The sequence below is a fragment of the Paenibacillus xylanivorans genome (genome assembly GCF_001280595.1).
Classification (GTDB): domain Bacteria; phylum Bacillota; class Bacilli; order Paenibacillales; family Paenibacillaceae; genus Paenibacillus; species Paenibacillus xylanivorans.
On the sequence record NZ_LITU01000053.1, the window covers coordinates 45,382 to 103,052 of the forward strand.

Below are 57,671 nucleotides of genomic sequence, written 5' to 3' on the forward strand. Positions count from 1 at the left end.
TTCGAGAATGCATACTATGTCTTGACCCCTTCAGAACAGGTACCTGAGGAAGCTTATGACAGGTTATCTGATCTTCTTGCGTATACACGTGCCCAGATTGTTCGTGTAGAGCCGCTGCTGCACGATGACATTGTGGGAGCGATCAGTCATTTGCCACATGTTATTGCAGTTGCGCTGGTGAACCAGGTACGCGAATATAATGAATCGAACCCTTTGTATAAAATGCTGGCTGCAGGCGGTTTCCGGGATATTACCCGGATTGCCTCCAGTGATGCCATTGTATGGAGAGATATCCTGCTTAGCAACCGTGAGGTGCTGCTGGGCTTGCTGAAGGATTGGAACGGCCAGATGAAGGCTTTCACTGAAATGCTGGAGCAACAAAATGGTGAGGGCATTGAGGAGGCGTTCCGTCAGGCACGGGAGTTCCGTAGTGTGCTGCCAGAACGACGGAAAGGCATGATCTCGTCGTTGTTTGATCTTTATACGGATGTGCAGGATGCGCCGGGGATGATCGGCAAGATTGCTACCGAGCTTGGGGCGAATGATATTAACTTAAGCAACATGGAGATTATTGAGAACCGGGTCGATGTGCCGGGCATTATGCGTTTGTCGTTCCGGCAGGAAGAAGAAATGGAACGTGCCAAAACGTTGCTGGATTCCCTTGGGTATCAAGTGTGGGTTTAGGCTTTTGGAAGAGGGCGAAAGCCCTCTTTCTTTGTGTTGAAAACCAGTTGTTACAGTACATAACCTAAAAAAGGACAAAAAAAAGACCGCTTACATAAGCGGCCATTGCTCACGTGGAGCAATACAGTTATTGGATAGGAGTGGAGAGAAACCATACTGTACTTTTATTATATGTATACGTTTTCATTTTGTCAACACTTTGAGTAAAATTGTTTAAAATAATTATAACATTCGTAAATTAAGGAAATATAATCCTTGCATAAAGTGGGATAGATCTTCATTTAGACAATTGCTTGATGATCGGAAATAAAGTTGAATGGTGCATTTGAGAAAAATATATTATAACGAAATTCTTCTGAAATTTTAAATTAATTCTTTAATCACACAAACTTTTTGAGGCCTTCGTTCGTCCAATATAAGAGTGGCTTCACAAAAGGGATCAAATTGAAGTCATGGACGAGAAAATAGCCGCATAATAATGACTGGTCGGGCTTCAATGGAAGCCATGGATTTGCCAGGATGATGCAGACCGTTGTACAATAAATACTGTTAATGTAGAAACGTTGGGGAAATTGCCATTACATAGGGGAATTTGGCGGGAAGGCCTGTTTTGGCGCTGAACGCTGTTTTATGCGGTGAAAACCGCAACTTTTTTGTGCCTGTTCGGTAATACATGGATAGAGTCGAACGGGGAGAAGCACATGGATGGGCGAGGAGGGGTCGCACTCAAATGACGGATTCCCAGTTGATTCGAGAGATCAAGGAAGGTAACCTGGAGTTATATTCCGAGCTGATGAGTCGTTATCAGCGTAAAATACTGGCTTTCGTATATCATATGTTGAAAAGTTCTAATATGGAGCTGCTTGCGGAAGATCTCTGTTCTGAGACTTTCTATAAGGCGTTCCGCAGTTTGCACTCATTCCGAGAGGTGGATGCCTCGTTCTCAACCTGGTTATATACCATTGCGAGAAATACGGTACTGAGTGAGCTTCGCAAACAGCGTAGTGGGAGTGTTCCACTTGAAGAGAGTGGTATTGTACCTGTTGCTCCTTCTGAGAATGCGCCAGAGCATGCTGTATTGCGCAGTGAGCGGGTGATGCTGGTTAGGGATGCAATTAACAATTTACCGGAGAAGCAGCGTTCTGCCATTATACTCCGTGAGTATGATCAACTAGACTACCAGGAGATTGCAAATATTCTTGGGCAGAGCGTCAGTTCTGTGAAATCGTTATTGTTCAGAGCAAGGTCAAGCGTAAAAACTCAATTGGAACCTTATTTCTTCGAACCGGTCTACGAGCCATATGAAGGGATGAAGAACAGATGAATTGCAATGAAGCCCAGGAACTGTTTGCACTGGTCTGGGACTTGCCGGAAGCTCATCCTCAGCGGATTGCATTTCATGCTCATCTCGCTGGTTGTGAAGATTGCTCGCAGCAATTTGAGATTTGGGAAGAAGCTCAAATTCTGCTGCACAGTATACCGGTCCCAGTGACAGAACAACAGGCAGAGAAAGTGAACCGTAATGTTATGGACCGGATCTATGCGGAGTCTCCATGGCTACTGCCGGAAGAGGCAAAGGTTAATCGTTTCTCTGCTGTGATCCGCAAGCATATGTCTTTGTGGATTGCTGCGTTCCTGGCAATTTTCTTATGCAGCTTTCTGTACATGGCGATGTTTAAGCCAGACGTAACGGAAGCTGAGCAGACCACCGTGGTCTCTACAGGTATTTTGGAGACAGGGGTAGCGGGCAGTGAGCCTTCTTCCTCTGGATTGTACAAGTACAACATGACGGGAGCGGACAGAGGGAGTATTATTGAGCCCTTCGTTGTGAGCATGGGACCAGCGTATCCTCAATACTGGATGGCGTTGTCATTGCTTGCAATAGGTATGGCTCTGTTCTCTCTTGGACGTATGCATCGTACAACGAACAAACGCAAACAAGGGGCACGTGCTTAGGTAAAGATTTCGTTCACCGTATAGAGAAATGAGGGATGAGATGCGGATTGGGCTTATTCGTCACGGTCTAACAGACTGGAATGCGGCAGGACGTATTCAGGGACAAACAGACATACCTCTGAATACGGAAGGTCGTGAGCAAGCTGAGCGTCTGGGTAGACGTCTGCTTACCGAAGAGTATCGCTGGGACCACATCATTACAAGCGGGCTGTCCAGGGCTCAGGAGACGGGAGAGATTATCTCCGGGCTATTAAATGTTCCTCTGCTGGAGCCGGATGCACGCTTGAAGGAGCGGGCCTTTGGTCAAATTGAAGGTCTGACATCCGAAGAGCGTGTTGCTCGCTGGGGCGCTTCTTGGGAGACGCTGGATTTGGGTCAGGAACAGATTGCTGATATACAGACACGTGCTTTAGGCTTTCTGGAGGATTTGTGGGAGGCATATCAGGACAAAAATGTGCTGATTGTCTCTCATGGCGCTTTCCTTGCGAATCTGCTGTCAGCTTTGTATAAAGACCGCTATACGGAACGAATTGGAAACCTGTCGCTTACGATCCTGGAGAAGGAACGTGAAGATTGGAGTCCATTGCTCTATAACTGTACACGACACCTTTCATTGGATCTGGCAAAACAACCTGAGTAATCGACTCAGGTTGTTTTTTTGCGTTAAAGTCGGTTGAAACGTCCATTCTATATGATTTTGAACCTCTCATTCTTCTTCTGAGCAGTCAACTTCGGGCATAGTATGATTAAAACATAAAAGATTTGCAAAAAAGAGGTTTAGATCATGGGAATTCCGTCAACGATGTTTACAAAACCAAACTACTCCAGGCCCCGAAGCATCAGCCAAAAAGTAGTCAAGGGCGAGGCGATGGACCCATGAATCTAGCGGATATGCTTACTTTTGCCGATATCGGCCAGCTTAACCGAATAGCAGACTATTACCAATGCGAGTGTAAGCCCAATTCCAAACATGAACTCATCCAGAGTATTCTCACTACATTGGGCAGCAGACCTTTTTTTGAGCAGCAGGTTCGCGAACTAAATCAGGTAGATCTGAGATTTTTGAACAACTTGTTGTTTGATACCCGCCAATACTTCGGTATGGAGGAACTTGTCGCCATTGCTCGTCAGTCGATGGATAAAAAAGATAGCGAGGCTGGAGCCAGTCCACGTGATCTTATCGTACGCTTCACGAAGAGTGGATGGTTGTTCAATGGTACAACCCAACAGACCAGATACCTGTATCAGGTGCCTCAGGATCTGCAATTGAGATTTCGGGATGTGTTAGCCACTCACCTGAAGGCAGGCATTGCACAAACGAGCGAGCCTCCCGTTTACAGGGATGAATACCATCTACTTGCTGATGATCTCAGACTGTTTCTGCAATTCGTCCAGCAGCATGAAATAGCATTAAATGCAGAAGGTATGATGTACCGGCGTTCTCAGCAGCAGATCATGGAACATTTGCATGTGAGTGAGGCGCTGGTGGGTAAAGCCGGATGGAGATTCGGTTATGGGCGTTCGTTCAAAGACTACCCCGACCGATTTGCGTTCATCTATGACTACGCTTTTCATCATCGTCTGGTCCGGGAGGAGCAGGGCACGCTAAAACTATCACCTTTAGGTGAAGACAAGCTGGGGGCAGAGAAAACAGCTGAGATGATACAGCTATTTCGGTTTTGGTTAAGACTTTATAAAGGTGCTATTCCAAATCTGTCCTCCATTGTGTACTGGACAGGGGAATGTGCAGCTGGCTGGTCCACAGCAGAGTCTTTGTTCCGCCAGATTGGTCCCTACATCCAGCCGTTCTATTATGACACTGCAGAGACGATTTATGACAACAGGATACTTAAAATGATGCTGCATCTGGGCATGCTTCGCATTGGAGAACATGCAGATGGGCGAACAGTACAAATGACAGCATGGGGTTCACGCCTTGCGTCATCCTGTCGTTCCCTGTCCGGGGATATCACCCCCGTTATGTTTGACAAGTGAAGGACAAGTTGCTAAAATCACTCCCAAATTAAGGAGTGATACTTATGATAATTCCATACAAAGGTATGCAACCAAAGTTACATCCTTCGGTATATATGGCTGAAGGCGCCAAACTTATAGGTGATCTGACAATAGGTGAAGAATCTACGATCTGGTTCAATGCTGTACTACGCGCCGATCTGGCACCCATTGTGATTGGACGGCGCTGCAATATACAGGATAATGTTGTTGGGCACGTCAATATGGATCAACCTTTGATTTTGGAGGACGATGTCTCGGTAGGTCATTCTGCGATCATCCATGGATGTCGTATCGGAACAGGTTCACTGATTGGTATGGGCGCTATCCTTCTCAATGGAGCCGAAATTGGTGAATATACGCTGATCGGGGCCGGTTCTGTTGTTACTGAAAATACTAAAATTCCGCCCTATACCCTTGCTTTGGGCACACCAGCCAAAGTGATACGTGAGTTGACTGATGCAGATCTTGAGCGGATGTCGAGAACTACACTAGGTTATGTTGCCAAAGGAAAGGAGTATAGGAGCTCTTAAATCCGTTTTGGAGGTGCATCCTATTGGATAAAATGAAAGTTACGTATGAAGTCATGTTGGGGCTGGCTGCTGAGATGGTGTGGGACGACGCGCTTCGTAAACAGCGCAGCGAGAAGCTGTATATGGAAATCGATAAGGCATTGGCTACCGGAGACGAAGTAGCTTTCCGGAATCTGACGGATGAACTGAAGGCCATAAACTGATGAGCATGTAAAAATAAATATATAACACAGGAAATGCGTGAAACACGCATTTCTTTTTTTTGTTCAACATCTTTCTTACATGGAAAAGTATGAATCTCTGGATTTATAATATACGCTAATATATAATATGGGAATAAAATGGATAGAGAGGGGAATTAGGGAATTGAAATTCAGTGAGATGACTCAAGACAGCTGGGCGGAACTGCAACTCTATCTGGATACATGCCTTATTCCATACACAGCCCTGACGGGAAAGCAGTCTCCGGTTGAAACAACCGAGGCGTTGGAGCGGCTTAGAGATTTTTTGGATCTGGTGGAGATTCCTTTTAAAGGACGTATCATGACTTACCCTGCATTTCATTATGCGTGTCCAGATATGTCAATGGCATTAAATACCTTATCCAAACAACTCAAATCCTCCGGTTTCAAATATGTGGTTATAATGTCATCTGATGGTGTGTTGGAACAGACCCAAATGACTTCTGCAGATTTGGTATTAAGCCGTTCTGTTTTAGTTCAAGAGGTGGGAGAAGAGGGGGTTTCGCGTTTTGTCGGGGAAAAAATACGTGAGTTATGGAAAAGATGACCTACATGTGACAAATGTGACAATTTACCAACATTTTTTTAATAACGCTTACAAATGAACCTTAAAAATGTGTGACAAATTCTTGACGGTGTTCTAGGGCTACTATATGATTATGTATGTTCTAGTAAGTCGTGGAATTTCTGATAATGAAAACGATTGAGAGAGTTGGCTGAAAAAGGGGGTTGGAGACAGTATGAGCAGTGAGCATGACCAGCACGAAGCTTCGATGAAATTGCCAAGCCGCATGGAAATGTCACGCAGGCAGTTTTTGACGTACACGCTTGGTGGAGCTACAGCCTACATGGCCGCCGGTGCAATACTCCCCATGGTCCGTTTTGCGGTGGACCCAATTTTGCAGCACAAGGGAGAAGGCACCTCTGTCAAAGTAGCGGAAATCAGCAAAATTACGAATGAACCTCAAGAATTTACGTTTGAACTGAAACAGCAAGATGGTTGGTATTTAAGCAATGCTTCGTTAATCGCCTGGATCAGGAAAGATGAGCAAGGCAAAATCTATGCGCTTTCACCCATTTGTAAACATTTGGGCTGCACCGTAGGTTGGAACAGTGATAAGCAGTATCCCGATGAATATCATTGTCCGTGCCATGGCGCGCATTATACCAAAGAAGGAAAGAACCTTGCCGTAGCCCCGAAGCCGCTCGATGAGTATGTGGTTAAGGAAGATCAGGGTTGGGTTTATCTGGGCGACATTGTTCCGAACACCCGAGTCAAATAGGAGGCGTGAACGCAGATGTTTAAAAATGTCTATGACTGGATTGACGAGCGTCTCGATATCACGCCAATCTGGAGGGACGTTGCGGATCATGAAGTTCCAGAGCACGTAAACCCGGCTCATCACTTTTCCGCATTCGTGTACTGCTTTGGTGGATTGACGTTCTTTATTACTGTTATTCAAATTTTGTCAGGGATGTTCCTGACCATGTATTATGTTCCTGATATTATTAATGCTTACGCCAGTGTCGAGTATTTGCAGACCAAAGTAGCCTTCGGCCAAATTGTACGCGGGATGCACCATTGGGGAGCCAGTTTGGTTATCGTTATGATGTTCTTACATACGATGCGTGTGTTCTTTACCGGCTCTTACAAAGCACCACGCGAGATGAACTGGGTTGTCGGCATGCTGATCTTTTTTGTCATGCTGGGTCTGGGACTTACCGGGTACCTGTTGCCTTGGGATAACAAAGCCTACTTTGCAACCAAGGTTACTCTGGAGATTGCGAATACGGTTCCTTGGCTGGGACCGATCATTAAGGAATTCCTGCAAGGCGGAACAATTGTAGGTGCACAAACGTTAACAAGGTTCTTTGCCCTGCACGTCTTCTTCCTTCCGGCTGTGCTTCTGGTGCTTCTGGTCGGTCACTTTATTATGATCCGCAGACAGGGCATTTCGGGACCACTATAATCTGAGAAGGGAGGAATCGACATGGCTCACGGACACAAGTCAGATGACCAGGAAAAGATTATCTTCGTCGGGGATTCACGCGTCCGTAAAGGAGCGGGGTTTATAACTCCACCGGATTACACGGCGTATCCCGGCAAATCAGAGGCTTTTATTCCTAACTTCTTGCTGAAGGAATGGATGGTTGGTGTCGTTGTACTGGTTGGTATTCTGGTATTAACGATTTCGGAACCTGCACCACTGGGCTACCCGGCCAATCCAAGTGCATCGGTTATCCCGATGCCAGACTGGTACTTCCTTTTTCTGTATCAGTATTTGAAATACCCATATGCCTCAGGTGATTATGTCCTGCTCGGGGTACTTGGAGTCAGCGGAGTTGCTTTCGGCGCTTTGTTACTGGCCCCTTTTCTGGATACAGGCAAGGAGAGACGGTTCTACAAACGTCCGATTGCATCATCACTGATGATTTTGTCGGTGATGGCCGTATTCTACCTGACCAATGTTGCGTGGACACACTACGAGCATGAGTTGGAAGCAAGCGGTAAGAAGCCGGAACATATTCAGCGTGAAGAAGAAGCGCTTGAGAAACACGCGCAGGGTCTTCCTACGTCGAATGCGCCAGGTCAAAAAGAAGAAGTGGCGATCGTTGAGAAGGATGACCCTGCAATGGAAACCTTCAAAAAGGCCGGATGTATCGGATGTCATGCGGCTGATATGAAGGGCGCAACTGGACCTTCGCTTCGAGGCGTAGGTGACAAACACAGCCAGGAAGAGATTCTGACCATTATCAAAGAAGGCTACAACGCAATGCAGCCTCAGTACAATAATGCCATCGCTCAAGGTGTTACGGATGAAGAGATCACTCATCTGACCGAATGGCTTGCGAAACAGAAGGCAGAACAGTAAAATCGAAATAAGCAATGAAACCTGATCGTTTATGCGGTCAGGTTTTTTTTGAGGCGTTTTTCGCAACATCATTTTTGTAACACAAAATACATATGATGGAAGGGGCAGAGCATGTGGCTTTATCGTACTTTTGGAGCCGGGAATTTCTAACAAATCGTTATTTCCTGTGGCTTTTGTTTTGGTGTAATGCATTAGGAACAGTATACGGATACATATGGTACGGGGATCAATTGGAGTATACGCTGGCACAGCAACCACTGTGGCAGATTGTGTTTGTGCCGGACAGTCCCACAGCGAGTTTGTTCTTCACGTTATCTTTATTGTGGGTATTGTACAAGCCAAAATCGATGGTCCTGAATCGGATTGGACATGTCCTACAAGCTCTTGCTGTGGTCACTTCGGTAAAGTACGGTATTTGGGCGGTGTCAATTATTTTTGCAGGCTGGATGCAGGGGGGCTCACAAAATTGGCAGGATTGGATGTTAATTGCATCACATAGTGCTATGGCTATTGAAGCGCTCTTGTATGTGCGTTTCTTTGGGTTCCGTTGGGGGGCTCTGGTAATTGCTGCTTTATGGACGCTGCTAAACGATACGATGGATTATACCTATGACATTTTCCCTTGGCTGCCCGCATCGCTGATGGACCATCTGGATGGTGTACGCAATTTCACCGTCGGATTGACACTAGTGAGCATTCTATGCGCGTGGCTTGCACTGAGACAGGCCAAACGGGCCTGAATTCATAACGCAAGCTTGTTCTAAGGAACTCTCTCCTGCCATACATTGATGGTGGGAGGGATGTCCATGAAGAGAACGTTCAGGATCGAAACTGGATTCATGGTGGTGTCGTTCATGACTCTGCTGTTCTGGACGAACTTGTCATACAGCGTATCTGCGGAAAGTACAGGTGCAAACGGAAATACAGATCAGCAAGTATCTGCCCGAAATTCAATAGAGCAATTAAATGAAGAAGCGGCCCTGCTGTATCGACATGCCCTGGAGAATGATATCGAAGAGGTTAGAGGCAGTATTCTGAGAATTAGTAAAGGTCTGGAGCATATATCCTTTGAGGGTCAGACGACAGTAGAAGGCATTCATGCCCTATCCGAGACCATTGTTGAAGTGAAAGAAGCTGCCGTTAGGGTGAAAAGTGATGATGCTTCTCTCCAGCAGGCCTCTGCAAAACTTCGACTTGCGGCGGACAGTCTCGCCAACCCAGCCAAACCTTTATGGCTCCAGTATTATAAAATCGTAAAAAATGATATTGATGCGCTATCAATCGCGGCAGATCAGAAGTTAAGCGCGGCGATAATCGCAAGTCGCTACGCCTTACTGGAGGAGCATTACGAGACCATCCGGCCTGCGGCGATGATCCGTCGTGAACCTTACGAGATCGCCCAGTTGGATGCCTGGTTGTCTCATACGAAGGGTTTGACTGCTGCCAAGCAGACGGACATCGCACAATTGAAGAGCATGGTAGCCCATGGTGAAGAGTTGGTAAACCAGCTGTTTGGTCGTGAAAAGGATGAGAGCGCCTTTGTGCCGTTTGTTCAAGGGCCAAACCGGAGAGCAGCCGGATTGCTCATTAGTTCCGTAATCATCGCAGTGCTAAGTTATGCGGGTTACCGTAAGTATCGAGCCCAGCAGCAAGGGATTTTTCCTTTCCGGCGTTAGATCCTTTTTCCATACGATATGACAAAGACCTCTATCTACAAGAAAGGCCATTCCAATGGCTCTTCTCTTGTAGATAGAGGTCTTCTTTTTGTAGTGATACAACCTCAGGTTTCCTTAAACCCTTCTCCATGCACATCATGGACATCGCTAATAATAACAAAAGCTCTGGGATCGACCGAACGCACAATTGTCTGCAAACGTCTGAATTCCTGCCTGGAAATGACACAGTAAGCAACATGCTTGGCCTGTTTCGAATAAGCGCCAATGGCGGGAATGAGCGTTACACCGCGATCCATATCACGAGTAATCAAATCCGCAATCTCGGGTGCGTGGTCACTGATGATCATAAATGCACGGGCCGAATACGCTCCTTCCTGAATAAAGTCGATTACTTTAGATGCAATAAATACAGCTACAAGGGTATACAGTATTTTTTCTTTGGGAATGTAGACGAGGGAGATGCCTATAATGATGAAATCGATACCTAGCAGCACACGTCCCATACTCCAACCATACTTTCGATTGAGAATGCGAGCAATAATGTCAGAGCCTCCTGTCGTTCCGCCCCAGCGGAATACGATTCCAAGGCCTGCCCCCAGTGTAACCCCGGCGTAAAGCGCCGCGAGTAAAAGGTCATTCTCTGTATGTAGCGGTTCGATCCAGCCGAGATGAATCATTTTTTCAAATAACCAGAGGAACAACGTAAGCGCTCCAATACCCACGCCTGTATAGATCATCTGTCTGCCGCCCAAAATCTTGAGCCCCACCAGAAAGAGTGGAATGTTAACAACCAAGGTTGTAAGCGAAGGAGAGATGTTGAACGCATAATTTAGCAGGACCGTAATCCCGGTTACGCCGCCTTCCATGAGCTGGTTAGGGATGATGAAGTACAGAAGTCCAAAGGCATATAATGCCGTACCCAAAAGGATGGGGAGAATCAATTTGAATTGAACCCAGGTTTTGGAAGTGCTCATAAGTTCCCTCTCCATTTTACAAATTAGAATGAGAAAGCAATCATTCCCATCTTAGTATACCTGTTTATTGATTCTTTAAAAATGATTTGTCGTTTATGATGGTGGAAGTGAATCTAAATAACTGATATATTAGGAACAAATACGACATAATTTCAAAAGGAGAATCCGTTCTCATGGAGAAAAGCATTGCAGAAATGCAGCGTGAGGTTGATCTGTATATTTCCCAGTTCAAAGAAGGATACTTCAGCCCGCTGGCCATGCTCGCCCGTATGTCTGAAGAGGTGGGAGAGCTTGCAAGGGAAGTGAATCACGAGTTCGGTGAAAAACCGAAAAAATCTTCCGAAGCAGACAATTCCATTGAGCTTGAGCTCGGGGACATTTTATTTATCACGATTTGTTTTGCTAACTCTCTCGGGATCGACCTGGCAGAGGCGCACGACAAAGTCATGCATAAATTTAACACACGCGATGCAAATCGGTGGACGCCAAAAAACACCGATTAGGCGTAGATTACATATGCTGTACCATCACCTCAATGGGGGAGGGACAGCTTTGATGATGAAACCGGAAGAGTATATGCAGCATGCTTACCGCTGTATTTTGCAAAATGATTTTGAGCAGGCGATTCGTTGGTTCGAATCTGCCATTGATGCTCACCCGGAACATGCGGAGCTCTATTATCGTTGTTCCATTACACATGCCCGCAGTCAACACTTGGCTCCAGCGCTTGAATATGCGCGTAAGGCTGTTGAACTGTCACAGGGGATAGAGGAATATGTTTTGCATTTACAGACCCTGGAAGCCAAACAGATAAGCCTTCAGGCCAAGGTGTTGCTTGAGCAGGCCGGAGACGGAACACATGAACGATATGTGCAGGCGGCCGATCTGCTAAAACAGGCAGTTAAACTTGACCCGTTATATGTGGAAGCGCATATCATGCTTGCTCTTGCTTACAGCGATCTGAATGAGTTCGACCTTGCAACCCGGTCCGTTCGTGACGCATTGTTGCTGGACCCGCAGAATGATCAACTGCATCTATTGTTACAGGAAATTAAGCAGCGTATGAAATCCATTCAGTAAGATGCCATTTCATAACGGGATGGAAATCGTTTGAACTGGATTCAACCAATTGAACCAAGAACCAACATAGTGAGGAGATGCAGTCAAGATGAGTGAAGTAATAAGAGTTGCCGTAATCGGAGCGGCTGGCCGGATGGGCCGTGAAGTAGTGAAACTGGTGCTTCAAGATCCTGAACTGGAGCTCGCCGCAGCGGTCAACCGCTCCGGAGTAGGCACGGATGCCGGAACACTTGTCGGTCTGCCCGAATGTGGGGTGCTTTTGACCGATGATATCGAGATGGCTTTTGCAGAGACTAAACCACAGGTTATGGTGGACTTCACAGTCCCTCAATATGCCTTTGCCCATACAGAGATTGCCATTCGTCACGGAGTAAGACCTGTTATGGGTGTTACCGGCTTTACGCCGGAGCAGATCGAACAGCTGGACAAGCAGTGTCAGGACAAAGGCATTGGAGGGTTGATTGCCCCGAACTTCTCAATCGGTGCTATTCTGATGATGAGATTTGCCGCACAGGCTGCCAAACATATGCCGAATGTGGAGATCATCGAATATCACGGGGATCAGAAGCTGGATGCTCCTTCGGGTACAGCAATTAAAACAGCCGAGCTAATTGCAGCAAACCGTGAGGAACTTCGTCAGGGCAATCCGAATGAAGAAGAGACGATCGAAGGATCGCGTGGCGGATATTATAATGGATTCCGAATTCATAGCGTACGGTTGCCGGGAGTATTCGCCCAGCAGGAAGTGGTATTTGGAGACTTTGGCCAATCCCTAAAAATTCGTCATGACTCCTATGAGCGTGCAGGTTATATGCCTGGTGTTAAGATTGGTGTACAGAAGGTTATGGAATATACAGGACTCATCTATGGATTTGATCACTTTATCGACTAAAGGAGATTGTCATGTTGAAAATTGCATTTATTGCCCATGATCGCAAAAAAGAAGAGATGGTTAACTTCGTGACAGCCTACGAAAATGTATTTACAGACCATCAACTATACTCGACAGGTACAACGGGTCTTCGCATTATGGAAGGAACCTCATTACAGATCCATCGGTTTGAATCCGGTCCACTGGGCGGGGATCAACAGATCGGAGCCTTGGTTGCACAAAATGAGATGGATCTGATTATTTTTCTGCGTGATCCATTGATGGCACAGCCCCATGAACCAGATATTAACGCTTTGCTGCGTCTGTGCGATGTACAGGGGATTCCGCTTGCCACGAATATTGCAACTGCGGAGATTCTAGTTAAAGCGTTGGATCGCGGTGATTTTGGCTGGAGAGAGCTTGTACATAAATACAAGCCTGAGGGTGGATTGAATTCGGGTGATGCTCAATGAGTCTGGACATTCTCATATTTGGTGCACACGCGGATGATGCAGAGATTGGGATGGCAGGAACGATTGCCAAACATACTGCAGCGGGACTGAAAGTAGGCGTGTGTGATCTGACCCGGGCAGAGATGTCTTCCAACGGGACAGTAGAGCGCAGAGCCGAGGAAGCGGAGCAAGCCTCCCGCGTCCTCGGTCTTTCGTGTCGAAGCAATCTCGGTTTGCCTGATCGGGGGCTGTATATCACTCCTGAACACATAGAGGTTGTGACTGCCGAGATACGCCGTCATGCGCCTCGAATCGTGTTTGCGCCATATTGGGAGGATCGCCATCCGGATCATGTGATGTGCAGCAAGCTGGTGCAGGAGGCTGTGTTTAATGCCAAGCTTAGAAACTATAAGCCAAACATGCCCGCAGTTCAGGTGAAAGAATTGTATTTTTACTTCATTAACGATATCGGACCAACGGATTTGATTGTGGATATTACGGAACACTATGAGCAGAAAGAAAATTCATTGCTTAGTTATCGTTCCCAGTTCGAATTAGGAGAAGGCGCAGTTGCCACTCCTTTGACTCAAGGATATATCGAACGTGTGAGAGCCCGGGATTCTTTGCTTGGACAACGGAGTCTTATTCCTTATGCAGAAGGATTCGCTAGCATTACACCTTATGTAGTTCATCAATTTGGCCAAGCAGCCAAGTCATAAAACGATCGAACTTGCTCGTATAAATCAGTTATCAATTGCATTTCCGTTGCATTACATCAACCTGCACACGCGGGAGATTAAAGGAGCGTCCACCGGATGGATCAAAAGCTAAAAATTGGTATTACCTGTTATCCGTCCCTCGGAGGGTCTGGCGTTGTCGCAACGGAGCTGGGCAAATTGCTTGCCGAACAGGGTCACCAGGTTCACTTTATTGCCAATAGTATCCCGTTCAGACTGGGTACATTCCAGAAAAATATTTTTTATCATGAAGTTGAGGTCAACGATTATTACGTCTTCCGCTACCCACCGTATGATCTGTCATTGGCCACGAAGATGGCTCAAGTAGCCAAAGCACAGAAATTGGATCTGCTACATGTACATTATGCAGTGCCACATGCGGTGTGTGCCTTTTTGGCAAAACAAATGGTTGGTGAGGATTTAAAGGTGGTTACAACGTTACACGGAACAGATATTACCGTACTGGCACAGGATGAGTCTTTGAAGGATTTGATTCGACTAGCCATTAACGAGAGTGATGCTGTTACAGCAGTATCCCAGGATTTGATTCGTGAAACAATTGATTTGCTGGATATTAGACGTCCAATCGATCTGACCTATAACTTTATTGATAAAAGAATTTATTATCCACGTGATGCAGCCAGTCTGCGTAGAGACTTCGCAGCTCCTCACGAAAAAATACTGATGCATATCTCCAACTTCCGCCCTGTGAAGAGAACACAGGATGTGGTGGAGGTGTTCCGTCAGGTACAGGAACAAGTACCTTCCAAACTGTTATTTGTTGGAGAAGGACCGGATTTGCCGAAGATTCAATGGAAGATTAATGAGCTTGGGCTGAATGACAAGGTTCATTTTCTAGGTAAGCAGGATGATATTGCCCAAGTCATTTCGATGGCTGATGTGCTTATGCTGCCGTCGGAGAAGGAGAGCTTCGGACTTGTGGCACTTGAAGCCATGGCTTGTGGTGTACCTACCATTGGATCACAGGCAGGGGGTATCCCTGAACTGGTCTTGCACGGCAAGACCGGATTTTTGTCTCCAATCGGCGACACGCAATCGATGGCGGAGAACACGATTCGGTTGTTGACAGACAACCGTTTGGCAGCGGATTTTAGAGAAGCGTGCTTGAAACGGGCACACCATGATTTCTGCAATGATGCCATTCGTCATGAATATGAACAAATATACTACCGGGTGCTGGGACGTGAAGTTCCGAATCTGAAGCCGGTTTGTGGCTGATAGTCAGATAGGATTGTTCCATCTTGGAAATATATCTGTGTAAAGCACACCAAGCAACACGTAGTTATGAGGTGAGAGTAAGTGGTTCAATGGACACAGGTAGATCCCGAAATGGCAAGACAAAGTGAGCAAGTGCTGCGGACATTAAATGAAAAAGGGTACGAAGCCTATTGGGTCGGTGGTTGTGTGCGTGATGAACTGCTGGAACGCCGCGTGGATGATATGGATATCACCACGTCTGCTTCCCCTGAGCAAGTCATGGAACTGTTCGCAGATTGTATTCCTACAGGCCTCCAGCATGGAACGGTTACTGTTCGTTCAGGAGGCTTTTACTTTGAAGTTACGACATTCCGCACTGAATCCGAATATAAGGATAATCGAAGACCCGCTGCCGTTCATTTTGTGCAGGATGTCAAAGAAGATTTACAGCGGCGTGACTTCACAATGAATGCTCTAGCTATGGATCGAGACGGAAATATCGTTGATCCTTTTAGTGGACAATTGGATATTCAGGATGGACGGGTTAGATGTGTGGGATCGGCGGCAGAGCGCTTTGGTGAAGATGCGCTGAGGATGCTTCGGTGTGTTCGTTTTGCTTCGGTATTTGATTTCAAAATCGCCTACAACACCTGGAAAGGGCTAGTTCGACAAAAGGATCTGCTTCAACATATCGCCATGGAAAGAGTACGTACCGAAATGGTGAAAATGATGGCAGGCCCACATCCGCTGCGGGGTCTGGAACTGCTGTTTCGCAGCCAGGCGCTGGAGCATGTAAAGACACCAATCTTCATGGAGCGATTCAATAAAGCCCTCATGTCCAATATGGAACAATTAATAGAAGAGAACATTTTATTACGCTGGTCCATGATGCTGATTGCCGGCCATTATACCAAGGATGAAGCAGATGCTTTACTTCGAAAATGGACGTTTTCTAATGACGATCGTTCCCGCATCAATGGAGTTCTCCAGGTCGAACAATTGATTCAGGCTGTCGTACAGGAGCAGAAGGACGAAGAGACACTGCGATCAGAGTGGATCGTAACTGTGCTTACTTGCGGACGTCAGGCAACAGAGGACTGGCTCGTCATTCAACGATTGCTTCCAACAGGTTGGCGAGATCAAGAATTTCTGCACGAAGAACAGATTGTGGTAGTACAGTGCCGAGGTGCGGCATGGAGTCAATCCATGAAGGTGCATGAACTGAAAGATCTGCATATTACGGGTGAGAACGTTTTGCAGCTACTTGGACGTAAGGGTGGACCATGGCTGGGACAACTGATGAAATATCTTTTAAGAGAGACTGCGATCGGAAATATAGCGAATCAGCATGACATGCTGACCAACGAAGTAAAGCGGGTGGCTGCAGATGACAAAGCATGAGGAACTGTTACATATGTTACTGAATGCAGAAGGAGAGTTTGTGTCTGGTGAAGAGATCAGTCGCAACCTGTCCATTAGCCGAACGGCCGTGTGGAAGCACGTAAACAAACTGCGTGACATGGGTTATGAGTTTGAAGCCGTATCTCGCAAAGGGTATCGCTTGGTCACGAAACCGGACAGTATCGATGCCACTGCGCTTCAGCTGGCACTGGAAACGACTGTGTTTGGTCGGAAGGCTATCATTCTGAATTCCACGTTGTCCACCCAAGGTGACGTTCAGCACATGGCTGAACAGGGGCAGGGCGAAGGAGCAGTGGTTCTGGCGGAAGAACAAACGGGTGGAAGAGGCCGCTTTGGGCGTAAATGGTTCTCTCCACCTGGGAGGGGCATCTGGATGAGCGTTCTAATGCGTCCGGAGCTTGCGCTTCAAAATACACCACAGCTTACATTATTGACGGGTGTGGCGGTGTGTCGCGCCATTCGATCATATACAGGCGCAGATGCTGGAATCAAATGGCCTAATGATCTTTTGATTGATGGTCGGAAGGTATGCGGAATTCTGCTTGAATCAACCGTTGAAGATCACGAAGTACGTTATTGTGTAGCGGGCATCGGCGTAGATGTGAACTTCGATCCCAAGGATTATCCCGACGATTTGATATCAATCGCCACTTCACTTAAGATGGAGATCGGACAAAACATAGACCGAACCAAACTTGCAGCGGCCATTCTATCTGAATTGGAGCGTTTGTATTTTTTGTATCAAAAGGAAGGCTTCGGTGTGATCTCTTCGCTCTGGGAAGCTTTGTCCGTATCCATGAATCGTGAGATTAAGGTGGCTAATCCACAGGGCATCATCGAAGGGACAGCAATAGGCCTTGATCCTTCTGGTGCATTGATTTTGGAGAAAAAAAACGGTGAGCGTATCTCGGTTTACTCTGGTGAAGTTTCATTGGTGAATTAAACAATTTGTCGAATTTACACCGATAAAATGAACATAAGACGTGAACTTTGGGCAGAACTTTGGTATACTGTGTTCGTGAGGCGGTATCGGCTATTACAGACCGAATTGCACTCCGGCAATAGTATGCTTTGTTCTGCTTCAATTTTGTTGCAGTGGCAAGGCAAGAATGGTAATAAAGTGAGTTGTTGGATTCTGCTCTGAGCCGAAGAGGACCGAGACAGAAGGGACGATCGCAAGTGACTCTTTTTTGACTTTTCGGGACTTTTTAGTGGAAACTAAAAGGTTTTTTTGTTGCGTTTAAATTGAAAAGATGAGAGGAGCCATGACGAAAATGGCAAACAAACAAGCATTGAATATTGTGAAAATGAAAAAATATAAGCAGGACGGCGTGCCGCTTAGTATGATTACAGCCTACGATTATCCGACAGCCCAATTGGCCGAGGAAGCAGGTATTGATCTGATTCTGGTCGGTGATTCACTGGGAAATGTGGTACTGGGTTATAACTCCACTTTGCCTGTAACGATCGACGATATGGTGTACCATACACGCTCTGTAGTGCGTGGTGCGGGAAATACGTTTATCGTTGCTGATATGCCCTTTATGACATACCATGGCAGCGTGGACGAGACACTTAAAGGTGTCCGGCGTCTGATGCAAGAAGGTCACGCACATGCGGTCAAAATGGAGGGTGGTCTCGAAATCGCAGATACGGTAAAAGCGGTTGTGCTAGCCGGTGTACCTGTTCTCGGACATATCGGGCTGACTCCTCAATCCGTGAATCAAATTGGCGGTTATCGCATTCAGGGCAAGAATGCTGCAGATGCCAGACGTCTGATGGACGAAGCCAAGGCGCTTGAAGCGGCCGGAGCCTTCGGCATTGTACTGGAACTTGTCACTGAAGAAGTGGCAAGAGCGATCTCGGAAGAACTGTCTATTCCTACGATTGGTATTGGCGCAGGTAGAGGATGTGATGGTCAGGTACTTGTATTCCATGATGTGGTTCAGTATGCTTCCCCGTACACGCCAAAACGCTTTGTAAAATCTTATGGAGATGTAGGTACATTGATTCGCAATAGCATTGAGTCCTATGTGAAAGAAGTCAAGAACCGTTCATTTCCGGCAGAAGAGCATGTATTTACCGCTGCTGACGGCGTTCTAGATCAACTGTACGGACATCAGAAAGCAAAGGTGGAGACCAACGCATGAAAGTAATACGGACAATCGCAGAATTAAGACAAGAAATTAGCTTGAAACGTCAGTCGATTCAGTCCAGAGAGTCCGTTGTAGGACTTGTGCCTACGATGGGATTTCTTCATGAAGGCCATGCAAGTTTGATGCATGCAGCCAAACAAAAAAGTGATATCGTAGTTTTGAGCATATTTGTAAATCCGATTCAATTCGGTCCCAATGAAGACTTTGACAGTTACCCTAGGGATGAAGCCAGAGATGTGGAAACAGCACGTGCAAAAGGAGTGGATATCGTATTTATTCCCTCTGTTGAAGAGATGTATCCACAGCCTACACAAACGACCGTATCCGTTTCCCGTTTAACGGATCGATTGTGCGGCGCTTCCCGTCCGGGGCATTTTGACGGAGTAACTACGGTCGTCTCGAAGCTGTTTAATATTGTACAACCGCAACGTGCATTTTTTGGTATGAAGGACGCACAGCAGGTAGCTGTGATTCAGCAGATGGTTAACGATTTGAATATGGCAGTAGAGATTGTACCTTGTCCTATCGTCCGTGAAAGCGATGGTTTGGCGCTTAGTTCGCGCAACGTGTACCTCAGTGCAGAACAGCGTCAGGAAGCGCTTGTATTGTCCAAGGCACTGCGTGTGGCACAGGAAGCTGTAGATGCAGGGACGGCGCTGACAGCAGCGGATATTCGCGGCATATTGCGCCAGAACATTGAGCGTTCACCAATGGCAATGATTGATTACGCCGAAATTCAGGCTTTTCCAAGTTTGGAGCCACTTGCGGATCAGGAAAAAGTTCATGGTCGTGACGATCTGTTGATCGCACTTGCAGTAAAATTCGGCAAAACCAGATTGATTGACAATATAAGACTGCAAAAATCGGAGGTGCTGTCCCATGTTTAGAACACTAATGAAATCCAAAATTCACCGGGCAACCGTTACGGAAGCAAACCTGAACTATGTGGGTAGCATTACCATTGATGAAGATCTGATGGAAACTTCTGATCTGATGGAAAATGAGAAAGTGCAAATCGTGAATAACAACAATGGCGCGCGTCTGGAAACGTATGTCATTCCGGGTCCGCGTGGAAGTGGAGTTATCTGTCTAAATGGAGCAGCAGCCCGTCTGGTACAGCCTGGCGATACTGTCATTATCATTTCATATGCGATGATGTCTCAAGAAGAGGCAAATAATCACAAGCCTACGGTTGTATTTGTGGATGGACAGAATAAACCTGTGCAAACAATGAAACACGAAGTTCATGCGACGATTATGTAATCGACTGGGAAGGGGAATGAAATCGACCCATTCTACAAAAAATGAGTACAGGTCACTGCACTAATCCATTTTTTCAAGGGTGGGGATGCATCGATGTTCCAGCATGTTTTCGCAGAAATGAACGACATGTTAGATGAAATTATCAAGCGCTACCCTTCTGCTGAAGGTCTAAACAAACAGGAATTGCTGCAAAAGTGGAATTTGCTGAAGCGAATGAGTGACGGGATGATTGATGAGTGGCTGATGTTTGAAGAAAAAATGAGCCAGGTAAGAGAAAGGGAACAGGATAAGCCTGCTTCCCTCGAACCTGAACAGGAAGCTGTTACCGCACTGCCTGAACTGCATCTGGAGTGTTTCAGTCGCGGTCAGGGATATTTCAAACTGCAAATGTACCCGCAGGCTATTATGCAATTTTCCAGGGTTGTGACCGACTATCCGGAAAGTGCATTGACTCGTTTTTACCTTGCTCTTGCTCATCTTAACCTGGAACAAACCGCGGAAGCTGGAATACACTTGCAGCGGATTATGCATCTGAACGGTTCGCCGAGATTGAAGGGGCTGGTATGTAACGTCCTGGGCTGTATCGAGGCTAAGCTTGCGAACCCTGATGGTGCATGTTCACTATTTGCACAGGCGCTTCAGTATGACCCGACGTTGACCGAACCGCTGTATAATATGGAAGCCTGTCGATTAAACAGCGGAAAATTGCAATATGCAAATCAGCTGACTGCCTTGAATTAAAGGCTATTCAGCGGCATAAAGACGGTGTTCCCTCCTTTGGCATAGCGGCGGGGACACCGCCTTTTTTTGTCAGTTAATTTTCAAACGCCCTTTTTTTTGCTATGCTGTAACATAGACTGGAATGGAAGGGACCGTACATTGCAATGAAATTTGCCGTATTGGATTTCGAAACAACCGGCACGCAGTCCGACGGTGAAATTATACAGGCCGGACTCGCCATCATAGATCATGACTACAGCATAACTCAAATATATAGTTCTTATGTGAACCCCGGTGTACCGATTCCTCCGTTTATTACGGGGTTAACCGGTATTACTGATGAAGATGTTGCGGATGCTCCCTCATTGGAAGAGATGATGATGGAGATGGTTCCGTTGCTCGACGATGTTGTTCTTGTTGGACACAACGTTGCATTTGATTTTCATTTTCTTCAAAATGCACTCGATCGCTGCGGTTACCTACCGTTTACTGGCCGTATTCTGGATACGATTGATTTCCTGAAGATCACGTTTCCGTCACTGGGCTCTTATCAACTCGGATATGTGTCTTCAGAATTCGGATTTCAGCATGACCGCCCTCATCAGGCAGACAGTGATGCTCTTGCAACAGCCTTTGTATTACTGAAGTGTCTCAATGAGCTGCGTGCATTGCCGCTGATCACGATTCAGCGCCTCAGTGACCTGTTTGCTCCTGAAGATAGTGACTTGGGTTGGTTCTTCGACGGAATGCGTACTGAGAAGGAAGCAGAGCCGATTCAGGACCTGGATGGTCATACGTATTACCGTCAGCTCGCCCTGAACGTGAGTGACTGGACCGATATAGGCTCACCACGTGATGAGCGGGAGGGTAACCCGCTGGAAGGCGTAAGTTTTGAACAGTTTATGGATCAGGTTAGAGATAACCTGAAGGAGACGCTGGACCATTATGAGGAACGTGAGGCGCAAACTCAAATGTTCAGCAGTGTACGACAAGCTTTGGATGAAGAGAAACATTTATTGATCGAAGCTGGAACGGGTACAGGTAAATCACTCGGTTATTTATTGCCTGCCATCTATGAAAGTGTGAAACAGGAACAGAAAGTCATGGTCAGCACACATACCATCAACCTGCAGGAGCAATTGAGAGAGCGGGATATTCCTATGCTGACCCAAGTGGTTCCATTCCCGTTCAAGGCAGCGGTGTTCAAAGGACGTGGGCACTATCTGTGCCTGCGTAAGTTTGAGCATAAAATTAATAAACGTGAATTTTCTACACCAAAAGAGGATTATTTTACAGCAGCTCAGATGATTGTCTGGCTTACCCAGACAGAGACTGGAGACGACGAGGAGCTTAATCTAAGCGGGCGCGGAGGAGACTTCTGGGAGACGGTACAGAGCGAGTCTGAGTCCTGTCTTGGACGTTCCTGTCCTTGGTTCCGCAAATGTTTCTATCACCGGGCCAAACATGAAGCCGGGCTGTCCGATATCGTCATTACGAATCATTCGAAATTGTTTACGGATGTCAAAGCAGCACACCAGCTGCTGCCAGCCTACGAAAGTCTCGTGATTGATGAAGCACATCATCTGGAGGATGTTGCAGGTAAGCACCTTGGTCTTCATATGAAATATTTCACGTTGGTTCATACACTGACCCGACTGTTTAAAGATAGCCGTAATGGCCAACTGCCGATGCTTCGTTCTCAATTGTCGGGTCATGAAAATTCGGTACAGTGGGGCTCCATGATTGATCAGATGTTCCCGCTTGCCGTTGAAGTTAAAGAGATATGGGATCGACTGAGCGATACATTGTTCGGCCTGTTGCCTGAACGTAGCGATGCTTCTCCAGGCGAGACAGGACAATTCTCTCTTAGACTGAAGCCTTCGCAAAAACCAGCCAAATGGCAGGAACTGCAGGATGTTGAAAACCAAATCTATGTAACCCTAGGCGATTTGATTCGTAAAGGCGACAAGCTGCTGCTTGAAGTGAAAGAAGATCAGGATGATTATCAGTCCGATAGTCTGATTACGGATATCTCAGGTCTGCTCAAGGATTTGGCAACGATCAAAGATAATTTACGTTTCTTCATGCGGATGGATGATGCCAATACCGTGTACTGGATGGAGGCTAGCGGGCAGTTCCGCAGTAAATCACTGCAACTGTATGCTGTTCCTGTTGATGTCAGTGCACAATTGAAGGATATGTTCTTTGATAAAAAGAAAAGCATTGTGCTTACATCGGCTACGCTCTCCGTAGACAAGTCATTTCAATTCATGATCGAACAGCTGGGTTTGCAGGAAGCTGCCGAGAATAACCGCTTGTTGACGTCCATGCTGCCGTCACCTTTCAACTATCGCGAACAGGCTCTGCTCGTCATTCCACGTGATTTCCCAAGCGTAAAAGGCAGTGTAGGCGATGCCCACTTTGTGGATATGCTTGTGCATTCGCTCGCGGAAACGGCTATCGCGACTCGTGGACGCATGATGGTATTGTTCACCTCCTACCGTATGCTACGCCAGGTCTATGACCCGCTTAAGGAGGCCTTGTCAGGTAATGATATCTCTTTGCTAGGGCAAGGGGTGGACAGCGGCAGCCGTTCCAAGCTTACACGCCGCTTCCAAGATGCGAAAGCGACGGTGCTTCTTGGCACAAGCAGCTTCTGGGAAGGGGTGGACATTCCCGGAGAGGCTCTGACTTGTCTTGCAATTGTCAGACTGCCGTTCCAGCCACCGAATCATCCATTAGTTGAAGCGAAGAGCGAGCTTTTGCAACAGCAGAAGAAAAACCCGTTTATGAAGCTGTCCGTGCCACAAGCCGTCATCCGCTTCAAGCAGGGATTTGGCAGGCTGGTTCGTACAGGCAAAGACAGAGGCATTGTGATTGTATACGATACACGCGTCATTGAAGCGTATTATGGCAAGTACTTTTTATATTCATTACCTGGTCCCAAAATGGAGCATATGCTCACGGAGCAGATGGTTCCACGCATCTCGGAATGGCTCGACAGACCAACCGATGAACAGCAATAACAGATATGCTCTGTACCTTGCAATTGCATGATGCTACTAATTGGCGGTAAAATTGAGCAATATCATTCATTCGTTTCATGGATATACGAGTAAAGTGATTAAAGAAGTGATTTAAGCAATTATCCATTATATAACAAGGAGCATCCTGTTTAATTCAGTAATCTTTTTGCATCGTTTTAGACAGGGTGCTCATCTTTTCATCTATCTATCGTGGCCTTGGTAAGGGGGAGCAATGAATGAAATCAGATAAAATTTCGGAAGCCGTGGTGCGTAGATTGCCTGTTTACTTGCGTTATTTGAATGAACTGCATCAGCGCGAAGTCAATACGGTTTCTTCACAAGAACTTGGGTTGAGACTGGATTTGAATCCGGCCCAGATTCGTAAAGACCTGGCTTACTTCGGTGACTTTGGTCGTAAAGGGATCGGATATGACGTTTCATATCTCATCGAGAAGATCCGCCATATTTTAAAAATAGACCAGCAGATCAATGTAGCTCTTGTCGGAGCAGGTAATTTGGGACATGCCTTATCCAATTACAATGCCTACCTCAAAGACAACATGAAGATTGTCGCTGTATTTGATGCCTACGGTCCGAAAATTGGAAGTCAAATCAATAGTCTGACGGTGCAACCGATGAATGAATTAACGGATTCGGTCAAAAAGGATAACATTCGTATAGGTATTATCACGGTTCCAGATACGGAAGCCCAAAATGTTGCGGATCAGCTGATTGAGTCAGGAATTGAAGCGATTCTTAACTTTGCGCCAACGATCCTGAAGACCCCGCCACATATTCGCATTCATCATGCCGATTTTACGACGGATCTGCTTAGCCTTGCTTATTATTTGGAGAATGGAAAGGACGACGAGGAAGATGACGACAAATAGATGGGTAATTCACAACGGCAAATTTGCCGTGAGTGAGGGCACGAATTGGAAAGTGGTCCAAGGCTTTATGGTTGTCGAGAATGACAAGATTGTGCATATTGGTGAGACTTTGCCGGAAGGAGACGAAAGTCTGACAAAGGTGGACGGAAAAGGACTGTTCTTCTTGCCGGGTCTGATCAATACGCATGGTCACGCGGCCATGTCGCTTCTGAGAGGCCATGGAGATGATTTGGCGTTACAAGTATGGTTGCAGGAGAAAATGTGGCCAATGGAAGCCAAAATGACGTCTGAAGACGTATATTGGGGCACATCACTTTCCGTGCTTGAAATGTTGAAAGGCGGAACAACAGCGTTTCTGGATATGTATGATCATATGGATCAGGTGGCAAAAGTGGTGGAACAATCCGGCGTTCGGGCTGCTCTGGCACGTGGGGTAATCGGACTTTGCTCAGCAGAAGAACAACAGCGCAAGCTGGAAGAATCAGCAGCATTTGCCCGTCAATGGAATGGACAAGCAGACGGAAGAATTACAACCGTAATTTCTCCACACGCACCTTACACTTGCCCTCCGGATTACATAGAGAAGCTGGTACAGGTTGCTCATGACCTGAATCTGCCTTTGCATACACATATGTCTGAGACGCTTCGCGAAGTGGAACAGAACGTGGCTGATTACGGTCTGCGTCCAGTTGCACATCTGGAAAAACTAGGATTTTTCTCCCGTCCATCTCTGGTTGCACATGCGGTACATCTAAATGATGAGGAGATTGAAATTCTCGCACGACATGATGTAGCAATTTCCCACAATCCGGGCAGTAACCTGAAACTGGCTTCGGGTGTTGCACGAGTGCCTGATTTGCTGAAAGCAGGCGTGACCGTGTCCCTGGGAACAGACGGACCAGCAAGTAACAATAACCTCGATATGTTTGAAGAGATGAGATTGGCTGCGTTGATTCACAAAGGTGTGTCTGGTGACCCTACCGCAGTGCCAGCAGGGGAAGCACTTCTGCTAGGAACTTCGTATGGCGCCAAATCCATATTCCTGAACAATACAGGCGCTTTGCAAGCAGGTATGAAGGCTGACTTCATTGCGTTGAATATCGAACAAGCCCATTTCTATCCGCATACGGATCTGATCTCCCATACGGTCTACTCGGCATCAGCCAAAGATGTGGAGCATGTGTGGGTGGATGGTAAACAAGTGGTTAAACATGGCGAATGTCTTACGATGGATGAAGAGCGGATTCTGCGTGAGTCTCAACTGGCATTTGACAGTCTGCTTGCCCGTTAATTACAAGGACAGCAGCGTCATAGGGAAAGGAAGTTCGGCTTTTGAAGAAAAAAAAGAAGTGGATATGGATTTCGCTACTGCTCCTGGTTCTGATTCTGTTTGGACTTCAGCGTTATTATGTCTATGTTACCCAGGATCAGCGCAAGGAAGAGGCGTTGGCCATACAGGCAGCCCAGGAACAGCTGGGTATTACGTCACACGAAGACCTGCGTAAGTATGTCTGGGGGCAAAAAGACGGCGGAGACAACATATACTGGACCCTGATCGGCAAAGATAAGGATAACCAGGATGTCATGGTGTGGATCAAGTTCGATGAGAATAACAAGCCTGTGACGGGGACCAATGCGGTGCACGGTGAACTGTTGAAGAACGGCATGTCTGAAGCTCAGATTCGAAATCGGTTCAGCTCAGAAGTTCCAGGCGGAGAGATCAAGCGAATCATGCCAGGCGTTGTGAATGGGATCTATGTATGGCAAGTGTATTATAACGATGATACTCACAACTATTATCGGTTTTACCGCTTTAGTAACGGGGAACAGGTAGATTTGGTCTATACGATCCCGAATAGCTAAAATTAGCAGACGTACTATTGTTTGAAAAGAATACGTCAAAGAACCGGCAGACGGAAACCCGACTGGACCGGTTCTTTGACGTGTTTTCTTGATCATTTTGGATTTGAATAGTTAAAATTAATAATTTATTCATATTTTCGCCTTAGATATTGTATATACGATGTGATATACTCAGATATGTATTCAAGGATACATCATACGCAAATAAATCCTGTTAGACACATTACAGGACTTTACGTACACATATTCATATTCTTGCCTACAAGCTATAGAATGGGCCAAAATTTAGGAGGGGTAACTCACTTGAAGATAAAAGTATTGCCTATTGCTCTAACTGCCGTCATTTCAGCCGTTGTGTTGTTTGGAGGTTGGTTTGTATATCGTCATGTGGCTGTGCAAAGCCCAATTGAAAAGATGGTTACCCAGTATGTTGGAGTCAATGATGTACAATTAACTATTAACCGCAATGATGTACAGTTGAAACTCGATCTGCAGCCGGATGTTGATCTGGGCAGGTTGGTACAATATATTCACAAAGAAGGACAAACCTTGATTGGCACGCGTTCGTTGAAACTGGATGTCGTGGATCATTCCAACGAAGCGCTGGAGAGCTGGTGGGGTAGCGCCATGTTTACCGTAGCTCAGGCTATGGAGAACAAGCAATACACCGAGATTACACCGACCTTGTCTAAAATGGCTACGAATGGGATTAAGGTAAATACAGCCATGGATGACAATAATGTTTATGTCAGTCTCAGAGATGGAGATGCCAGCAAGTTTATTATTCTGCCGCGTGTGTCCGGTCAGATAGGAGTGTGGCCTAATGCCTAAATGGACGAAAGAAATTGCCATTGGATTTGTACCCATATTGATTATCTTTCTTGCTTTTATCGGTGTAAATATGATTCCCATTCTGATCGCTGCAATGCTTGTGGGAGCTCTGCTGCTCATGATGCAAATGCGTGGTGGAATTACCGTGGGAGCAGGTCAGGAACGCAAACGCAAGAAAAAAGGACCTTCTAAGCTGACTTTTGAAGAAATCGGCGGTCAGGAAAGTGCGAAGCAGGAACTGCGGGAAGCGCTTGATTTTCTCATTCGACATGAGGAAATTCAGAAGTTTGGTATTCGTCCTTTGAAAGGAATCCTGCTCACTGGCCCTCCAGGAACAGGTAAAACCTTGATGGCCAAAGCTGCTGCTCATTATACCGACTCTGTTTTTGTAGCTGCTTCAGGCAGTGAGTTTGTTGAGATGTATGTTGGTGTAGGTGCAGGAAGAATACGGGATTTGTTCCGTGATGCAAGAACGCGTGCTGCTAAAGAAAATAAGGAAAATGCCATTATATTTATTGATGAAATTGATGTGATCGGTGGAAAACGTGAAGGTGGACAACAGCGTGAATATGATCAGACGCTGAATCAGCTGTTGACGGAAATGGATGGCATATACTCTTCCGATACACCGCGCATACTCGTGATCGCCGCTACGAACCGAAAAGAAATGCTGGACAGCGCGCTGACGCGTCCAGGACGTTTTGACCGTCATATTCAGGTAGACTTGCCTGATAAGAAAGGCAGAAAACACATACTGGAGCTGCATGCAGTCAATAAGCCTCTTTTGGAAGGGGTAAGCCTCGAGAAGACAGCGGAAGAATCCTATGGTTTCTCTGGAGCGCAGCTGGAAAGTGTGATGAACGAAGCTGCAATTTACGCGATGAGAGACGGACTGTTCAACATTGAACAGCGTCATCTGTCTCTTGCGATTGATAAAGTAATGATGGGTGAGAAGACGGACCGCGAATCCAGCGTGGAAGAGAAGAAAAGAGTGGCTATTCATGAATTGGGACATGCCATTATGGCTGAACTGGTTCGTCCTGGGAGTGTAAGTCAGGTCGCTCTTAGCCCTCGTGGACAGGCTCTGGGATATGTACGTCATAACCCGCAACAAGAACAATTTTTGTACACAAAGCGTTTCCTAGAAGAGCAGATCATGATTGCCCTCGGTGGTGCGGCAGCGGAGGAAATGTATTACGGTGGACGCAGTACAGGATCACGTAATGACTTTGAACAAGCAACGAATGTGGTACAGACGATGATGGCTTCTGGGCTCACGACGTTGGGTATTGTTAACATGGATATGGTCACGACGGAAGAATTGATGCGGGAGAACAAATTAATCTTGCAAGATCTGATGGAACAGACCAAACGATTGCTTGAAGAACAGCGGACAATTTTCGACAATTCCCTCGACATGCTGCTCAGGGAAGAAGTGTTGTCTGGCGATCAATTTCGTTGTCAATTTCGTGACAGCGCCCTTCTACCGGCATAATTTATTTATGTCGGTTATTTTTTTTTACATTTCACTCGTGCTAAGATATTATTATATGTTGGGTCGAAATTTGTAATTTTCGGCGAACAGGGTACAATAGAGAAATAGAGAACCGAAAGGATGGAGCAGAACCATGTTTTTCAAAAAGATAGGAGTTGTCGGCGGCGGCACGATGGGACAAGGTATTTCCCAGATGCTTGCAGCCAAAGGACTTGATGTGCTTCTGGTGGAACACACAACGGAGAAGCTGGATCATGCATATAACATGATTGAGACCAATCTCGATAAACAACTGGAGAAATGGGCTATTACGAAGGCGGAGAAGAAATTGATTCTCTCCCGTATTACCAAAGTCGCTCATTTGGCTGAACTCGGATCTTGCGATATGGTTATTGAGACCATTTCCGAAGATCTGGACGCGAAAAAAGCAGTATTTAGTCAACTCGATCAGGTTTGCCCAAGCAACGTTATTCTTGCAAGTAATACATCCACGCTGAGTTTGACTGAGCTTGCAAGCTCGACCAAATTCCCAGAGCGTGTTATTGGTATGCACTTTATTCACCCGGTTTCCCGGGTTGATCTTGTAGAGATTATTCGTGGTCTGAAAACATCAGATTCCACATTTGAAGAAACTAGACGTTTTGTGGAAGAAGTAGCAGACAAAAAAGGCGTTATGATCTATGAATCGCCTGGATTTGTTACGTCCAGACTGATCTGTCTCTTAATCAACGAAGCGCTGCATGTATTGCAGGAAGGTGTCGCTTCCGCTGAAGATATTGATGACGCTATGCGTATCGGATACAACTTCCAGCACGGACCGCTTGAGATGGCAGACCGTTTCGGATTGGATTCGGTAGAAGCTGCACTCGAAAGAATGTTCCGTGAATTCGGTGAGTTGAAATACCGTCCTTCCACAGTCCTGAAAAAAATGGTGCGTGCAGGACATCTGGGTGTTAAAACAGGCGAAGGATTCTTCAAGTACGACAAGGATGGTGACCGGCTGTGAAAGTACTCGTAATTAATGCGGGGAGTTCCTCGCTCAAATATCAATTGTATAATATGACGGATGAATCCGTACTGGCGAAAGGTCTGGTAGAGCGAATCGGAATGGATTCTTCCATTCTGACTCATAAACCTGCAGGCCGTGAGGACGTTACGGAAGTTAGCGAAATTTTGGAACACACGACAGCGATTCGTAAAGTCATTGACATTCTGACAGACAAAGAAAACGGTGTGCTCAGTTCCGTTGATGAAATTCAGGCTGTTGGACATCGTGTGGTTCACGGTGGTGAAGCATTTAAGGAATCGGCATTGGTTGATAGTGCTTCCAAAGCAGAAATCCGCCGTCTGTTCGATCTGGCTCCACTGCATAACCCTGCAGCAATGATGGGTATTCGTGCGGCTGAATCCAATATGCCGGGGGTACCACAGGTGATGGTCTTTGATACGGCTTTCCATCAAACGATGCCGGAAAAAGCATATCTGTATGCCATTCCACGTGTGCTTTACAAAAAGTATAAGGTGCGTCGTTATGGAGCACATGGTACTTCCCATGATTACGTAAGCAAAGCGGCAGCTGAATACCTGGATCGTCCATTGGAAGATATGAAGATCATCACATGCCACGTCGGAAATGGTGGTAGCGTAACTGCTGTGCAGGGCGGTGTATCCGTAGATACTTCCATGGGGATGACTCCACTCGAAGGACTAATGATGGGAACACGTAGTGGTGACCTTGATCCGGCAATTGTACCTTATGTGATGAACAAGGAAGAACTGAGCGTGAGCGAAGTAAACTCCATGTTGAACAAACATAGCGGACTTCTTGCAATTTCCGGCATCAGCAGCGACATGCGTGAAATCACGGAAGGTATGGAGGCTGGCGATGCCAACTCCACGCTTGCATTCGAGATGTACGAATACCGTTTGCGCAAATACATCGGTTCTTATGCAGCAGCTATGAACGGTGTAGACGTGATTGTATTTACGGCTGGTGTAGGTGAAAACTCCGTTGTTCTTCGACAAAAAGTATGTGAGCAGCTCACGTACCTGGGTGTTGAACTGGATGAAGCGCTGAATGCGATTCGCTCTGGAGAACCACGCCGTATCACAACAGCGAATTCCAAAGTGGACGTTCTCGTAGTTCCTACGAACGAAGAATTGGTGATTGCAAGAGATACACACCGAATCGTATTGAATTCTCTGTAATCTAATTGTAAAGTGAATATAGCATGACAAGGAAGTGCAGGGGACAGGCATATGCCTGCCCGCTGCATTTTCAAATTCAGGATTCCAAGGAGAGATATGGGCATGAGTACGGATTGTGTAATTCGTAATGTGAGTGAGCATGTGGGCGAGACTGTTAAAATCGGCGCCTGGATTAACAACAAACGTTCCAGCGGCAAAATTCAATTTTTACAACTGCGTGATGGAACCGGATATATTCAAGGGGTAGTGGTTAAGAGTGAAGTCAGCGAAGATATCTGGAATGCTGCCAAGAGCTTGACTCAAGAAAGTTCATTGTATGTAACAGGTATTATCCGCGAAGAACCACGCAGTGCGTCTGGTTATGAGATGACGGTTACTGGCGTGGAAATTATCCATCTGACTGAAAATTATCCAATCACTCCGAAAGAGCATGGAGTAGACTTCCTGATGGATCATCGCCATCTGTGGCTGCGTTCGACGAAACAACGCGCTATTATGGTCATTCGTGCGGAGATCATCCGTGCTGTTCAGCAGTTCTTTGATGGTAACGGATTCACACAGGTTGATCCTCCAATTCTTACACCTTCATCTGCTGAAGGTACGACGAATTTGTTCCATATCAAATACTTTGATGAAGATGCTTACCTGACACAAAGTGGACAGTTGTATATGGAAGCTGCAGCGATGGCGCTGGGCAAAGTATACTCCTTCGGTCCTACGTTCCGTGCCGAGAAATCCAAAACACGTCGTCACTTGATCGAGTTCTGGATGATTGAGCCGGAGATGGCGTTTGTGGATCACGAGGAAAGCCTGCGGGTGCAAGAGAAGTTTATTGCTCACGTGGTTCAAACGGTTCTGAAAAACTGCCGTGCTGAACTGGAATCCATCGGACGTGATGTTTCCAAGCTTGAGAACATTGTTGCTCCATTCCCGCGCATTACGTATGATGAAGCAATTGAGTTCCTGAATGGACAAGGCTTTGATATTCCTTGGGGAGAAGACTTTGGTGCTCCGCATGAAACGGCGATTGCCGAGAAATACGATACACCTGTCTTTATCACACATTATCCGGCTGGAATCAAGGCATTCTACATGAAACCTGATCCAAATCGTCCTGAAGTAGTCCTCTGTGCAGACATGATCGCACCAGAAGGATACGGAGAGATCATTGGTGGTTCCCAGCGTATTGATGATCCCGAACTGATGCAGCAGCGCTTTGATGAGCATCAATTGTCGGAAGAGGCATATCAGTGGTATCTGGACTTGCGTAAATATGGATCGGTTCCTCACTCCGGCTTCGGTCTGGGATTGGAGCGGACGGTAGCATGGATCTGTGGATTGGATCACGTACGTGAGACGATTGCATTCCCACGTATGCTCTATCGTCTGTACCCTTAATGCTTAACCGCGAGTCCATGGAAGAAACCGGCTCCAAAGCCTGGTTGAATGGAGCAGCTTACGGTATGGCATCAGGGACAGCGCAGCTCCCATATGCTTTATTGCGCTATTATCATCAGCTGGGGTTAAGTGACGCAGAGGTGCTTCTGCTGATTCAATTGTTTGGATTCCGGCAAGTCGAATTCAATGAGTTCCCAACGCTTGAAGAGCTTGCTACCCGTATGGGTCTTGCTCCTGAAGGCATCGCCAGAATGCTGCAACGTCTTATGAGAGACGGGTACATTCATATTGACGAGCATCGGGATGAAGAGCGTGACATACAGTATGAACGTTATGATCTGCACGGATTATATGCCAAGCTGGCAGGATGTACAGCAGAGGATATGGCCGTTGCTCGTAAGCAGCAGCTGGACAGTAATGCATTGCGCCCGGATTCGAACAGTGTTCAAAAAGAAGAGGAAGAACGAAACATGTTCTCTATTTTTGAAAAAGAATTTGGCCGCCCGCTTTCCCCGATGGAATGCGAGACTATATCCAGCTGGCTGGATCAGGATCGCTATCAGGAGGAACTTATTCTCATGGCATTGAAGGAAGCGGTGTTTGCTGGTAAAGTCCATTTCCGCTATATAGACCGAATTCTGCTTGAATGGAGCCGTAACCGCGTGAAGAATGTGCAGGACGCCAAGGCATATACGCAGCGGTTTCGTAACGGAGGACGTTAACACCAATGTTAGATTAGGCAACAACTTCATTCAGAATAAATCAGAAACAGGCCGGAATTTATTCTGAGCCTGTTTTTTTAGATTATAGAGATGTTAATTTAGACATGTTAAGTTCCCAGTGGAACTGACTTTTCAGGCAATGTGTAAACTTTTTATAAAAAAAATCAATGAATACGCAGGGGTCAACAAACAAGTTGTCGTCTATTGTAGTGGAGAGGAGGGGAGAGTCATTGATGAAGCGCGCTTAATCGAACAGATCCGCCAAGGCGATACATCCCAGATGCGTTTGTTGATCGAAAAGTACAGCCAGCATGTGTACCATGTGGCCTATTCCGTGTTGCGGAACGATCAGGAAGCACAGGATGCAGCGCAGGAGGCGTTCATTCAAATGGTTAAATCTCTCCCCGATTACCGATCCGAAGGTTTCAAAACGTGGTTAACCCGAATTGCCTTTCACAAAGCAATTGATGCCAAACGCAAGGTGGGCAGACGAAGCGCTGAGGATCTGGGCGGAGAAGAAAAAATAATGAACATGCCCGGTCGTGAAGAAGATGTTCTTGCCCGCCTCGTGCGTGAAGAGCGTCAGGAGAAGTTGCGCGAGCGAATCAAGCAGCTGCCTGCCCAGCACAGGGACATTATTACTGCGTATTACTTAAGCGAAAAAAATTATGAACAGATTGCCCGTGATGCACAGGTGGCAGTAAAAACCGTGGAGTCCCGTCTGTATCGTGCCCGGCAGTGGATTCGAAATCATTGGAAGGAGGATGAGTGGCGTGAGGAATAAAAGGATGTATACCGTCCAGGAATGGACTGATTATATTGAAGGCCGAATGACTGCAGACCAGGCAAGTATGATGGAACAGATGCTTATGGATGTTCCCGAAGCGATGGACAACTATCTCGAAGCACTCGGCATTCATCGGGAGTTGCCACAACTGAAGGACCCGGTAGGCTTCGCCGATTCGGTCATGAATCAAATTACGGAAATGCAATCCTCCAAGCCAAAGCGCAAATCGCGTTCTGGACGAAGACGTCTCTGGCTGGATCACAAAGTGTTTCATTATGCCGTAGCGGCTTGTCTGACGTTAATCTTCCTCTCCTCGGGACTTTTTGACAAGGTAGCGCCTTATCATAAGTTCCAGGACGGCGATCACAGGGGGTCATTTACGGAAAAATGGACGGAAGCAGCCACTTCCTGGCTGGATCACTTCAAGCCTAGACCATAAATTGTTTCGCATTGCCTGAAAAGAAAGGATGACGACTGTGCAATCAGATCGTAACAAAATACTTGCATTCTTATTAAACCTGATTCCGGGTCTGGGTTTTCTCTATTGGGGTCGGCCTGCCAGAGCTGTAATCTATCCATTACTCTTTTTTGGGACAGCTGTTGGCTCTTTTATGCTGGCCATTCTGGTGAGTGAAAGGGAATTAATGATTCTCGGGGCCTTGGGGTCCATATTCTTCTGGTGTGTCAGCATGCTGGATATGATTATCGTTCTGCTCCGTGCCCCATCTCCAAATGATGCCCGATACCAAGGATATGGCGCACATTACAGTGGACCACATCAGGGGGCGGCATACCAGGGAGTTTACGCTGATCAGGAAGGCCACTTGGGACAGATGGAGATGGACCAAGAGGGAATACATCAGCATCAGGGCGGTGAGTATGGTAGCCCCGAAGGGGGTTACGGTCAACCGCTTTATCGAAAAGGTAGTGATAGCGAACGATTTTTTACGATTTTGCTTTCCTTTGTTCCAGGTCTGGGACATCTTCATCTCGGACTGTTGCATCGCGGATTATCGTTCCTGATTGCGTTCTTCGGTTCATTTGCCATGATGGTTTTTGTAGCTTCCATTACAAATGAATCCGTATTTCTGATGTTCTTGCTCATTCTGCCTGTCATTTGGGTGTACTGTATGTTTGATGCGGTTCAGCACGTCCATCGCAAGCAGGCCGGTGAGGTACTGCAGGATCGGACCTTGTTCGAGGAATTAGAGATGGGCAGGGCATCTGGACGACGCAGTAAAGTGCTTGCAACGCTGTTATCGGCTTTTCCGGGTGCGGGTCATCTGTATCTGGGGCTGCAAAAAAGAGGCATGCAATTGATGTTCCTGTTTCTCGGGAGCATTTATATTCTGGACCTGCTTCGGTTATCGGTATTCCTGTTTATGATCCCGTTGATCTGGTTCTACAGCTTCTTTGACGGACTCCAATGTTCAAGTCGTTACGGCCGTGAACCGCTGACCGATCAACCCATTTTCAAGGATTGGGCTCGCCACCAGCGCCTGATCGGATTCGGTATTGCAGGGTTGGGACTGTACTATCTGTTTATCCGCCTGGTCATTCCACAGCTGAATGAGATGTTCCCTAATGTATTTATGACCTACGAGATTCGTTCGTATGTGAATACCGTTATTGTTTCCTTGCTGCTTATTTTTGGCGGTCTGAAGCTGTTGTTCGGCAAGCAGCGAGGGGCGAGTACGAATAGTGCGGTCCATCGAAATGATGATGGAGCAGACAGCCTCTTTTTGTTCAAGGATCGGGATGATCGACTATAGGATTCATTAGCAACTATACACAAACGGTATTTGGAAACGAGTACTTCCTATAAACCAAAAACACGCCAAGGGCTATGACTATAACCTTTGACGTGTTTTTTTATGCAGTTTTGATTTCGAATGAATAATTGCTATTTGGTAGCACCCTTTAGTAGAAGTTGACGGTACATCACTTCGAATAGGAACTCGAACGCTTCCAGATGACGTTTCGCTTCAAAAGCATCTTTACCCCATGCATAAATACCATGATTACGCAGCAAAATTCCCGGTACGTTAGCGTCAAGTACACCTGGCACCAATTCAGCGATGGATGGAATATCTGCGAAATTAGGCAGGACCGGTACACGAATCTCCGCATTTTCTTCCCAGATGTTGAAAGCTTTGATCAATTCGATTCCTTGAATCGGTACGTGTCCATCTGCTCCAAAGAACTCACTGATCAGGTTGTTAAATACGGTATGCACATGGAACACCGCGCCACAGCCGGTTAAACGATAGATTTCACAGTGAATTAACGTTTCGGCGCTTGGTTTCAGGGTTGTGGTTTCAATGGCCTTGCCATGCTTGTCCACAAATAGAAAATCTTCCGGTGTACGGAGAGATTTATCTTTGCCTGATGCAGTAACCGCAAAGTAAAATTGCTCCGGGTCGAAATCGCCCACACGCATCGACAGGTTGCCACTTGTACCAGGGAACCAGTTCCGGCTGGCAAACAGCGCTTTGATATCAGCCAGCTCTTCGAGGACCTGGCGTTTATGTTCCAATGTAATCTTTTCAAAACCCATCTTTACAGCACTCCTTGTGTTTGCTTCTGTTTCATATCTTCCATAATATCGTAAAAGGTCGTGAATGGGACATGATCCACACCCAGCTCTATACATTTATCCGTCAGGATGGAACGGGAATAGACGAGATCGGCGATTTTGGCACCTTCAAAATCCGTCAAACTGTCGCCAATAAGGATACGATTATATTGTTCTTCCGGGAATGTCCGAATAACCGTCGTTTTACACATGCCGCAGCCGTTCTCACAAGGAGGCTGACATGGATTAGGCCATTCAATACGTATGAATTCATCTGTGAAATCGGTCCCGTTGCAATAAACGTGATCCTTTGGAATATCGAATGGAGCAAGCAAAGGTTCGATAAAAAAGTCCATTCCACCGCTGGTGACATTGAATTCAATGCCCTCATCCCGAACGTATGCAAGAAATTCGCTGAACCCTTCTCGGATGCCAGCCTGTCCAAGTACAAATTCCACAATCTCATTTTTTTGTGAAGAAGGCAACAGAGCGAACATGGCTCCAACACCTTCGCGGAGGGAAATTCGCTGTTCAATCGTATCTTTCATAATCACTTCAATACCTTCAGGCTTAAAATGCTTCATAATCGCTACGATATTGTCCGAAAGGGTGATGGTGCCATCAAAATCACAGAAAATGACCGTTTTTTTATCACTTCTCATCGTTCGCCACCCCACAGATCCAGTGCACTTTTCAGTTCTGGATGCTCGGCAGCATACTGTGCCAGCGGAATGGAACGCTGAGCTGCTTCAATAGCCTGCAAGAATGCCCGTCCGCCTGCCTCCGTGCCCATAGGATGCCCATGAATGCCTCCGCCGGCATTAACGATGACATCGGTGCCAAAGTCGCGCAGAATAAGCGGTACAAGCCCTGGATGTATACCCGCTGAAGGAACAGGCATGCTGGTTCTGACCGGCAGTCCCGGTGACAGCAATTGTTCCGTGATTGCCATATTCTCTTCCTTCGGCATCGTGACCGATCCGTAAGGAGAAGGGAAGAGCACCAGATCCGCTCCGGCAAGCCGCATCAGCTGACCCAGCAGGACCGAAGCCGAGATACCGTAGTGTGGTGAAGGATACAGTGCACCTGCAAGCGCAGGGTGAGCCATAATTGGTACGTTGATGTCGGGATCACTACTGAGTTCATGTAGCACGTCGTATCCGTAGGATAAGACATTGAACAACAGTGCATTGGCTCCTGCACTAATGGCACGTTCAGCTTGCTGTTTCAGGCGTGATGTAGGTCCGGTCAAATTTGCAGCATAAAGAAGTTTCTTACCCGTCTCCTTGCGTGCCTGTTCGGCAGCTTGCATGCAAACCTCCACTCTTTTCTCAATCGGAGTCAGCTTGTTCTCAAACAGAATTTCATCGTCCTTAATCAAGTCTACTCCACCAAGAGCCTGGCGGATAAACTGTTCCCGCAGCTCATCTGCATCCAACCCAATGACCGATTTGAAAATGCTCATCAACAGTGGACGATCGTGTACACCCAGCAGATCACGAACCCCGTTCAGTCCAAACTTGGGACCGGGGAATGCGCTGAGGAAGCCGTCCGAGAATCCTAGCTTTGTCAGTTTGATGCGTCCATCCATTGAGATTTTGCCAAAGACTGTCACGAGCAGGGCAGGAATATCACGGCTGAAATTCACATCAGGATATCCGATCGTAATATCGGCGTAACGCTCGCCTGGGGCCATGCCCTCGGCCTCATGTACGTCTACACTTATGACTTCACCGAGATGTTTTTGCATTGCCTCACGCTTGGCTTGAGGCAATTCGGTCCAACTGCCAACGGTCATGCCGACAGCAATGGACTCAGCCTTTTTGCGAAAATCTGCACGATCATCATGCAGACGATATGTGGCTGTACACATGTTATTCATTTTAAATCCCCTTCCAAAGCAGCTCCCATCTCCCGTGAGCGCTCTGCACAGCGGTTGACGGCTGCGATTACATTTTCAAAGAAATCTCCCTCGTCCAGCGTTTTTAGAGCTGCCTGGGTTGCGCCTCCCGGGGACGTTACATCACTACGAAGCTTCATCGGCTCCATACCGGTCTGTTGCACCATACGTGATGCGCCCAGCACGGTCTGAACCGTCAGATCGCGGGATTGCTGGCTGGACAAGCCGCCACGAATACCTGCGGCAATCATAGCCTCCATCAAATAGTATACATAAGCCGGACCACTTCCGGAAATACCTGTGAGCACTTCGAGTTTATCTTCAGGCACAATGGTCACGATTCCAACAGCTTCGAACATCGTCATGACTGTACTGCGCTGTTCATCCGTAATTTCTTCAGAGAAGGCAAGTCCGGTTGCGCCGAGCCCGATTGTACTGGATGTATTTGGCATGGTGCGGGCGATTGGTTGCTTGCGCCCCAGCAGCGTCTGCATCGTACGGATCGATAATCCCGCAATAACGGAGACGATTAATTGATCCGGTGACAGGAGCGGCCCCAGTTCACGCAGAGCTGCGGCGGCATCCTTCGGTTTCATGCAGAGTACAATAACCGGAGAAGCGGCGAGATGATCCAGTGAATGTGCAGCAGTTCCGGTATGTACGGCATAACGGGTACTGAGCTCCTCCTGACGTTTCTGGTTGCTGCGGTTCAGCATTGTAATATCCTGAGGACGAACGACAAAGCGGGAGATCAATCCCCGCACGATGGCTTCAGCCATCGCGCCTGCTCCGTGAAAAGTAATCTTCTGTTGTAATAGCGTCTGTTGTTCTTGACTCATGTTTATCGTTCCTCCTATATAACTGTAGCTGCGAAATTATTGCCGAATTTGTCCATTGCCAGTGATACGATATTTAGTTGAAGTCAGTGCAGGCAGACCCATAGGTCCACGAGCATGCAGCTTCTGGGTACTGATTCCAATTTCAGCGCCATACCCGAATTCAAACCCGTCTGTGAAACGTGTGGAAGCATTATGGTATACAGCAGCTGCATCTACATCATGTAAAAAACGTTCTGCGTGGCTGGTATCCCGGGTGACGATACACTCTGAATGCTTTGTGCCATAACGTGCGATATGTTCCATCGCTTCATTCAGGTTCTGAACCACACGGATATTTAAAATATAATCATTATATTCTGTCGCGTAATCTTCTTCTGTCGCAGGAAGGGCAGAGGAAACCAGACGGCGCACTGTGTCACAACCCTTCAACAAGACATTCGCCTCACGGAGTTGTTCAGCCATAGCCGGTAGATGCTCCTCCGCGTAAACAGCGTGCAGCAACAAGGTTTCCATGGAGTTGCACACGGATGGACGCTGTGCCTTGGCATTAATCGCAATCTCCACTGCCATGACCGGATCGGCAGATTCATCCACATAGGTGTGACAGATACCTGCTCCGGTTTCGATCACAGGTACTGTTGCATTGGCGACCACATTACGGATCAGTGAGGCTCCGCCGCGCGGGATGATGACGTCCAGCAGTCCATTCAACTTGAGCATTTCGTCCACGGAGGAGCGGTCTGCATCCTCAACAAGCTGCAAGGCGTCAGCGGGCATGTCTGTTGTCGCCAGTGCCTGATGAAGCACCTCCACAATTTTGCGATTGGAGGAGAGGGCAGAGGAACCCCCCCGCAGAAGTACAGCGTTGCCTGTTTTGAGGCATAGTCCGGCTGCATCTACTGTAACATTTGGACGAGCCTCATAGATGATGCCGATCAGACCGATGGGCACTCTCAATTTTTCAACATGCAATCCGTTCGGACGAGTGAATGTCTCCAGTACTTCGCCGACTGGATCCTGCAGGTCTACAATCTGACGCAATCCTTCAGCAATGCCGGCGATACGATCTTTATTCAGAGCGAGGCGATCCAGCATCGATTCTGGAGTGCCTTGCTGTCTGCCACGTTCCAGATCATCCGCGTTTGCTGCAATAATGGAATCCGCTTGGGCAATCAATGCGTCTGCCATGACCAGTAGCGCGTTATTTTTTTGTTCTGTGCTCAGTCGATTCAGCTGCGGAACCACGGCTTGGGCCTTGATCGCTTTTTCTCTGACTTCACTCATCATAAATTCCTCCCATATATAAAGGTGTTCTATTTTAACGTAATCCACTCGTCCCGGTGAATAACCTCAAGTCGATGGATGCTATTCAGCTGCTTCATCACTTCGCCACTTGGCAGTCCTGCGATGAGTCGCAACTGGTCATCATCATAATTAACGATGCCACGACCGAGCAAGGTATCATCCATGCCCAGTACCTCTACAACGTCTCCGGCATGGAAGGTGCCCAGTACGCGCTTGACGCCTACAGGCAGGAGACTATGGCCGCCATGGACAAGTGCTTCTTCGGCACCATTATCCACAACGACGGTACCGAGCGGTGTAGACATGAAACCAAGCCATTGCTTTTTACGAGAGAGAGCGGCAAGACGAGTCTCGAAATACGTTCCTTTTCCGGTCCCATCAACCGCTTTTTGCATATCTCCAGGCTCCTTCACACTTCCCACAAAAACAGGCACGCCTCCACGCGTTGCCACTTTGGCTGCACCCACCTTGGATCGCATGCCGCCCGTACCTACAGATGATCCCGAACCGCCGGCATAGGCGTAGATTTCTGCTGTAATCTCCGGGATACGGTCATAACGTACGGCAGCTGGATCTTTGCGTGGATCAGCCGTGTACAGGCCGTTGGTATCTGTAAGAATGACAAGGTGCTGTGCCTTGACCAGATTTGCTACCAGAGCAGACAGAAGATCGTTATCTCCGAACTTCAATTCATCGACAGACACGGTATCATTCTCATTGAAAATTGGAATGACGCGCTGTTTGAGCAGCTCTTCCACGGTCATACCCGCGTTGCCCATACGTTTTCGGCTGTGAAAGTCAGTGCGGGTGAGCAGAATTTGTGCTGTAGTAACGCGGTGCGCTGCAAAAGCCTGTTGATATGCCTGCATCAGCAAAGCTTGCCCAACAGCCGCTGCGGCTTGTTTTTCATGCAACTGTTTGGGACGCTGGGGGTAACCGATCTCCCGGAAACCGGCAGCTACCGCTCCTGAAGTAACCAGAAGAACCTCATGTCCTTGTTCAGCCAAGGCGGCAATTTCTCTAGCAAAAAAAGTAATGGAACTTCGATCGAGCCCGCCTTCTTCCGTAGTAAGCGAACTGCTTCCGATCTTAACTACAATACGTGAGGTCATGTTTTCACTTCCTTAAACAATATTAATCATTGACCCTGGATCAGACCGTTGGGTACAAAAAAAACTCCCGCCCTTTTAGTTAAAAAGGACGAAAGTTCGTTACTTCCGCGGTACCACCTTTATTGATGATTGGATCATCCGGCTTCATGCCCTGTAACAGAAGGCACTGTCCTGTGCATCACAGGCCGCTCAGGGGTAGGTTTCGGAGAGAAGCCGCGGTAAATTCTTGCAGCCCGATGGAATTTACTCTCTGGGCGCGGCTGATCTTCTCGTACTGGTCCCGTCATCACGTTTCGTTCAATATTTCCTTATAACATACCATGGAAACTTGGCAGATGCAAAGGGGTTATGCACCTGTAAATTACTTGAATAAATTTAACTTGCCAATCCGCTCCGCAGCTTCCCTTAATCGATTTTCATCACTTAGCAGCCCTGCGCGCACATAGCCCTCACCATGTGAACCGAAACCAATACCCGGTGCGACCGCGACCTTTGCTTCACGCAGTAACACGTCAGCAAAGGAAGCAGAAGTAAAGCCTGCAGGTACAGGCAGCCAGCTAAAGAAGGAACCTCCCGGTTTAGGGGCCTTCCAGCCGATGGATGAGAGTGCGTCATAGAAAGCGTCACGACGTGATTCATAACGTGCAACCAGTGAAGTGACACATTCCTGGGAAGCGGTCAGTGCAGCCGCAGCAGCGGCCTGGATGCCTCCGAAGAGGCTCACGTAGATATGATCCTGCAGCAGATTGATTTTGGAAATGATATCTGCATTGCCCAGGGCAAAACCGACACGCCAACCCGCCATATTGTACGTTTTGGATAATGTGTAGAACTCAATGCCCACTTCTTTGGCACCTGGTGCCTGTAAAAAGCTCACTGGACGATGCCCATCGAATCCGATTGCACCGTAGGCGAAATCACTGGCTACGACGATTTTATTTTGAATGGCAAACTCTACCGTATCCTCATAGAAGGAAAGCGGGGCGGTGGCCGATGTTGGGTTGTTGGGATAGTTCAGGAACATCAGCTTGGCCTTTTCCCGATCTTCGGTAGAGATTGCTTCATAATCAGGCAGGAATGCATTGGACTCCAGCAGTGGCATGAAAGACATGCGCGCTTTCGCGAGTGCCACACCGGACCAATAATCCGGATAACCTGGATCAGGCACGAGACATACGTCTCCAGGATTGAGCAATACCTGAGGCAACTGAACCAAGCCTGTTTTTCCGCCAAACAAAATCGCAACTTCCGTTTCGGGGTCCAGGTCAACGTTGTAGTCTTCCTTGTAACGCTTTGCAACGGCTTCCTTCAGGAAAGCATGCCCGCTAAAAGGCGAATATTTGTGATAGAGCGGGTTCTCTGCCGACTCTTGCAGTGTTTTAACAATATGGGGCGGTGTAGGTGTATCCGGGTTCCCCTGACCCAAATTGATTACGTCGTGACCACTTGCAATTTCGCGATTTACATTTTGAACAAGGGTAGCAAAAAATTGCGTTGGAAGCTGTGTCATTACATCGGATGTAGGTATGGTAAAGGCTGAACGACCCGACAGGTTAGGTTGATTAGTCATGCTATACATCACTCCGGTTATTAAAGATGGCAATATAGTACTCATTAATTTATCACGTCAATCCCGAGCTGTATAGGGGGAAAACACTTCATGAATACTTGAATGGAGCCAATATTTTAGTTTTTGTACAAAACTGAAATGAGATATTTCATTTTGTCCATTGAGATTAGGGTAAATCCTGTTTTATGATATTATTCGATAATGATAATCAATATCATTGGGAAATGGGAACGAAGCACTTATTAGGGGGAGAAATAGAAATGAAAAAGGGTATACGAAATACGGCAGTATTGTTGACAGTAACATGGTTGTCCCTTCTGCTGCTGGCTTGCGGAAATCAGGCTTCAACTCCATCTGCTGGAACGGATGATTCCAAGGCGGTCAATGAAACACAGACAAACGTGGATCAGTCCAATCAGGAACAGACGGCATCCGAGGATAACAATGAGGGTGAAACCCGGATGTTCAAGGACTGGACAGGTCATGAAGTTGAGGTTCCGGTTACGCCAAAGCGTGTGATTTATCATGGTGAAGTTACAGGAGATCTGCTTGCGTTGGGCGTTGTGCCTGTAGGTATTCTTCGGCAGGATGGAACCGTATACGATGATCAGGTAATCGAGGCAGAAGATGTAGGTTTCCCGTTGAGTGTTGAAAAGGCACTTACATTGAATCCCGATCTGATCATTTTCTCGAATAGTGATCAGGCACAATATGATCAGATCTCGAAGGTCGCTCCGACGGTCACTTTTGATTCCTTTGCATCATTAGAAGACCGTATGAGAACACTCGGCGATCTGTTGAACAAAAAGCAGGAAGCTGAAGAGTGGATTACAGCTCATCAAAAAGCGACAGAAGAAATGTGGAAACAGCTTTATGAGAATGAATTGAAAGAAGTCGAAACGGCTTCGGTGTTCACCATGTATCCAGGTAATCGTCTGTTTGTCATGGCGGGAGCAGGCTTGCCACAGTTGTTGTATGGAAAAGACGGGATGAAGCCAACCGCGGAAATTCAGAAGCTTTTAGATGAAGGAATGGGCTTTGCAGAAATTTCTACTGAAAAGCTGCCTGAAATTGCAGGTGATCGGGTGTTTATTCTTGATCCTGTGACGGATGATGCCAAGCAGTCTACAAAAGAATTGCTTGATAGTACGATATGGAAGAGCTTGCCTGCAGTAAAAGAAGGAAAAGTATATCGCTTCGATCTAGTCAAAGCTTCCAGTGATGCGACTTCAAGAGAATGGCTTTTGAAAGAGTTGCCAAAACAGATGATTCAATAGTCGTTTATGGATAGATACATCATAATATTGTATTGGATTAAGAACGAAAATGCCGACTATAAAAGAGCCTTCAACTTTTCGTTGAAAGCTCTTTTTTGTGCTGATTACAGCCAGATCTGGATTAATGACAAAAGCTCGCTTATAATCAGTTCATACAGATATAATGATAATCATTCTCATTTTAAAAAACGAGGTGAACCACCATGCAGGCTTTGAATGCCGATGCCAGAGGGTTGTATTTTTCAGCATTCATGTTTCGGCTGGATCATCTGGAACAACGAATTGAACAACCAGAACAGGTGATGCTGGAAGTGGCATGTGATAAACATACATTTTTGATCTGCGAAGAAGGGGAAGGTCGCTTATATATAGGATATGAACAGTTTCCTTTTACCACCGGATGTGTTTACCCGCTTTCTCCGGGTGAAGGGTACCAGATTGAACATGGAAACCGATTGGAATTGAAATATATGGTGATATCATTTGATGTTATTCATGTGTTGACAGGAGATCCGGAACAGTATACGCGCCCTGTATTCGAACATAGAAATCAATTGAATGGCTATCCTTATGCCCCGTTAAGTGGGCTGTTGGAGCAATTGTATGCCATTCGGGATTATCAAACAGATGCTGAATATAGCCATTTGAATGCACAGTTTCAGAGATGGATGGAGATGATCATCACCCGGTACACTTCACCAAAAACAGAGCAGAGTATGGAATCCAGACTACACAGTACAATTCAATATGTAGAAGATCATTACGCTGAAGAAATCACAGTAACGAAACTGGCCCGTCTTGCAGATATCCGACCAGTGCAATATACAAACTTGTTCAGACAATTAACAGGCCACAGGCCGCTTGATTATGTGAACCATGTACGAATTAAACATGCTAAGGATTGGTTGCGCAAATCCGATGAACCACTTCGGGATATAGCAACCCGGGTGGGTTTTAAGGATGAGTATTATTTTAGCAGGCGTTTTCGTCAAATGACCGGATTATCGCCCCGTCAATATGATCGATCTATTCAGCAACAAACACTGGTTCAGGATTGGTTGGGTCATGATGTGAATATTCCGTCACAGCCCGAGCGAATTATGTTTTATGGTGATTCCGGTGGAGATTTGCAAGTGCTGGGTATTGGTTTATTAGGAGATCAGGCCTATGATGCGGTTGCCCCGGTTAATGTGGAAGAGGCAGTCCGGATGAGACCAGACCTGATCATTTTCGATAGCACTAACGAACAACAATATGAACAATTTTCCCGAATAGCACCCACACTGGCATATAACTCTCATGCAACGCTGGAAGATCGAATTTGTAGGGTGGGAAGCTGGTTTGGCAAGCAATCAGAAGCTGGGAAATGGCTCTCCTCCTATCAGCAACGCATGGAAAAGATGTGGATGAAGATTCATGCTTCAATTGAACCCGGGGAAACGGCGTCCGTATTCACCTATCATCGGGGTGCCCGATTATTTGTCATGGGCAATATTGGTCTGGCCTCACTCTTGTATCATCCGATGGGATTCAGACCCGTTACGAAAGTGAAGGAGGCGCTTGTGGCGGGCAGAGCGTATAAGGAGATTTCGTCTGAAGCGATTCGTCAGTATGCGGGTGATCATATATTTGTCTTGCTTCCTGAGGAGGTTATTGCAAGGCAGGCCACAGAGAAGTTGATGCAGAGTCCAAGCTGGCGAGCACTTCCAGCCGTGCAGAAGGGGCAGGTGTACGGAGTGGAAGAAACAACATGGAATTTGGGCGATGCACTGACGAGCAACCGTTTGTTAACTTTGTTGCCCAAGTTATTATGTAGGAGTTCAGAACGAAAACAGGTTGCAGATGTTTGAATGATCAAGCTATGATTACAGGTATTACGGTTCAGAGGAGTGCTGGTTATGACAGAACAACAACAAGGGGAAATGCGTGTAGCCCTGATTCAGGGCGATATTCAGATCGGAGACCCTGAGGCCAACCATAAACATATGCAGTCTTTGCTCGAACGAGCGGTAGAACAGTATCCCGACTTGGGATTGGCTGTGCTGCCCGAGATGTGGAATACGGGCTATGCTTTGGAACAAATTCATGAGCTTGCTGACCCGGAGGGCCAGAAATCAAGAGAGTGGCTCGCGACTTTTGCCCAAAAACATCGAATCTCCATCGTTGGCGGTTCCATTGCGGAGAAACGTGATGGCCAAATCTTCAATACAATGTACGCCTATAATAGTGAAGGAAATCAGGTGACACGTTACGATAAATTGCATTTGTTCCGCCTGATGGATGAAGAGAAGTATTTGCAGCCTGGTGCAGAACCGGAAATATTCGAATTGGAGAACGGCCTCACCGCTGGAGCTTCGATCTGTTACGATATCCGTTTCCCTGAGCTTGCTCGAACACTTGCCTTGAACGGAGCCAAAGCATTAATTGTCCCCGCTGAATGGCCGAACCCGCGCTTGCATCATTGGCGCACACTTCTTACAGCAAGGGCCATCGAGAATCAGATGTACGTAATTGCCTGCAATCGCGTAGGGAAAAGCGGAGACACCGAATTTTTCGGGCATTCCCTCATTATTGATCCTTGGGGTGAAATTGTGGCTGAAGGCGGAGAAGGAGAAGAGATTGTGACCGGAATTATCCGTCCTTCGCTTGTGGATGAGGTTCGTGGCCGTATTCCGGTATTCGAAGACCGCAGACCTGGCATTTATTTTGGCAGCAAATAAAAATCTGTAATTTTCCAATAAAGTGTTTATTCTTCCGGGAGGCGGGTAATGATAACTATCCCGTCACCAAGGAGGATGATCAATCAATGGACAACCATGTGAAAGATACGCTCAGGAGACTGGAACAGGAAAATACTAGGGTAGATCACTTGAGGCCATTCTTAGAGAATGGGGCAGGAGGGCTATCACCCCCTGATCAATCTGTTCAGGACGAAGGCCGCCTTGTGAATCAACAGAATAGGCTGACAAGTGAACGTAATTTGCGAAAATAAACCGCCAAACTTCAAATTCTCATATGTACGTTTTTACGTTAACAATTCAATAATGATATCAGCAACATTGTACTGTAACGATGTACTGCTAATACCATGTAAGAACTTTATCCTGCGGATGCGGGAGACGAGTATAGAACAAAGGCTTGGCCCTTATGGGTCAAGCCTTTGTTTATTTTATTGTCATGTATGGTGGGATATTACGATGATAGAGCTATTATTCTCCTCGAGAGAGTTCAGCAACAGTTTGTTGGAACGTATGAATGAACGCCTCCGCGGCTTTGGAGAGAACCCGTCCTTGGCGGTATGCAACTACAAGGGTACGACTGGGAGTTGGCTCGGCCAACGGTACATAAACAGGAACAAATTCACTGCGGGGCGCGCGGGCAATAAAGCGTGGAACCAGCGTAATCCCCATACCTGTAGCCACCAGTGACTGCACCGTCTCGATATTCGTACTCTCAAACACCACATTGGGATCAAATCCGGCTTCCTCACACAGATCAAAAGTAAGTTTGCGGAAACCCTGTCCTTTCTTCAGTACAACAAATGGTTCATCGCGAAGCTCTTCCATTCGTACTGGAACCGGATGTTCGGGATCTCCTCTGCGTGCCAGAGGGTGATTTGGGGGAACAGCCAGGTCAATTCGTTCTTCACCAATCGTTACATAAGATAAGCTTGGCTCCTGCAATGGGAGGGAGAGCAGGCTTAAGTCAGCCTTGCCACTGGCCGTCAACTTTTCAAGCGTAAGTCCGGAGTCTTCCAGCAAGGTTACTTCGATCTCGGGATAGGCTTGCTGAAATGCGGGAAGCACATGCGGAAGCAGGTGGGAGCCAGTGATCGGCATGCTGCCTACAACAACTTTACCTTTACGCAGCTGGGAAATGTCTGACATTTCCTGTCTGAGCAGCTCGACTGCATCAATAATTTTCTGAGCCTGCTCTACAAAAGTCACCCCTGCATGGGTCAGCTCCACGGTGCTGGTATTACGCTGGAATAACAGTACACCTAGCTCCTTTTCAAGCTTGGATAGCTGCTGACTTAAAGAAGGCTGGGCGATGTGCAGCTTCTCGGCTGCCCGGGAGAAATTCCGCTCTGCCGCAATTTGCAGCGTATATTGAAGTTGTCTGAATTCCATATCAACACGTCATTCCTTTCGTTATGCCATCATTATATCACTACAAATAAGAAATGATTAGTTTAAGTGAAACGCTTAAACTGCTTAAAAGGGTTGATACAACATAGGGAAAACTATAACAAAAAGTGTGAGGGGAGAGATTGGGCATTTTATTTTCTCTAATGATGGGTATTCCAGTGGTTTTGCTATTAAGATTTAAATTGTTTGCGGAAGCAGAGCGGCGAGATGCCCATCATTAATTTGAAGGTTCGTCCAAAATGGGAGGTGTTATCAAACCCAACCATTCCCGCAATTTCAGTAACATTAAAAGAAGAGCCAACCAGCAAATCACGCGCTTCTTTAATACGGATGTTATTGATATATTCAATGAAGCTGAACCCGGTGGATTCTTTAAACGTTCGGCAAAGGTAGGAAGAGCTTATGTCGAATTGCCGTGAAATCTCACTGAGCTTAAGCGGTTCCATATAATGTTGATTTACATAATTAACGATGTCCAGGACTTTCTTGTGTGTACGATTGGATTCCACCAATGGAGCTACAAGGCTGTCAAATAGTTTACGATTAAGATTGATGAGCAACTCCACCAATAAAATTTGTTGGTACTGCTCATATCCGAGGGCTTGCTTCTTCTCCTCCTGGATCATCTTCTGAAAAAGCTGTTCAATGAAATACTGATCCTTCCCGGTCATCTTTAAAGCGCGGTAATCACTTTTGAACAATTTGAGCAGTTCCTCACATTGACCTCCGGTGCAGAAATGCTGCAGGAATTCTTTCTTGAACAGCAGTGTAACCCGTTCATACATATTGCAGCCGGAATTAACCAGCTTGTGCCTTTCGTGAATATCCATAAATAACAGTGTTCCACCCGCAACCTGGTATGTTCTGTCCCCTATAAAATAATAAAAATCCCCGGATATTAAGTACAGAATCTCATATGCATCATGATAGTGACTTGAAGGCATGCTGGTATATACCTGTTTCTTGCGGCTGATGTCAAAAAGAGTAGACTCATAAAATACCGGCTTCATTCAGCACCTCCTAAGAGGATTGTAGACTTGATCTATAGTATGTAGCAATATATGTATAAAAATTTAATAATTACAAGAGAATACGTGCTGTTTAGACAAACTTTTTGAGATAAGCTTGAATTGAATTTACCAAGTGTTGGAAAAGGAGGGTGGCACGCTCAGATGTTTGGGATTAGGTTTACTGCTGTTAAAAGTTAAAGCGCTTATACTATTCAATTTAAGGGAGAGATTGCGGTGTTTAATTCAACGAATAGTAAGGTTTCCAAGAAGATGAAATTTTCATTGTTGATCCTGCTCAGTTTTTCAATGATTTTTTCTTTGTCCAATGCGTCTCAACAGAAAAGTTATGCGGCAGGGAACCCTGATTCTAATTTTTCACCGACAACACTGCAATTCTTGCGTGACAACACAGGTCTGAATGGTGAGCAGTGGAACAATATTATGATACTTATCAACAAACCGGAGCAGGACAATCTGAAGTGGACCAATTATTACGGATATTGTGAAGATATTGGTGATCGCCGCGGGTATACGATTGGAATATTCGGTGCGACTACAGGCGGATTAAATGATACCGGTCCCGACGGTCCGGAACTGTTCAAGGCATATGACGCTGCCAAAGGCGCGAGTAATCCTTCGGTTAAAGGCGCATTGGCCCGGATCGGTGTCAAGGGTTCGATGAAAGGGAAGATCCTCGAAATCAATGAAAGCGAAAAGAGTTTCTGCAAAAAGATCGGCAATTTGCAGAATGATCCCGAGTGGAGAGAGGCTATGTGGAAAACGTTCTACAATGTCTATATTAAGTACAGTGTGGATCAGGCCCGCAAACGTGGCTTTAACTCGGCATTAACTATTGGTTCCTTCGTGGATACAGCGCTGAACCATGGAGCTACCGGCGGCTCCGAGACCCTTCAAGGTCTTTTGGGTAAGTCAGGAAGCAGCACGGATGAGAAGACTTTCATGACCAATTTCTATAAAGAACGGACCAAGATTGTGGATACGAATGACTACAACTCTCCGCCTAACGGGAAGAATCGTGTGAAGCAATGGAGCAATTTGCTGAACATGGGAGAGACAGACCTGAAGAACGCAGATTCAGCAGTACTTCAAGTCACCGACTGGAAACTCCAATAACAGGAATACAAGGGCAGCAGAACCGCCGTTCTTCTCGGTGACGGCGGTTCGACGATAAGTGAGTTTAATGAAGAGGGAGATGGGCCGAATGGATAACAACCAATCTTATCTCAAGAACAGATTTTCCAAAGTAATCAGTCTAATGGTTATAGGTTTGCTGCTTGCGATGGAGTTGACCGGTTTTGTCTCAGCAGGAAGGGAAGGAAATGAGGAAGATCTTGCAAGCGAAGCAACTGCAGTTCAGGAAACGATTGCCCAGTGGATTTTTAAAGACAAAGGCGAGAACGGAATATTTCCGGCTACCGGCGGGGTATATCAAACGGCTTCATCCATTCGTGATGTAGGAACAAATACAGATGCATACACCTATGAGTCAGGTGAAAACAGTGTACGCAACCAGGGCTGGCATGAAGGAACGGGCATTAAATACTGGCTTGCCACGCTTTCGACCAAAGGCTTCGAAGGTATTTTCCTCTCTTCACAGCAAACCTCTTCCAGTACTGGACCCAGGGATTTTAAGGTGCAATACAGTACGAATCAGCAGGAATGGATAGATGTTGCGGGCGGCAAAATGGTTCTTGCCCAGAACAATTTTAATTGTTCTAATGATTCCTGCAAATTAACGAACCTCGCATTGCCTGCAGGAACCAACAATCAAGATGTACTCTATATCCGCTGGGTGGTAAACTCCGCGAAAAGCGTAAGCGGGGGAACGGTGTCCAGCTCAGGCTCAAGCAGAATCAAAGATGTAGTCATTAAAGGAACACGCAGCAGTGGCGAACCTGGGGACACTCCCACACTTGAGGTAAGCAAAACTCCCGCTTCAGGGGCTGCAGACGTTTCCCTTAACGCAGAGATCACAGTGAAGTTTAATAAAGCCATCAGTCTCGACAGTGGTTATCAAGTTGTAATCACGGAAAACAATGTCCCTCTTAACAACATCTCTGCCTCGCTGCTCGGTCAAGACACGGTTAAAGTCAGCCACCCTAATTTTACGGCCGGCAAAACTTACAAGGTGATCATCCCTAAAAAGCTCCTTAAGGGGACTATGGACGGCCGGACACCGGACAACGATATTACCTGGAGCTTTAAGACAAAGTCTCAGGACACCGGCAACAAAACACCAACGCTGCTGAACATGACTTTTAATGGGGATCCAAAGACAAGTATCGCTTTTGACTGGTATACAGCCGAAACCGTCAGAGGTACAGTAGTGCAAGTGGTGGAGGCGTCCAATGCGGGAGGAAGCGAGTTCCCGGAACAACTGGCCACTTCTTATGAGGGTAGCTCAACAGTTATTGAAACCTTAATGACGTCAGGAGACAGAAGTTCCAAGAAGTATAAAAAGTTTGCCAGTCATAAGGTTATTGCGAGCGGTCTCAAGCCTGGAACCAAGTATATGTACCGGGCCGGTAACGGTGATGCGGACGGCTGGAGCGAGGCGGGTTCTTTTACCACGGACAAGGCGAATAATCAGGATTTCCATTTCCTCTATGTAACCGACACCCAAGGCTCAAGTAAATCGAATTTCGATCTGTGGCAGGATACTTTTAAGAGAGCTATTGAGAAAACGGTTGATCCCAAGTTTGTTCTTCTTACAGGGGATCTAACGGATGACGGTGATCTGGAGCAGCTGTGGCAGTGGTTCTTGGGTGTGCCAAAAAAAGAATTTGCCAATGTGCCATTTGCGCCGATCATCGGCAATCATGAGATAGAGGATTATCCGAATAATAACTTCTATAACCATTTTAATCTTCCAAAAGATGTCGGGACGGGTGCTCATGACGGGTCGGTGTATGCTTTCGAATACGGCGATGCCCTGTTCATGCAAATCAATTCCCAGTACGAAGGGGAGGTCAAGCCGTACAAAGCGGATATTCAGTTCACGAAGCAATTGGAATGGATGCGGAATCAGGTGGCAAAGACCGACAAGAAGTGGAAATTCGTCTCTATGCATAAGGGAGCATATTCTTCAGGGGATAATGCTTCGGCAGAAAGTGAACGGGTAGAATTTTACCGGAAATATCTGATTCCTGTATTTGATGAGCTGGGTGTGGATATGGTGTTTGAGGGACATGACCATATGTATATGAGGTCTTTTCAAATGCTGAACAACGTTCCAATTAAGAATGTCATTACCGATGAGCAAGGAAATGTACTGAATCCCAAAGGGACTGTATATCTAATGGGTAACTCGGCCGCTTCGAAATTCTATGCTCTTAATCCAGACGCAGACACGTTTTTTGCAGCGAAAAACGATCAGCCCAACAAGAAAATGTTTGTGGATGTTTCCATTACAAGCGACGTGCTGAAATTTACATCCTACACAGCAGTTAAAGATAAACCCCTTGCCGTCTATGATGCTTACAGTATTAAACGGACTGACGTCAAACCCGGCGCGGTTCAAAATCCAATTGCAGTAAGACAGTCAGCGAACCGTGCAGTTCTTTCGTGGAAAGCTCCAGCAAATAGCTCTGAGCCGGTGCGAGGTTACCGAATTTACGAGAAGAATGATAAAGTCAGCACGAATTGGAGCGTGTATGTGCCGGTGGTAAGCGGTCAGACGAGTTACAGCTATACATTAAACGGCATAGATTCGGCCAAAGTCTACAATTTCGTTATTAAAGCAGTGGGGACAAGAAGTAATTCGCTTCCAGCTGAGGCAGGATTGCAATGAATGGAGAGATATGGGGAATACGATCGTCTGGAACAGGTGAGATATAATTATGGTAGCCCTGGTAACAGGGCTGCTTTTTTTTCTATTTTGCATAAAAAGCATTGACAGCGAAGAAGCTGGAACGTAGTATTATACTTATATGATAATGATAATTGTTATCAATTGAAACCTCTGCGTATAGCAGTGGTTTATTTGCTTTTCCCTCGTTATAGGTTAAACCTATTACATCTATAGATATTATATCTTGGAACAATGAAGGACGGGGTGATATATTTATGTCATTCAAGAGCTTCACTTTTAAAGGAACATATGAGGCTCTTCCAAGGACCGAACTTATGATGAGGTGAAAATGATGAGTAAAAAAACGATGTTTGAGAAAATTTGGGAAAACCACGTGATTCATCAGGAAGAAGGCAAACCAAGCATTTTGTATATCGATCTGCATCTGGTGCATGAAGTAACATCCCCACAGGCGTTTGAAGGTCTGCGTCTGAGCGGCCGTAAAGTCCGTCGCCCTGAGCTGACGTTCGCAACAATGGATCACAACGTTCCAACGAAGGATCGTTTCAACATTACGGATCCAATCTCCAAACAACAAATCGACACACTTTCACAAAACTGCCGTGAATTCGGCGTAAAACTGTATGACCTGGATACCATCGATCAAGGTGTCGTACACGTTATGGGCCCTGAGCTCGGTCTGACTCATCCAGGTAAAACGATTGTATGTGGCGACAGCCACACGTCCACACACGGTGCATTTGGCGCACTCGCATTCGGGATCGGAACGAGTGAAGTAGAGCATGTTATGGCAACCCAATGTTTGCAGCAAGCCAAAGCCAAAACAATGGAAGTTCGTTTTGTCGGCAAACGTAACCCGGGTGTAACGGCGAAGGATATGATTCTCGCAGTTATCGCCAAATACGGTACAGACTTTGCTACTGGATATGTTATTGAATATACAGGTGAATCGATCCGTGAACTGAGCATGGAAGAGCGTATGACCGTATGCAACATGTCCATCGAGGGTGGAGCAAGAGCGGGCATGATTGCTCCGGATGAAACGACATTTGAATATCTGCGTGGACGTGAATACGTACCTGCCGATGGCAAATTCGATGAAGCGGTTGCTGCCTGGAAAGAGCTTGTAACCGACGAAGGTGCTGAATTCGACCATGTGGTTGAAATCGATGTGGAAACATTGATTCCGCAAGTGACTTGGGGTACTAGCCCAGGTATGGGAACCGACATTTCTTCGAAAGTTCCTGTTCCGGCTGAACTGCCAACTGAAAACGAACGTAAAGCAGCTGAAAAAGCGCTTGAATATATGGGCTTGGAACCTGGAACACCGATCTCCGAAATTCCGGTTGATTATGTATTTATCGGTTCATGCACCAATGGACGGATTGAAGATTTGCGTGCTGCTGCACAGGTAGCCAAAGGTCACACCGTATCCAGTAATGTTACAGCGATCGTTGTTCCAGGCTCGGGACGTGTTAAAATTCAGGCGGAAAAAGAAGGTCTGGATAAAGTCTTTACTGAGGCTGGATTTGAATGGCGTGATGCAGGATGCAGTATGTGTCTGGCAATGAACCCGGATGTATTGAAACCAGGACAACGTTGTGCTTCGACATCCAACCGTAACTTCGAAGGACGTCAGGGACGCGGAGGACGTACTCACCTCGTATCTCCTGCAATGGCGGCTGCAGCAGCGGTTAAAGGACACTTCGTTGACGTACGTGACTGGAATTTCAAAACGGAAGCAGCTATCTAACAACGAACGGATTGAAGGGAGAACGAATGATATGGAAGAATTCAAAACACTGCAAGGCATCGTTGCACCGGTAGACCGGGTCAATGTAGATACAGATGCAATCATTCCGAAACAATTTTTGAAACGGATTGAACGGACCGGATTTGGACAATTTTTGTTCTACGAGTGGCGTTTTGACGAAGAGGGTAACAACAATCCCTCCTTCGAAATGAACAAACCCCGTTATGAAGGGGCATCAGTCCTGATCTCACGCGCAAACTTTGGTTGTGGATCTTCTCGTGAGCACGCACCATGGGCGATAATGGACTACGGATTCCGTTGTGTAATTGCACCATCGTATGCAGACATCTTCTATAATAACTGTTTCAAGAACGGGATCTTACCGATTAAACTGTCGGAAGAGCAGGTTGAAGATCTGTTCCAGCGTACAGCGACACATGAAGGTTATGAGATGAATGTGAATCTGGAAAACAAAACGATTACAGATGCATACGGACTGCATATCGATTTTGATCTGGATGAACACCGTCGTCAGTTCCTGTTGCAGGGACTGGATGATATCGGCCTGACACTCCAGCATGATGATGAAATTACAGCTTATGAAGAGCGCCACTCGGCTAAATTGTTTGGACAAACGGCCTCAGTCTAATCTTTCATCTGTAGTTCGTATATCAAACCTCCAATCGCAGGGAACTTCACCGTTCCTTGTTCGAATTGGAGGTTTTTTTGCATTTGGCAATGATGCAATTATGTCTTCGAATTGCAGGGTATTCCGACTAAATATGACAACGTTGTAACCGGATGAAGTGACAATATCTGATAAACTGATTAGTAGATTATGGAAGAGTAGATAGAGTCGAGTGTTGCATCACAGCGAATCAGGTCGAAGGTTCAAAAGACAAACAGAATGGTGGTTATTGTATGAAGAAATGGTCGGCAGCAGTCTTTGTTTTTCTGTTCCTGTGTTTATTTCCTGTCATGGCAAATGCCGATTCGTCTCCCTCGATTGTGTTGGACGGTGTGACCATTAATCAGCAGTCGGGAGCTCCGGCCGAAAATACTGGAAAAACCGTGATGGTGCCCATTCGGATCGTCTCTGAAAACCTCGGTTATCAGGTGAAATGGGAGAAAGTCACCCAGACCGTTCGTATTCTCAAAGGCAACAGCAGTATCCAGATGACGGCAGGTGAAGATGCTGCGACCGTGAATGGAAATCGGGTGAGTCTCGATTCTCCGCCTCTAATTAAACAGGGGACTACCCTGGTTCCGTTACGGTTTGTCGGTGAAGGCATGGGTCTTCGTGTGGGATGGGACAATGGAACCAAGACAGTAAGCCTATTTAGCATTCCTCCTGTAGCAGGTACCGAAAATGAAAATGACCCGGTGGAAGCTCCTGAACCGGAAGGTCTGTCTGAGCTTCAAAGTATCAGCTTCGGTGGGGATCGTCTGATCTTGGCGACGAACGGGAAAATCACACCGAAGGTTTCCAGTCTCAGCGGACCTGATCGTATCATCGTAGATCTGCCCGGCACCACATTTGCCAAGGAGTTCATCCAGGGACAAGCCTCCAATCCGGATGGCAGCGGAACTATTCTGGTTACGGATTCATCGCTGGTTTCCAAGGTGCGATATGCAATGTTCAGCCAAACGCCTTCAACAGTGCGTGTGGTCCTTGATCTGAGTCAGGTGGCGACTGCCAAATGGTCACTGGGCGAGAACAACGTGTTGCTTGTTGACCTTGCGGCGAGTAATGGAGAACCAACAAGTCAGCCTGCTGTGCCAACCAATGATGGCAAAAAGGTTGTCATTATTGATCCAGGACATGGTGGACGACAGTCGGGGGCCGTCAGTGTGACAGGCGCCTATGAGAAGGACTTTAATTTGGCTGTGGGGCTCAAAGTTCAGGCACTTCTGCAACAACATACGGAGATTCAGACGGTGATTACAAGGCAGGATGATACGGAATTATCCCTGCAGCAACGTGTAGATATTGCACAACTGAATCAGGCGAATATTTTTGTGTCGATCCATGGAAACAAGTTTACAACTCCTGTTCCTAATGGAATTGAAACGTTGTACAGTCGTAAAGATAGCAAGGATTTAGCCGACATTTTGCACAAGCATGTGTTGCAGATTACGGGATTTAAGGATCGAGGAGTCAAAACGGCAAGTCTGCATGTAACCCGTGAAACAACGATGCCCGCAGTTCTGCTTGAACTCGGATTTCTAAGTAATTCAGCTGATGAAGCAATGATGCTGA

General features: G+C 46.6%; 56 protein-coding genes (1 of these 56 running past the window's edge). 46 read left to right on the forward strand and 10 right to left on the reverse strand.

Annotation, left to right across the window (positions count from 1 at the left end; translation table 11 throughout):
* The 13 genes from AMS66_RS33625 to AMS66_RS10285 all read left to right on the forward strand — a co-directional run.
* Positions 1–684, forward strand: a 684-nt coding sequence (locus tag AMS66_RS33625) for a prephenate dehydrogenase dimerization domain-containing protein (protein ID WP_236703320.1), incomplete at its 5' end; no start/stop codon positions are given.
* A 730-nt stretch (positions 685–1,414) separates the two neighbouring features.
* Positions 1,415–2,008 (forward strand): RNA polymerase sigma factor, encoded by a 594-nt coding sequence (locus AMS66_RS10230; protein ID WP_053780698.1) that lies wholly within the window; start codon positions 1,415–1,417, stop codon positions 2,006–2,008.
* Complete coding sequence (locus AMS66_RS10235; RefSeq protein WP_053780699.1) at positions 2,005–2,640, forward strand: anti-sigma factor family protein; 636 nt, start codon at positions 2,005–2,007, stop codon at positions 2,638–2,640. The genes AMS66_RS10230 and AMS66_RS10235 overlap by 4 nt, the downstream gene beginning before the upstream one ends.
* Positions 2,641–2,680: 40 nt before the next feature.
* Positions 2,681–3,280 (forward strand): histidine phosphatase family protein, encoded by a 600-nt coding sequence (locus AMS66_RS10240; protein WP_053780700.1) that lies wholly within the window; start codon positions 2,681–2,683, stop codon positions 3,278–3,280.
* A gap of 236 nt (positions 3,281–3,516) precedes the next feature.
* Positions 3,517–4,635 carry a hypothetical protein gene (locus AMS66_RS10245; protein ID WP_053780701.1) on the forward strand — a complete coding sequence of 373 codons (1,119 nt, stop codon included), beginning with the start codon at positions 3,517–3,519 and terminating at the stop codon, positions 4,633–4,635.
* Positions 4,636–4,679: 44 nt separating this feature from the next.
* Positions 4,680–5,186 (forward strand): gamma carbonic anhydrase family protein, encoded by a 507-nt coding sequence (locus tag AMS66_RS10250; RefSeq protein WP_053780702.1) that lies wholly within the window; start codon positions 4,680–4,682, stop codon positions 5,184–5,186.
* Between the two features lie 23 nt (positions 5,187–5,209).
* The gene (locus AMS66_RS10255; RefSeq protein WP_024630643.1) at positions 5,210–5,389 is read left to right on the forward strand and encodes an IDEAL domain-containing protein; all 180 of its coding nucleotides are present in this window, start codon (positions 5,210–5,212) and stop codon (positions 5,387–5,389) included.
* 163 nt (positions 5,390–5,552) lie between these two features.
* The gene (locus tag AMS66_RS10260; RefSeq protein WP_053780703.1) at positions 5,553–5,975 is read left to right on the forward strand and encodes a DUF2487 family protein; all 423 of its coding nucleotides are present in this window, start codon (positions 5,553–5,555) and stop codon (positions 5,973–5,975) included.
* A 193-nt stretch (positions 5,976–6,168) separates the two neighbouring features.
* Positions 6,169–6,711: a QcrA and Rieske domain-containing protein gene (locus AMS66_RS10265; protein ID WP_053780704.1), complete on the forward strand. Its 543-nt coding sequence runs from the start codon at positions 6,169–6,171 to the stop codon at positions 6,709–6,711.
* 15 nt (positions 6,712–6,726) lie between these two features.
* Entirely contained in the window at positions 6,727–7,398 is a 672-nt protein-coding gene (gene qcrB, locus AMS66_RS10270) for a menaquinol-cytochrome c reductase cytochrome b subunit (protein WP_017687726.1), read from the forward strand.
* A gap of 21 nt (positions 7,399–7,419) precedes the next feature.
* Positions 7,420–8,301, forward strand: a complete 882-nt coding sequence (locus tag AMS66_RS10275) for a menaquinol-cytochrome c reductase cytochrome b/c subunit (RefSeq protein ID WP_053780705.1) — start codon at positions 7,420–7,422, stop codon at positions 8,299–8,301.
* Between the two features lie 113 nt (positions 8,302–8,414).
* On the forward strand, positions 8,415–9,041 hold the full coding sequence (locus tag AMS66_RS10280; protein ID WP_053780706.1) for a DUF1405 domain-containing protein: 627 nt from the start codon (positions 8,415–8,417) through the stop codon (positions 9,039–9,041).
* 66 nt (positions 9,042–9,107) lie between these two features.
* The gene (locus tag AMS66_RS10285; protein ID WP_053780707.1) at positions 9,108–9,977 is read left to right on the forward strand and encodes a sporulation protein YpjB; all 870 of its coding nucleotides are present in this window, start codon (positions 9,108–9,110) and stop codon (positions 9,975–9,977) included.
* 104 nt (positions 9,978–10,081) lie between these two features.
* Here AMS66_RS10285 and AMS66_RS10290 read toward each other — a convergent pair whose 3' ends face one another.
* Positions 10,082–10,951, reverse strand: a complete 870-nt coding sequence (locus tag AMS66_RS10290) for a YitT family protein (protein ID WP_053780708.1) — start codon at positions 10,949–10,951, stop codon at positions 10,082–10,084.
* 173 nt (positions 10,952–11,124) lie between these two features.
* On the opposite strand from AMS66_RS10290, the gene AMS66_RS10295 reads away from it, so the two are divergent.
* From AMS66_RS10295 to AMS66_RS10415, 25 genes are all read left to right on the forward strand, one after another.
* Complete coding sequence (locus AMS66_RS10295) at positions 11,125–11,454, forward strand: nucleotide pyrophosphohydrolase (protein WP_024630636.1); 330 nt, start codon at positions 11,125–11,127, stop codon at positions 11,452–11,454.
* Between the two features lie 52 nt (positions 11,455–11,506).
* Positions 11,507–12,031: a tetratricopeptide repeat protein gene (locus AMS66_RS10300; protein ID WP_236703321.1), complete on the forward strand. Its 525-nt coding sequence runs from the start codon at positions 11,507–11,509 to the stop codon at positions 12,029–12,031.
* Positions 12,032–12,119: 88 nt separating this feature from the next.
* Positions 12,120–12,923, forward strand: coding sequence for a 4-hydroxy-tetrahydrodipicolinate reductase (gene dapB / locus AMS66_RS10305; protein WP_053780709.1), 804 nt, complete (start codon positions 12,120–12,122; stop codon positions 12,921–12,923).
* 11 nt (positions 12,924–12,934) lie between these two features.
* Positions 12,935–13,375, forward strand: a complete 441-nt coding sequence (mgsA, locus tag AMS66_RS10310; protein WP_024630633.1) for a methylglyoxal synthase — start codon at positions 12,935–12,937, stop codon at positions 13,373–13,375.
* Entirely contained in the window at positions 13,372–14,073 is a 702-nt protein-coding gene (bshB1, locus tag AMS66_RS10315) for a bacillithiol biosynthesis deacetylase BshB1 (RefSeq protein WP_053780710.1), read from the forward strand. The genes mgsA and bshB1 overlap by 4 nt, the downstream gene beginning before the upstream one ends.
* 96 nt (positions 14,074–14,169) lie before the next feature.
* Complete coding sequence (bshA, locus tag AMS66_RS10320) at positions 14,170–15,330, forward strand: N-acetyl-alpha-D-glucosaminyl L-malate synthase BshA (protein ID WP_053780711.1); 1,161 nt, start codon at positions 14,170–14,172, stop codon at positions 15,328–15,330.
* Between the two features lie 81 nt (positions 15,331–15,411).
* On the forward strand, positions 15,412–16,710 hold the full coding sequence (locus AMS66_RS10325; RefSeq protein WP_236703323.1) for a CCA tRNA nucleotidyltransferase: 1,299 nt from the start codon (positions 15,412–15,414) through the stop codon (positions 16,708–16,710).
* On the forward strand, positions 16,697–17,674 hold the full coding sequence (locus AMS66_RS10330; protein WP_053780712.1) for a biotin--[acetyl-CoA-carboxylase] ligase: 978 nt from the start codon (positions 16,697–16,699) through the stop codon (positions 17,672–17,674). Before AMS66_RS10325 ends, AMS66_RS10330 begins: the two co-directional genes overlap by 14 nt.
* Before the next feature lie 331 nt (positions 17,675–18,005).
* Positions 18,006–18,881: a 3-methyl-2-oxobutanoate hydroxymethyltransferase gene (gene panB / locus AMS66_RS10335; protein ID WP_053780713.1), complete on the forward strand. Its 876-nt coding sequence runs from the start codon at positions 18,006–18,008 to the stop codon at positions 18,879–18,881.
* The gene (gene panC, locus AMS66_RS10340; protein ID WP_053780714.1) at positions 18,878–19,774 is read left to right on the forward strand and encodes a pantoate--beta-alanine ligase; all 897 of its coding nucleotides are present in this window, start codon (positions 18,878–18,880) and stop codon (positions 19,772–19,774) included. The genes panB and panC overlap by 4 nt, the downstream gene beginning before the upstream one ends.
* A complete protein-coding gene (panD, locus tag AMS66_RS10345) occupies positions 19,767–20,150 on the forward strand; it encodes an aspartate 1-decarboxylase (RefSeq protein ID WP_024630626.1) in 384 nt (127 codons plus the stop codon). Before panC ends, panD begins: the two co-directional genes overlap by 8 nt.
* A 117-nt stretch (positions 20,151–20,267) precedes the next feature.
* The gene (locus tag AMS66_RS10350) at positions 20,268–20,891 is read left to right on the forward strand and encodes a tetratricopeptide repeat protein (protein WP_236703324.1); all 624 of its coding nucleotides are present in this window, start codon (positions 20,268–20,270) and stop codon (positions 20,889–20,891) included.
* A gap of 143 nt (positions 20,892–21,034) precedes the next feature.
* The gene (gene dinG / locus AMS66_RS10355; protein WP_053780716.1) at positions 21,035–23,896 is read left to right on the forward strand and encodes an ATP-dependent DNA helicase DinG; all 2,862 of its coding nucleotides are present in this window, start codon (positions 21,035–21,037) and stop codon (positions 23,894–23,896) included.
* A gap of 236 nt (positions 23,897–24,132) precedes the next feature.
* Positions 24,133–24,786: a redox-sensing transcriptional repressor Rex gene (locus tag AMS66_RS10360; RefSeq protein ID WP_053780717.1), complete on the forward strand. Its 654-nt coding sequence runs from the start codon at positions 24,133–24,135 to the stop codon at positions 24,784–24,786.
* Positions 24,773–26,077 (forward strand): amidohydrolase, encoded by a 1,305-nt coding sequence (locus AMS66_RS10365; protein ID WP_053780718.1) that lies wholly within the window; start codon positions 24,773–24,775, stop codon positions 26,075–26,077. Before AMS66_RS10360 ends, AMS66_RS10365 begins: the two co-directional genes overlap by 14 nt.
* Before the next feature lie 41 nt (positions 26,078–26,118).
* Positions 26,119–26,649 carry a cell wall elongation regulator TseB-like domain-containing protein gene (locus tag AMS66_RS10370; protein WP_053780719.1) on the forward strand — a complete coding sequence of 177 codons (531 nt, stop codon included), beginning with the start codon at positions 26,119–26,121 and terminating at the stop codon, positions 26,647–26,649.
* A gap of 303 nt (positions 26,650–26,952) precedes the next feature.
* Positions 26,953–27,480 (forward strand): hypothetical protein, encoded by a 528-nt coding sequence (locus AMS66_RS10375; protein ID WP_053780720.1) that lies wholly within the window; start codon positions 26,953–26,955, stop codon positions 27,478–27,480.
* Positions 27,473–28,975, forward strand: coding sequence for an AAA family ATPase (locus AMS66_RS10380; protein WP_053780721.1), 1,503 nt, complete (start codon positions 27,473–27,475; stop codon positions 28,973–28,975). The genes AMS66_RS10375 and AMS66_RS10380 overlap by 8 nt, the downstream gene beginning before the upstream one ends.
* A 133-nt stretch (positions 28,976–29,108) precedes the next feature.
* Positions 29,109–29,981, forward strand: coding sequence for a 3-hydroxyacyl-CoA dehydrogenase family protein (locus tag AMS66_RS10385; RefSeq protein ID WP_024630618.1), 873 nt, complete (start codon positions 29,109–29,111; stop codon positions 29,979–29,981).
* Positions 29,978–31,183 (forward strand): acetate/propionate family kinase, encoded by a 1,206-nt coding sequence (locus AMS66_RS10390; RefSeq protein ID WP_053780722.1) that lies wholly within the window; start codon positions 29,978–29,980, stop codon positions 31,181–31,183. The genes AMS66_RS10385 and AMS66_RS10390 overlap by 4 nt, the downstream gene beginning before the upstream one ends.
* A 102-nt stretch (positions 31,184–31,285) precedes the next feature.
* A complete protein-coding gene (asnS, locus tag AMS66_RS10395; RefSeq protein ID WP_053780723.1) occupies positions 31,286–32,581 on the forward strand; it encodes an asparagine--tRNA ligase in 1,296 nt (431 codons plus the stop codon).
* A complete protein-coding gene (locus tag AMS66_RS10400) occupies positions 32,581–33,303 on the forward strand; it encodes a DnaD domain-containing protein (RefSeq protein WP_236703325.1) in 723 nt (240 codons plus the stop codon). The genes asnS and AMS66_RS10400 overlap by 1 nt, the downstream gene beginning before the upstream one ends.
* A 139-nt stretch (positions 33,304–33,442) precedes the next feature.
* Positions 33,443–34,087, forward strand: coding sequence for an RNA polymerase sigma factor (locus AMS66_RS10405; RefSeq protein WP_082350658.1), 645 nt, complete (start codon positions 33,443–33,445; stop codon positions 34,085–34,087).
* Positions 34,077–34,529 carry a hypothetical protein gene (locus tag AMS66_RS10410; protein ID WP_144424467.1) on the forward strand — a complete coding sequence of 151 codons (453 nt, stop codon included), beginning with the start codon at positions 34,077–34,079 and terminating at the stop codon, positions 34,527–34,529. Before AMS66_RS10405 ends, AMS66_RS10410 begins: the two co-directional genes overlap by 11 nt.
* Before the next feature lie 37 nt (positions 34,530–34,566).
* Entirely contained in the window at positions 34,567–35,862 is a 1,296-nt protein-coding gene (locus AMS66_RS10415; protein ID WP_053780726.1) for a hypothetical protein, read from the forward strand.
* 131 nt (positions 35,863–35,993) lie between these two features.
* Here AMS66_RS10415 and AMS66_RS10420 read toward each other — a convergent pair whose 3' ends face one another.
* From AMS66_RS10420 to AMS66_RS10450, 7 genes are all read right to left on the reverse strand, one after another.
* Positions 35,994–36,647 (reverse strand): methylthioribulose 1-phosphate dehydratase, encoded by a 654-nt coding sequence (locus AMS66_RS10420; RefSeq protein ID WP_036607600.1) that lies wholly within the window; start codon positions 36,645–36,647, stop codon positions 35,994–35,996.
* 2 nt (positions 36,648–36,649) lie between these two features.
* A complete protein-coding gene (locus tag AMS66_RS10425) occupies positions 36,650–37,327 on the reverse strand; it encodes a 2-hydroxy-3-keto-5-methylthiopentenyl-1-phosphate phosphatase (RefSeq protein ID WP_053780727.1) in 678 nt (225 codons plus the stop codon).
* Entirely contained in the window at positions 37,324–38,547 is a 1,224-nt protein-coding gene (locus tag AMS66_RS10430) for a 2,3-diketo-5-methylthiopentyl-1-phosphate enolase (protein WP_053780728.1), read from the reverse strand. The genes AMS66_RS10425 and AMS66_RS10430 overlap by 4 nt, the downstream gene beginning before the upstream one ends.
* Complete coding sequence (proC, locus tag AMS66_RS10435; protein ID WP_053780729.1) at positions 38,544–39,404, reverse strand: pyrroline-5-carboxylate reductase; 861 nt, start codon at positions 39,402–39,404, stop codon at positions 38,544–38,546. Before proC ends, AMS66_RS10430 begins: the two co-directional genes overlap by 4 nt.
* 36 nt (positions 39,405–39,440) lie before the next feature.
* Positions 39,441–40,688 (reverse strand): glutamate-5-semialdehyde dehydrogenase, encoded by a 1,248-nt coding sequence (locus tag AMS66_RS10440; protein WP_053780730.1) that lies wholly within the window; start codon positions 40,686–40,688, stop codon positions 39,441–39,443.
* Positions 40,689–40,717: 29 nt separating this feature from the next.
* Positions 40,718–41,821 carry a glutamate 5-kinase gene (gene proB / locus AMS66_RS10445; RefSeq protein ID WP_053780731.1) on the reverse strand — a complete coding sequence of 368 codons (1,104 nt, stop codon included), beginning with the start codon at positions 41,819–41,821 and terminating at the stop codon, positions 40,718–40,720.
* A 361-nt stretch (positions 41,822–42,182) separates the two neighbouring features.
* Entirely contained in the window at positions 42,183–43,391 is a 1,209-nt protein-coding gene (locus AMS66_RS10450) for a pyridoxal phosphate-dependent aminotransferase (protein WP_053780732.1), read from the reverse strand.
* A 260-nt stretch (positions 43,392–43,651) separates the two neighbouring features.
* Between AMS66_RS10450 and AMS66_RS10455 the strand changes: the two genes are divergently transcribed.
* The 3 genes from AMS66_RS10455 to AMS66_RS10465 all read left to right on the forward strand — a co-directional run bounded on the left by AMS66_RS10455 (position 43,652) and on the right by AMS66_RS10465 (position 47,388).
* Positions 43,652–44,668, forward strand: a complete 1,017-nt coding sequence (locus AMS66_RS10455; RefSeq protein WP_053780733.1) for an ABC transporter substrate-binding protein — start codon at positions 43,652–43,654, stop codon at positions 44,666–44,668.
* A gap of 203 nt (positions 44,669–44,871) precedes the next feature.
* Positions 44,872–46,518 carry an ABC transporter substrate-binding protein gene (locus AMS66_RS10460; RefSeq protein WP_053780734.1) on the forward strand — a complete coding sequence of 549 codons (1,647 nt, stop codon included), beginning with the start codon at positions 44,872–44,874 and terminating at the stop codon, positions 46,516–46,518.
* 48 nt (positions 46,519–46,566) lie between these two features.
* Complete coding sequence (locus AMS66_RS10465) at positions 46,567–47,388, forward strand: carbon-nitrogen family hydrolase (RefSeq protein WP_053780735.1); 822 nt, start codon at positions 46,567–46,569, stop codon at positions 47,386–47,388.
* A gap of 489 nt (positions 47,389–47,877) precedes the next feature.
* Here AMS66_RS10465 and AMS66_RS10475 read toward each other — a convergent pair whose 3' ends face one another.
* On the reverse strand, positions 47,878–48,798 hold the full coding sequence (locus AMS66_RS10475; RefSeq protein WP_053780737.1) for a LysR family transcriptional regulator: 921 nt from the start codon (positions 48,796–48,798) through the stop codon (positions 47,878–47,880).
* 188 nt (positions 48,799–48,986) lie between these two features.
* Positions 48,987–49,826, reverse strand: coding sequence for an AraC family transcriptional regulator (locus AMS66_RS10480; protein WP_053780738.1), 840 nt, complete (start codon positions 49,824–49,826; stop codon positions 48,987–48,989).
* Between the two features lie 306 nt (positions 49,827–50,132).
* Between AMS66_RS10480 and AMS66_RS10485 the strand changes: the two genes are divergently transcribed.
* The 5 genes from AMS66_RS10485 to AMS66_RS10505 all read left to right on the forward strand — a co-directional run.
* Positions 50,133–50,960 (forward strand): chitosanase, encoded by an 828-nt coding sequence (locus tag AMS66_RS10485; RefSeq protein WP_236703326.1) that lies wholly within the window; start codon positions 50,133–50,135, stop codon positions 50,958–50,960.
* A gap of 88 nt (positions 50,961–51,048) precedes the next feature.
* The gene (locus AMS66_RS10490) at positions 51,049–53,637 is read left to right on the forward strand and encodes a metallophosphoesterase (protein ID WP_053780739.1); all 2,589 of its coding nucleotides are present in this window, start codon (positions 51,049–51,051) and stop codon (positions 53,635–53,637) included.
* 352 nt (positions 53,638–53,989) lie between these two features.
* Positions 53,990–55,411, forward strand: coding sequence for a 3-isopropylmalate dehydratase large subunit (leuC, locus tag AMS66_RS10495; protein ID WP_053780740.1), 1,422 nt, complete (start codon positions 53,990–53,992; stop codon positions 55,409–55,411).
* Positions 55,412–55,442: 31 nt separating this feature from the next.
* Positions 55,443–56,060: a 3-isopropylmalate dehydratase small subunit gene (leuD, locus tag AMS66_RS10500; RefSeq protein ID WP_053780741.1), complete on the forward strand. Its 618-nt coding sequence runs from the start codon at positions 55,443–55,445 to the stop codon at positions 56,058–56,060.
* A 272-nt stretch (positions 56,061–56,332) separates the two neighbouring features.
* Positions 56,333–57,671, forward strand: the 5' portion of a protein-coding gene (locus AMS66_RS10505) for an N-acetylmuramoyl-L-alanine amidase family protein (RefSeq protein ID WP_053780742.1). Its footprint extends 68 nt past the window's final position; the window shows 1,339 of its 1,407 coding nt (coding positions 1–1,339); it begins with the start codon at positions 56,333–56,335; its stop codon lies beyond the right edge, outside the window.

Excerpts from the sequence above, each read along its gene's own strand:
- AMS66_RS10230 (WP_053780698.1), top strand. The coding sequence starts at position 1,415 with ATGACGGATTCCCAGTTGATTCGAGAGATCAAGGAAGGTAACCTGGAG.
- AMS66_RS10235 (WP_053780699.1), top strand. The coding sequence starts at position 2,005 with ATGAATTGCAATGAAGCCCAGGAACTGTTTGCACTGGTCTGGGACTTG.
- AMS66_RS10240 (WP_053780700.1), top strand. The coding sequence starts at position 2,681 with ATGCGGATTGGGCTTATTCGTCACGGTCTAACAGACTGGAATGCGGCA.
- AMS66_RS10245 (WP_053780701.1), top strand. The coding sequence starts at position 3,517 with ATGAATCTAGCGGATATGCTTACTTTTGCCGATATCGGCCAGCTTAAC.
- AMS66_RS10250 (WP_053780702.1), top strand. The coding sequence starts at position 4,680 with ATGATAATTCCATACAAAGGTATGCAACCAAAGTTACATCCTTCGGTA.
- AMS66_RS10265 (WP_053780704.1), top strand. The coding sequence starts at position 6,169 with ATGAGCAGTGAGCATGACCAGCACGAAGCTTCGATGAAATTGCCAAGC.
- qcrB (WP_017687726.1), top strand. The coding sequence starts at position 6,727 with ATGTTTAAAAATGTCTATGACTGGATTGACGAGCGTCTCGATATCACG.
- AMS66_RS10275 (WP_053780705.1), top strand. The coding sequence starts at position 7,420 with ATGGCTCACGGACACAAGTCAGATGACCAGGAAAAGATTATCTTCGTC.
- AMS66_RS10285 (WP_053780707.1), top strand. The coding sequence starts at position 9,108 with ATGAAGAGAACGTTCAGGATCGAAACTGGATTCATGGTGGTGTCGTTC.
- AMS66_RS10290 (WP_053780708.1), bottom strand. The coding sequence starts at position 10,951 with ATGAGCACTTCCAAAACCTGGGTTCAATTCAAATTGATTCTCCCCATC.
- AMS66_RS10295 (WP_024630636.1), top strand. The coding sequence starts at position 11,125 with ATGGAGAAAAGCATTGCAGAAATGCAGCGTGAGGTTGATCTGTATATT.
- AMS66_RS10300 (WP_236703321.1), top strand. The coding sequence starts at position 11,507 with ATGATGAAACCGGAAGAGTATATGCAGCATGCTTACCGCTGTATTTTG.
- dapB (WP_053780709.1), top strand. The coding sequence starts at position 12,120 with ATGAGTGAAGTAATAAGAGTTGCCGTAATCGGAGCGGCTGGCCGGATG.
- mgsA (WP_024630633.1), top strand. The coding sequence starts at position 12,935 with ATGTTGAAAATTGCATTTATTGCCCATGATCGCAAAAAAGAAGAGATG.
- bshB1 (WP_053780710.1), top strand. The coding sequence starts at position 13,372 with ATGAGTCTGGACATTCTCATATTTGGTGCACACGCGGATGATGCAGAG.
- bshA (WP_053780711.1), top strand. The coding sequence starts at position 14,170 with ATGGATCAAAAGCTAAAAATTGGTATTACCTGTTATCCGTCCCTCGGA.
- AMS66_RS10330 (WP_053780712.1), top strand. The coding sequence starts at position 16,697 with ATGACAAAGCATGAGGAACTGTTACATATGTTACTGAATGCAGAAGGA.
- panB (WP_053780713.1), top strand. The coding sequence starts at position 18,006 with ATGGCAAACAAACAAGCATTGAATATTGTGAAAATGAAAAAATATAAG.
- panC (WP_053780714.1), top strand. The coding sequence starts at position 18,878 with ATGAAAGTAATACGGACAATCGCAGAATTAAGACAAGAAATTAGCTTG.
- panD (WP_024630626.1), top strand. The coding sequence starts at position 19,767 with ATGTTTAGAACACTAATGAAATCCAAAATTCACCGGGCAACCGTTACG.
- AMS66_RS10350 (WP_236703324.1), top strand. The coding sequence starts at position 20,268 with ATGAACGACATGTTAGATGAAATTATCAAGCGCTACCCTTCTGCTGAA.
- dinG (WP_053780716.1), top strand. The coding sequence starts at position 21,035 with ATGAAATTTGCCGTATTGGATTTCGAAACAACCGGCACGCAGTCCGAC.
- AMS66_RS10360 (WP_053780717.1), top strand. The coding sequence starts at position 24,133 with ATGAAATCAGATAAAATTTCGGAAGCCGTGGTGCGTAGATTGCCTGTT.
- AMS66_RS10365 (WP_053780718.1), top strand. The coding sequence starts at position 24,773 with ATGACGACAAATAGATGGGTAATTCACAACGGCAAATTTGCCGTGAGT.
- AMS66_RS10380 (WP_053780721.1), top strand. The coding sequence starts at position 27,473 with ATGCCTAAATGGACGAAAGAAATTGCCATTGGATTTGTACCCATATTG.
- AMS66_RS10385 (WP_024630618.1), top strand. The coding sequence starts at position 29,109 with ATGTTTTTCAAAAAGATAGGAGTTGTCGGCGGCGGCACGATGGGACAA.
- asnS (WP_053780723.1), top strand. The coding sequence starts at position 31,286 with ATGAGTACGGATTGTGTAATTCGTAATGTGAGTGAGCATGTGGGCGAG.
- AMS66_RS10400 (WP_236703325.1), top strand. The coding sequence starts at position 32,581 with ATGCTTAACCGCGAGTCCATGGAAGAAACCGGCTCCAAAGCCTGGTTG.
- AMS66_RS10405 (WP_082350658.1), top strand. The coding sequence starts at position 33,443 with ATGTGTAAACTTTTTATAAAAAAAATCAATGAATACGCAGGGGTCAAC.
- AMS66_RS10420 (WP_036607600.1), bottom strand. The coding sequence starts at position 36,647 with ATGGGTTTTGAAAAGATTACATTGGAACATAAACGCCAGGTCCTCGAA.
- AMS66_RS10425 (WP_053780727.1), bottom strand. The coding sequence starts at position 37,327 with ATGAGAAGTGATAAAAAAACGGTCATTTTCTGTGATTTTGATGGCACC.
- AMS66_RS10430 (WP_053780728.1), bottom strand. The coding sequence starts at position 38,547 with ATGAATAACATGTGTACAGCCACATATCGTCTGCATGATGATCGTGCA.
- proC (WP_053780729.1), bottom strand. The coding sequence starts at position 39,404 with ATGAGTCAAGAACAACAGACGCTATTACAACAGAAGATTACTTTTCAC.
- AMS66_RS10440 (WP_053780730.1), bottom strand. The coding sequence starts at position 40,688 with ATGAGTGAAGTCAGAGAAAAAGCGATCAAGGCCCAAGCCGTGGTTCCG.
- proB (WP_053780731.1), bottom strand. The coding sequence starts at position 41,821 with ATGACCTCACGTATTGTAGTTAAGATCGGAAGCAGTTCGCTTACTACG.
- AMS66_RS10450 (WP_053780732.1), bottom strand. The coding sequence starts at position 43,391 with ATGACTAATCAACCTAACCTGTCGGGTCGTTCAGCCTTTACCATACCT.
- AMS66_RS10455 (WP_053780733.1), top strand. The coding sequence starts at position 43,652 with ATGAAAAAGGGTATACGAAATACGGCAGTATTGTTGACAGTAACATGG.
- AMS66_RS10460 (WP_053780734.1), top strand. The coding sequence starts at position 44,872 with ATGCAGGCTTTGAATGCCGATGCCAGAGGGTTGTATTTTTCAGCATTC.
- AMS66_RS10465 (WP_053780735.1), top strand. The coding sequence starts at position 46,567 with ATGACAGAACAACAACAAGGGGAAATGCGTGTAGCCCTGATTCAGGGC.
- AMS66_RS10475 (WP_053780737.1), bottom strand. The coding sequence starts at position 48,798 with ATGGAATTCAGACAACTTCAATATACGCTGCAAATTGCGGCAGAGCGG.
- AMS66_RS10480 (WP_053780738.1), bottom strand. The coding sequence starts at position 49,826 with ATGAAGCCGGTATTTTATGAGTCTACTCTTTTTGACATCAGCCGCAAG.
- AMS66_RS10485 (WP_236703326.1), top strand. The coding sequence starts at position 50,133 with ATGATTTTTTCTTTGTCCAATGCGTCTCAACAGAAAAGTTATGCGGCA.
- AMS66_RS10490 (WP_053780739.1), top strand. The coding sequence starts at position 51,049 with ATGGATAACAACCAATCTTATCTCAAGAACAGATTTTCCAAAGTAATC.
- leuC (WP_053780740.1), top strand. The coding sequence starts at position 53,990 with ATGAGTAAAAAAACGATGTTTGAGAAAATTTGGGAAAACCACGTGATT.
- leuD (WP_053780741.1), top strand. The coding sequence starts at position 55,443 with ATGGAAGAATTCAAAACACTGCAAGGCATCGTTGCACCGGTAGACCGG.